The organism is uncultured Sneathiella sp. (assembly GCF_963976355.1).
Lineage (GTDB): Bacteria > Pseudomonadota > Alphaproteobacteria > Sneathiellales > Sneathiellaceae > Sneathiella.
The window spans coordinates 1-57139 of the sequence record NZ_CAXBKA010000010.1; the positions used below are offsets into that span (position 1 = coordinate 1).

Annotated in this window: 54 protein-coding genes and 1 tRNA gene (1 of these 55 cut by a window edge); 32 read left to right on the forward strand and 23 right to left on the reverse strand. The window is 53.1% G+C overall.

Going from position 1 to position 57139, the window contains the following annotated elements; genetic code table 11:
• A partial coding sequence (locus tag AAC599_RS17700) for an integrase core domain-containing protein (protein ID WP_340151736.1) occupies nt 1–490 on the forward strand: 490 nt, incomplete at its 5' end.
• Nucleotides 491–513: 23 nt separating this feature from the next.
• Here the strand turns inward: AAC599_RS17700 and AAC599_RS17705 are convergent.
• The 3 genes from AAC599_RS17705 to AAC599_RS17715 form a co-directional block, all read right to left on the reverse strand.
• Nucleotides 514–1737 (reverse strand): hypothetical protein, encoded by a 1224-nt coding sequence (locus AAC599_RS17705; protein ID WP_340151737.1) that lies wholly within the window; start codon nt 1735–1737, stop codon nt 514–516.
• Between the two features lie 353 nt (nt 1738–2090).
• On the reverse strand, nt 2091–2609 hold the full coding sequence (locus AAC599_RS17710) for a hypothetical protein (RefSeq protein WP_340151738.1): 519 nt from the start codon (nt 2607–2609) through the stop codon (nt 2091–2093).
• A gap of 110 nt (nt 2610–2719) precedes the next feature.
• On the reverse strand, nt 2720–3097 hold the full coding sequence (locus AAC599_RS17715) for a hypothetical protein (RefSeq protein ID WP_340151739.1): 378 nt from the start codon (nt 3095–3097) through the stop codon (nt 2720–2722).
• Nucleotides 3098–4125: 1028 nt separating this feature from the next.
• Between AAC599_RS17715 and AAC599_RS17720 the strand changes: the two genes are divergently transcribed.
• The 7 genes from AAC599_RS17720 (at nt 4126) to AAC599_RS17750 (ending at nt 10235) form a co-directional block, all read left to right on the forward strand.
• The gene (locus tag AAC599_RS17720) at nt 4126–5490 is read left to right on the forward strand and encodes a DNA methyltransferase (RefSeq protein WP_340151740.1); all 1365 of its coding nucleotides are present in this window, start codon (nt 4126–4128) and stop codon (nt 5488–5490) included.
• The gene (locus tag AAC599_RS17725; RefSeq protein ID WP_340151741.1) at nt 5487–5891 is read left to right on the forward strand and encodes a DUF5681 domain-containing protein; all 405 of its coding nucleotides are present in this window, start codon (nt 5487–5489) and stop codon (nt 5889–5891) included. The genes AAC599_RS17720 and AAC599_RS17725 overlap by 4 nt, the downstream gene beginning before the upstream one ends.
• A gap of 23 nt (nt 5892–5914) precedes the next feature.
• A complete protein-coding gene (locus AAC599_RS17730) occupies nt 5915–6334 on the forward strand; it encodes a hypothetical protein (RefSeq protein ID WP_340151742.1) in 420 nt (139 codons plus the stop codon).
• A gap of 317 nt (nt 6335–6651) precedes the next feature.
• A complete protein-coding gene (locus AAC599_RS17735) occupies nt 6652–7590 on the forward strand; it encodes a hypothetical protein (protein ID WP_340151743.1) in 939 nt (312 codons plus the stop codon).
• A 190-nt stretch (nt 7591–7780) separates the two neighbouring features.
• Complete coding sequence (locus AAC599_RS17740) at nt 7781–8125, forward strand: DUF3489 domain-containing protein (RefSeq protein ID WP_340151744.1); 345 nt, start codon at nt 7781–7783, stop codon at nt 8123–8125.
• A gap of 4 nt (nt 8126–8129) precedes the next feature.
• Nucleotides 8130–8543: a DUF2924 domain-containing protein gene (locus tag AAC599_RS17745; RefSeq protein WP_340151745.1), complete on the forward strand. Its 414-nt coding sequence runs from the start codon at nt 8130–8132 to the stop codon at nt 8541–8543.
• A 9-nt stretch (nt 8544–8552) separates the two neighbouring features.
• Entirely contained in the window at nt 8553–10235 is a 1683-nt protein-coding gene (locus AAC599_RS17750) for a recombinase family protein (RefSeq protein WP_340151746.1), read from the forward strand.
• Between the two features lie 177 nt (nt 10236–10412).
• Here the strand turns inward: AAC599_RS17750 and AAC599_RS17755 are convergent.
• The 4 genes from AAC599_RS17755 to AAC599_RS17770 form a co-directional block, all read right to left on the reverse strand.
• Nucleotides 10413–10489: transfer RNA gene (locus AAC599_RS17755), tRNA-Ile, on the reverse strand.
• A 128-nt stretch (nt 10490–10617) separates the two neighbouring features.
• Entirely contained in the window at nt 10618–12693 is a 2076-nt protein-coding gene (gene rpoD / locus AAC599_RS17760) for an RNA polymerase sigma factor RpoD (RefSeq protein WP_340151747.1), read from the reverse strand.
• A 67-nt stretch (nt 12694–12760) separates the two neighbouring features.
• Nucleotides 12761–14650: a DNA primase gene (dnaG, locus tag AAC599_RS17765; RefSeq protein WP_340151748.1), complete on the reverse strand. Its 1890-nt coding sequence runs from the start codon at nt 14648–14650 to the stop codon at nt 12761–12763.
• A gap of 63 nt (nt 14651–14713) precedes the next feature.
• Entirely contained in the window at nt 14714–15172 is a 459-nt protein-coding gene (locus AAC599_RS17770) for a GatB/YqeY domain-containing protein (RefSeq protein WP_340151749.1), read from the reverse strand.
• A gap of 220 nt (nt 15173–15392) precedes the next feature.
• Between AAC599_RS17770 and carA the strand changes: the two genes are divergently transcribed.
• The 3 genes from carA to greA all read left to right on the forward strand — a co-directional run bounded on the left by carA (nt 15393) and on the right by greA (nt 20383).
• The gene (gene carA, locus AAC599_RS17775; RefSeq protein ID WP_340151750.1) at nt 15393–16577 is read left to right on the forward strand and encodes a glutamine-hydrolyzing carbamoyl-phosphate synthase small subunit; all 1185 of its coding nucleotides are present in this window, start codon (nt 15393–15395) and stop codon (nt 16575–16577) included.
• Nucleotides 16570–19812, forward strand: a complete 3243-nt coding sequence (gene carB / locus AAC599_RS17780) for a carbamoyl-phosphate synthase large subunit (protein WP_340151751.1) — start codon at nt 16570–16572, stop codon at nt 19810–19812. Before carA ends, carB begins: the two co-directional genes overlap by 8 nt.
• Before the next feature lie 94 nt (nt 19813–19906).
• The gene (gene greA / locus AAC599_RS17785; protein WP_293959012.1) at nt 19907–20383 is read left to right on the forward strand and encodes a transcription elongation factor GreA; all 477 of its coding nucleotides are present in this window, start codon (nt 19907–19909) and stop codon (nt 20381–20383) included.
• A gap of 66 nt (nt 20384–20449) precedes the next feature.
• Here greA and AAC599_RS17790 read toward each other — a convergent pair whose 3' ends face one another.
• Nucleotides 20450–20836: a cupin domain-containing protein gene (locus AAC599_RS17790; protein ID WP_340151752.1), complete on the reverse strand. Its 387-nt coding sequence runs from the start codon at nt 20834–20836 to the stop codon at nt 20450–20452.
• Nucleotides 20837–21013: 177 nt separating this feature from the next.
• Here AAC599_RS17790 and AAC599_RS17795 point away from each other — a divergent pair, with 177 nt between their 5' ends.
• A complete protein-coding gene (locus AAC599_RS17795; protein WP_340151753.1) occupies nt 21014–21499 on the forward strand; it encodes a response regulator in 486 nt (161 codons plus the stop codon).
• Nucleotides 21500–21550: 51 nt separating this feature from the next.
• Nucleotides 21551–22033 carry an Hpt domain-containing protein gene (locus AAC599_RS17800; protein ID WP_340151754.1) on the forward strand — a complete coding sequence of 161 codons (483 nt, stop codon included), beginning with the start codon at nt 21551–21553 and terminating at the stop codon, nt 22031–22033.
• Between the two features lie 14 nt (nt 22034–22047).
• Here AAC599_RS17800 and AAC599_RS17805 read toward each other — a convergent pair whose 3' ends face one another.
• From AAC599_RS17805 to AAC599_RS17820, 4 genes are all read right to left on the reverse strand, one after another.
• Complete coding sequence (locus tag AAC599_RS17805; protein ID WP_340151755.1) at nt 22048–22818, reverse strand: SDR family oxidoreductase; 771 nt, start codon at nt 22816–22818, stop codon at nt 22048–22050.
• Between the two features lie 15 nt (nt 22819–22833).
• Complete coding sequence (locus tag AAC599_RS17810) at nt 22834–24735, reverse strand: propionyl-CoA synthetase (RefSeq protein WP_340151756.1); 1902 nt, start codon at nt 24733–24735, stop codon at nt 22834–22836.
• Nucleotides 24736–24897: 162 nt separating this feature from the next.
• Nucleotides 24898–25668, reverse strand: coding sequence for a cell cycle transcriptional regulator TrcR (locus tag AAC599_RS17815; protein ID WP_340151757.1), 771 nt, complete (start codon nt 25666–25668; stop codon nt 24898–24900).
• 91 nt (nt 25669–25759) lie between these two features.
• Nucleotides 25760–26758 (reverse strand): NAD(P)H-quinone oxidoreductase, encoded by a 999-nt coding sequence (locus tag AAC599_RS17820; RefSeq protein ID WP_340151758.1) that lies wholly within the window; start codon nt 26756–26758, stop codon nt 25760–25762.
• A gap of 105 nt (nt 26759–26863) precedes the next feature.
• Here AAC599_RS17820 and AAC599_RS17825 point away from each other — a divergent pair, with 105 nt between their 5' ends.
• Nucleotides 26864–27046, forward strand: coding sequence for a DUF1192 domain-containing protein (locus AAC599_RS17825; protein ID WP_340151759.1), 183 nt, complete (start codon nt 26864–26866; stop codon nt 27044–27046).
• 410 nt (nt 27047–27456) lie between these two features.
• Here the strand turns inward: AAC599_RS17825 and AAC599_RS17830 are convergent, their stop codons facing one another.
• From AAC599_RS17830 to AAC599_RS17840, 3 genes are all read right to left on the reverse strand, one after another.
• Nucleotides 27457–27729 (reverse strand): hypothetical protein, encoded by a 273-nt coding sequence (locus AAC599_RS17830; protein ID WP_340151760.1) that lies wholly within the window; start codon nt 27727–27729, stop codon nt 27457–27459.
• Nucleotides 27730–27814: 85 nt separating this feature from the next.
• Nucleotides 27815–29440 carry an acyl-CoA synthetase gene (locus AAC599_RS17835; RefSeq protein ID WP_340151761.1) on the reverse strand — a complete coding sequence of 542 codons (1626 nt, stop codon included), beginning with the start codon at nt 29438–29440 and terminating at the stop codon, nt 27815–27817.
• 72 nt (nt 29441–29512) lie between these two features.
• On the reverse strand, nt 29513–30007 hold the full coding sequence (locus AAC599_RS17840; RefSeq protein WP_340151762.1) for an Lrp/AsnC family transcriptional regulator: 495 nt from the start codon (nt 30005–30007) through the stop codon (nt 29513–29515).
• Between the two features lie 183 nt (nt 30008–30190).
• On the opposite strand from AAC599_RS17840, the gene AAC599_RS17845 reads away from it, so the two are divergent.
• The 3 genes from AAC599_RS17845 (at nt 30191) to AAC599_RS17855 (ending at nt 33181) form a co-directional block, all read left to right on the forward strand.
• On the forward strand, nt 30191–31144 hold the full coding sequence (locus AAC599_RS17845; RefSeq protein ID WP_340151763.1) for a mitochondrial fission ELM1 family protein: 954 nt from the start codon (nt 30191–30193) through the stop codon (nt 31142–31144).
• Between the two features lie 124 nt (nt 31145–31268).
• Nucleotides 31269–32237: a thioredoxin-disulfide reductase gene (gene trxB, locus AAC599_RS17850; protein ID WP_340151764.1), complete on the forward strand. Its 969-nt coding sequence runs from the start codon at nt 31269–31271 to the stop codon at nt 32235–32237.
• Nucleotides 32238–32290: 53 nt separating this feature from the next.
• A complete protein-coding gene (locus AAC599_RS17855) occupies nt 32291–33181 on the forward strand; it encodes a LysR family transcriptional regulator (RefSeq protein WP_340151765.1) in 891 nt (296 codons plus the stop codon).
• 768 nt (nt 33182–33949) lie between these two features.
• Here the strand turns inward: AAC599_RS17855 and AAC599_RS17860 are convergent.
• The 5 genes from AAC599_RS17860 to AAC599_RS17880 form a co-directional block, all read right to left on the reverse strand.
• Nucleotides 33950–34243 (reverse strand): ferritin-like domain-containing protein, encoded by a 294-nt coding sequence (locus AAC599_RS17860; RefSeq protein WP_293959041.1) that lies wholly within the window; start codon nt 34241–34243, stop codon nt 33950–33952.
• 108 nt (nt 34244–34351) lie between these two features.
• Nucleotides 34352–35323 (reverse strand): protein-methionine-sulfoxide reductase catalytic subunit MsrP, encoded by a 972-nt coding sequence (msrP, locus tag AAC599_RS17865; RefSeq protein ID WP_340151766.1) that lies wholly within the window; start codon nt 35321–35323, stop codon nt 34352–34354.
• A gap of 103 nt (nt 35324–35426) precedes the next feature.
• Nucleotides 35427–37442 (reverse strand): elongation factor G, encoded by a 2016-nt coding sequence (locus AAC599_RS17870; RefSeq protein WP_340151767.1) that lies wholly within the window; start codon nt 37440–37442, stop codon nt 35427–35429.
• 193 nt (nt 37443–37635) lie between these two features.
• Nucleotides 37636–38838 (reverse strand): pyridoxal phosphate-dependent aminotransferase, encoded by a 1203-nt coding sequence (locus AAC599_RS17875; RefSeq protein WP_340151768.1) that lies wholly within the window; start codon nt 38836–38838, stop codon nt 37636–37638.
• Nucleotides 38839–38979: 141 nt separating this feature from the next.
• Nucleotides 38980–39912 (reverse strand): transcriptional regulator GcvA, encoded by a 933-nt coding sequence (locus AAC599_RS17880; RefSeq protein WP_340151769.1) that lies wholly within the window; start codon nt 39910–39912, stop codon nt 38980–38982.
• Nucleotides 39913–40062: 150 nt separating this feature from the next.
• Here AAC599_RS17880 and AAC599_RS17885 point away from each other — a divergent pair, with 150 nt between their 5' ends.
• Nucleotides 40063–40293: a DUF1127 domain-containing protein gene (locus AAC599_RS17885; RefSeq protein ID WP_340151770.1), complete on the forward strand. Its 231-nt coding sequence runs from the start codon at nt 40063–40065 to the stop codon at nt 40291–40293.
• A 159-nt stretch (nt 40294–40452) separates the two neighbouring features.
• Nucleotides 40453–42621, forward strand: a complete 2169-nt coding sequence (gene uvrB / locus AAC599_RS17890; RefSeq protein ID WP_340151771.1) for an excinuclease ABC subunit UvrB — start codon at nt 40453–40455, stop codon at nt 42619–42621.
• Nucleotides 42622–42631: 10 nt separating this feature from the next.
• On the opposite strand, the gene modA is transcribed toward uvrB, so the two are convergent.
• A complete protein-coding gene (gene modA / locus AAC599_RS17895) occupies nt 42632–43435 on the reverse strand; it encodes a molybdate ABC transporter substrate-binding protein (RefSeq protein ID WP_340151772.1) in 804 nt (267 codons plus the stop codon).
• 87 nt (nt 43436–43522) lie between these two features.
• On the opposite strand from modA, the gene AAC599_RS17900 reads away from it, so the two are divergent.
• The 10 genes from AAC599_RS17900 to AAC599_RS17945 all read left to right on the forward strand — a co-directional run bounded on the left by AAC599_RS17900 (nt 43523) and on the right by AAC599_RS17945 (nt 52293).
• Nucleotides 43523–44452 (forward strand): TraB/GumN family protein, encoded by a 930-nt coding sequence (locus AAC599_RS17900; RefSeq protein WP_340151773.1) that lies wholly within the window; start codon nt 43523–43525, stop codon nt 44450–44452.
• Nucleotides 44453–44653: 201 nt separating this feature from the next.
• Entirely contained in the window at nt 44654–45628 is a 975-nt protein-coding gene (locus tag AAC599_RS17905) for a calcium/sodium antiporter (RefSeq protein ID WP_340151774.1), read from the forward strand.
• A 27-nt stretch (nt 45629–45655) separates the two neighbouring features.
• Nucleotides 45656–46414 carry an SDR family oxidoreductase gene (locus AAC599_RS17910; RefSeq protein WP_340151775.1) on the forward strand — a complete coding sequence of 253 codons (759 nt, stop codon included), beginning with the start codon at nt 45656–45658 and terminating at the stop codon, nt 46412–46414.
• Nucleotides 46407–46820 carry a dihydroneopterin aldolase gene (locus AAC599_RS17915; RefSeq protein WP_340151776.1) on the forward strand — a complete coding sequence of 138 codons (414 nt, stop codon included), beginning with the start codon at nt 46407–46409 and terminating at the stop codon, nt 46818–46820. The genes AAC599_RS17910 and AAC599_RS17915 overlap by 8 nt, the downstream gene beginning before the upstream one ends.
• 420 nt (nt 46821–47240) lie before the next feature.
• The gene (gene uvrC / locus AAC599_RS17920) at nt 47241–49154 is read left to right on the forward strand and encodes an excinuclease ABC subunit UvrC (protein WP_340151777.1); all 1914 of its coding nucleotides are present in this window, start codon (nt 47241–47243) and stop codon (nt 49152–49154) included.
• Nucleotides 49155–49228: 74 nt separating this feature from the next.
• Nucleotides 49229–49792, forward strand: coding sequence for a CDP-diacylglycerol--glycerol-3-phosphate 3-phosphatidyltransferase (gene pgsA / locus AAC599_RS17925; protein WP_340151778.1), 564 nt, complete (start codon nt 49229–49231; stop codon nt 49790–49792).
• Between the two features lie 25 nt (nt 49793–49817).
• Nucleotides 49818–50339 carry a molybdopterin-guanine dinucleotide biosynthesis protein B gene (mobB, locus tag AAC599_RS17930; protein WP_340151779.1) on the forward strand — a complete coding sequence of 174 codons (522 nt, stop codon included), beginning with the start codon at nt 49818–49820 and terminating at the stop codon, nt 50337–50339.
• The gene (gene glp / locus AAC599_RS17935; protein ID WP_340151780.1) at nt 50323–51579 is read left to right on the forward strand and encodes a gephyrin-like molybdotransferase Glp; all 1257 of its coding nucleotides are present in this window, start codon (nt 50323–50325) and stop codon (nt 51577–51579) included. Before mobB ends, glp begins: the two co-directional genes overlap by 17 nt.
• Nucleotides 51576–51827, forward strand: coding sequence for a molybdopterin converting factor subunit 1 (gene moaD, locus AAC599_RS17940; RefSeq protein ID WP_340151781.1), 252 nt, complete (start codon nt 51576–51578; stop codon nt 51825–51827). The genes glp and moaD overlap by 4 nt, the downstream gene beginning before the upstream one ends.
• Nucleotide 51828: 1 nt before the next feature.
• The gene (locus AAC599_RS17945; RefSeq protein WP_340151782.1) at nt 51829–52293 is read left to right on the forward strand and encodes a molybdenum cofactor biosynthesis protein MoaE; all 465 of its coding nucleotides are present in this window, start codon (nt 51829–51831) and stop codon (nt 52291–52293) included.
• A 25-nt stretch (nt 52294–52318) separates the two neighbouring features.
• On the opposite strand, the gene AAC599_RS17950 is transcribed toward AAC599_RS17945, so the two are convergent.
• A complete protein-coding gene (locus AAC599_RS17950; RefSeq protein WP_340151783.1) occupies nt 52319–53674 on the reverse strand; it encodes a hypothetical protein in 1356 nt (451 codons plus the stop codon).
• Nucleotides 53675–53808: 134 nt separating this feature from the next.
• Nucleotides 53809–54693 carry a branched-chain amino acid aminotransferase gene (locus tag AAC599_RS17955; RefSeq protein ID WP_340151784.1) on the reverse strand — a complete coding sequence of 295 codons (885 nt, stop codon included), beginning with the start codon at nt 54691–54693 and terminating at the stop codon, nt 53809–53811.
• Between the two features lie 104 nt (nt 54694–54797).
• On the opposite strand from AAC599_RS17955, the gene AAC599_RS17960 reads away from it, so the two are divergent.
• The 3 genes in view from AAC599_RS17960 to AAC599_RS17970 are tightly spaced (at most 26 nt apart) and all read left to right on the forward strand, a layout consistent with a single transcriptional unit that may run on beyond the window.
• Nucleotides 54798–55292 (forward strand): MarR family transcriptional regulator, encoded by a 495-nt coding sequence (locus AAC599_RS17960; RefSeq protein WP_340151785.1) that lies wholly within the window; start codon nt 54798–54800, stop codon nt 55290–55292.
• Between the two features lie 26 nt (nt 55293–55318).
• On the forward strand, nt 55319–56002 hold the full coding sequence (locus tag AAC599_RS17965; protein ID WP_340151786.1) for a response regulator: 684 nt from the start codon (nt 55319–55321) through the stop codon (nt 56000–56002).
• Nucleotides 55990–57139: the 5' portion of an ATP-binding protein gene (locus AAC599_RS17970; protein ID WP_340151787.1), read on the forward strand. It continues 236 nt past the right edge of the window; 1150 of the gene's 1386 nt are visible here — the first part of the coding sequence; the start codon lies at nt 55990–55992; its stop codon lies off the right edge, out of view. Before AAC599_RS17965 ends, AAC599_RS17970 begins: the two co-directional genes overlap by 13 nt.

Here is a 57139-nt window from a genome sequence, read left to right on the forward strand (position 1 = left end):
ATTGACCAGTGCGGTTCGATTTTCGACCAGTCGCGTGCGAACCCGATGCGTCGCCGACACCTCGTTGTCTGGTGCCCGGGTTGCCCGGGAGCTGGATCAGGTTATCGCCAGGCGAGGCAGGCCCCAGACTATTGTCAGCGACAACGGCACAGAGCTTACCAGTATGGCAATTCTGCACTGGTCGCAGGATCGGGGTATTGACTGGCATTACATCGCACCGGGAAAGCCGACACAAAATGCTTTTGTCGAAAGCTTTAACGGCCGACTTCGAGATGAATGTCTGAATGAGACCTTGTTCACCAGTGTGCGCCATGCTCGGGTTGAGCTGGCTATCTGGCGACAGGATTATAACCATGTCAGACCGCATTCTGCCCATGGCGGTAAAACCCCGGCAGAAATCACCGCGCAATCAGAAAAGGGGTTAACCCCTTTTCTGATTGCATCACACGCCCAAACCAGGCATCAATTAAAACAAGGACTCTCCTTATGACTGGCAGGAACTTGGGGAACACGTCACTCCCATTGGAAAGAAGGGTAGAAATTTGCATCAGGTAATGCTTTCCGGAAGAGGTTCTCAACACTGCTTTCGAGAAAACTCGCTCGATATTCTCGTAGAATAGTTTCCAACCCGACTTCACGAGCCAAACGCTCCATTATTCTGTGAATATGACTAAACGCAGCCTGTGGTAAGGGTACTAGGTACTTATTATTAAGAGAAATCACAGGCCTTTCCCATATCGGGTTATCGAGAAACAAGAACTCAGGTTTGGCGTCCATTAGGGAGCCGGGTTCCAACGAGAGGGCACTCAAGATGGCTAAAATCACCTCATTTGGTTTTCCGGTTAAGTCCGAGAGACCTTCAGGCGTGAATAGTCTGGTATCAATCAGTCGAAGATCGAGATGAGCCATTATCATTCCGGCCATCTGTTCTCGCGTAATATCAGCAGGCAATCCCGAAAGCATTTCGTCGGCACTTCCAACGAGGCTTGGCACAAACCTATAATATCGTTCGACAAGCTTGATGGCTGTCCGACCGCTCAAAACCTTTCGTAATAGAGCAATATGAGCCGACATTCTCTCTTCAGCCTCAGCTTGAACCGCAAAGAGTGTATCGATTAAGTCAGTGGCACTGAATCCGTATGATTTTAAAAACTTCGGGTCGAGTGCTGAATACAATTCACGGGATATCTGAACGACTTGATCAAAGTGCCCCCAGTTGCGCACAGTGTGCGTATGCATCCGGACGCGTTCCTGCAAAGATCTCGCGATCTGCTCCTCTTCATCCCCTAGCTTCGTATCACCTTCCAGTATGCGCTGCATGAAAAACGTGTTCGACAGCTTCGGCATAGTGTTGAACAATACTTCCATGGCATCTGGTGTTATCGGTTTGCCTCCCCAATCGTCCTGAGGAACTGTAAGAAGAATAGCCTGCAGTAACTCGCAATGATGCTGCATAATTTCAGGCAAAGCATCGGTCTGTTTACCTGTAGTCGATATGAAGCCTGCAGAGCCATAGCAACAAAACGCGGACAGAGCTTGAGGCGGATAGCAGTCTGCAAGGTTGTTCCTTATTGTCTCCAGTAAGTCTGGAAATTCCTTAACGGTTGCCCGTGCAGTCTTCAGTATCTCCTCTTTGAATTCACCGTGCTTCTCAGGATCAATTCCAAAGTTTTCGAATTTCAGTGGGCTGTTCTTTTCGCAAACGTGAGCAAGTTTGGGTAGCTTTTTTCTAGGCATGCCTGACTCTAATCTGTTTTTGAATGGGCCTATAAGCAGTAGGTTTTACGGAATGTCGTTCGCATCTGTAGTGTTAAGACACATGGCATCTCGCGAGTGATACCCCTCGATGTCCGCTTTGAGTCGATTCTAGATGGCAGAGATTGCTCGCACAACAAATAAGAGTAATTTAATTCAACTTCTGCAAAATTGGGTTAGGAGAGCATGTACGGTGTTTCTTGCCTCGGCCCTGAGCCGACTTTCGCCTTACAAGCGCACGCTGCGATGCAACTTTCCGAAGGCTGCCCTTCGCTTATTCAGCGACAATGTGCAGCTCCAAATGTCGGCCGTGCGGACAAAGTGACTGTTAAATTTTAGGTGAACATGAAAATCAAAGGAACCGGCGCAATTGCGACAATAACAGTGAAAACGAAAGGCCAAAATCCGAAAACACCACTTTTACCGGCAATAAATGCCAGACCGCCGCCACCTCCCAACAGAGAGTTTCCTGGCGTATTGAGTGCGATGGCCAATACAAGGTACCGGTTTCTTAGCAGGTGATCGCCAAAAGACAGCGGCAATGCGTTTGCCAGCATTTCTTCACGATCCGCAGCGCTTGCGTTGGCGAGCTTCGCAACAAAATCAGAGGCCTTTGTCAATCCAAGCCAGGACAGCGTATCGACAATGCGCGGCAGGGGGAGAAATATTGCAGCGCTATAGGCAATGACGAGGGCGAGTACCATGCCCGCATAAACCAATGGGGCTGCCTTGCCGCCAAAAATGAAAAGCAGGGCAAATCCGATTTCCGCTCCGGGCACGAATGGAATTGCAGCTGCGACGACGAAAGCCGCGAATGCAGTTATGACGAATCGATGGATAACCGGTTCGTTCATCGGCCGCATCTCCGGCAGGGCGATGTTGTGCAGGGTTCCGCTGAGCGCCCATCCTCCAAAAAGAAGGAATGCATAAAGAATGATGGCCCTTCGCGCGGCCCAGATGCGTTTTAGAAGCGCGCGCATGTTGGGTTTTGATCGGGATCGAACTGTTCCATACGGTCGTAGATAGTCTCAAGCTCTGCTTCTAGAGGCCGGTTTAGTTGGCCGATGAAGGCGATCTCGCGGCTTGATGTCCAGTACCAACGACGACGCTGCCACTGGATCGTGATACGGATGGAGCCATCCTCACGCACCAGTCCATCATAATCGAACCGGCCGCGTGTCTCGCTTTTGAGCGTACCTGCAAACGCTATTCCCTCAACAGTTTCCTCGGCTGCGTATTCTCCCGGTAAAAATCCGCAGCGTATGCAAATGTCCGACCAGAAATGTCCATCATCGAAATACAAACTGTCTGACAAATCGGGGTTCTCGCTCGGACCGATCATACCATCAAAGCCTTACCGTCGAGTAGGCCCGCCGCGCCGGACTGTGCCGAAAGCACAACCCATAAGGCTAAGGCGATTACCGCTCGTGTTGCCAAGAGTTTATACATCGGTTTGTTACCTCCAAGTGCAGGTGCTTTCGACAAATTTTAAGCTTGGCAGCTAGCTAATGCAAACAAACTGCAAAGATGGGTAAATTGTGATGACTGCATTGGACTCTAAGCCGCCATGCGACGACGCAAAACTCTCTGCCTTCGTAATCCTCGGAATGCCCGCTCCCTACAGAATCGCTGGGCTGTTTCGCAGTTGCGGCGAATTCACACTTCCCGCCCAGAGCGACTAAGAAGCGTAGTCGTGCGAAAGTGTCAAAAGTCAGAATAGCGGAACGTTGAGCCATTCAAGCAAATTTCCTCATTGGGCCAAACACTGACTAAAATGAGAACTTGAATCACTAATCCGTTCTACTTTAAGCTATAGATTGCATTATACAGAGTAGTCCGAAGGTAGCCCTGAACGCAAAAACGGCTTGGGCATATCTTCCTAAGCCGTTGAGGTTATTGGTTGCGGGGATTGGATTTGAACTAATGACCTTCAGGTTATGAGCCAGAGTTACATGTAAAGCCCTGAAAGTAGTATATTCGCGACCCCTCTTCAGGAGCGCTCGTTTACTTAAACAAAAATGTCATTCCACAACTCGCATGTTCAGAAGTAGAAAGTAAAAACCTGTTCTAATGAAACCTTCTCGCAAGAACCAATAATTCCGAGTTGTCATTTGTTGCGCAGGGGCTTAGCCGATATTTCCCCTTGCAATCCCCGCGCGTTTATCCTATGTTTAATGTGCCTTAGGAGAAGGTAAACGTCAGGCATGGCCCTGCCGGGACCCTTCTTCGGTGGAGAGAAAAGCGGGGCATGGTCCGGCGCATTCTCCTGAAGGGTCCATAGCTTTCCATGGTGTGAGCGTGGTTTTCGGAAACTTTCCGGGACTGCGCTTTTTTTATGCTGGTTCCGGTAATTACGGAGCTTTTAGCACCATGAAAAATATTAACCTCCGGGTGCAGCGCCTTGACGCGCTCACGCCCTGTGCGCGCAATGCCCGCACCCATTCAAAAAAGCAGATCCGGCAGATCGCCGACAGCATCGAAGAGTTCGGTTTTACCAACCCGGTCCTCGTGGACAAGGACGGCGGCGTCATCGCCGGTCACGGCCGGATCGAGGCAGCACGGCTCCTGGAGATGGAGACCGTGCCGACGCTCTGCCTTGCGGACCTGACACAGGCACAGATCAAGGCCTATATCATTGCCGACAACCGCCTTGCCGAGCTTGCGGGCTGGGACCGGGAAATCCTGACCATCGAGCTGCAGGAACTCCTGACGATTGATCTCGACTTTGATATTACCCTCACCGGCTTCGAGACCCCCGAGATCGATATCCTGATCGGCGAATTTAATGCGGATACATCAGATGATCCGGATGAGGACATCCCTCTCCCTGATACCGGACCGGCCGTCACAGAGACCGGCGATATCTGGCAGATCGGAAAACACCGGCTGATCTGCGGCGATGCCACCGATGCGGATGTCTATACCAGTCTTATGGCTGATGACAGGGCACAGCTGGTCTTTACCGATCCGCCCTATAACGTGCCCGTCGACGGGCATGTCTGCGGCCTCGGGAAGGTTCGCCATCGAGAGTTCGCGATGGCGGCGGGAGAAATGGATGAGGACGCCTTTACCGTCTTTCTCGGCACTGTCTTCCGGAAGCTCGCCCGCTTCAGCCAGGACGGGGCCGTGCAATTCATCTGCATGGACTGGCGCCATATCGGCGAGATGAACGCGGCCGGCAAGATGGCCTACTCTTCATTGATGAATATCTGCATCTGGGCCAAGACCAACGGCGGCATGGGATCTCTCTACCGGTCACAGCATGAGCTTGTCTTTGTCTTCAAGGCGGGTACCGGCAAACATATCAATAATGTCGAGCTTGGCAAACACGGGCGTAACCGGACCAATCTCTGGACCTATGCCGGGATCAACAGCTTCGGCAAGACCCGGGATGCGGATCTTGCCCTGCATCCCACAGTAAAGCCTGTCGCCCTGGTCGCCGATGCCCTTCTCGACTGCTCCAACCGCAACGGCATTGTCCTCGATGTCTTCGCCGGTAGCGGCACCACGCTGATCGCGGCACATAAAACGGGACGCCGCGGTTATGGCATCGAGCTTGATCCTCGGTACTGCGATGTCATCGTCAAACGGCTTGCGGAAGCTGCCGGCGTTCCGGCGATCCATAAGCAGACCAGCAAGCCATTTGACGAGATCGCCGCGGAAAGAACCCGAGTGGATCCGCCAGGCCCTCTCCCTGCCCCGCAGAATAACAAGAGTAAAGGGAGGGCGTCATGACGGACAGAAAAGAACCTGATGGCGACTATGAGGTCGGCCACAGCCGTCCGCCGAAAGACACCCGCTGGAAGAAGGGCCAGTCGGGCAATCCGAAGGGCCGGCCGAAGGCCGACAAGACCGGGCCGGTCGATATCTCGGCCTTTCTCGACGAACCGGTCGCGATGACGATTAACGGCAAAGCCAAAGAGTTACATCCTTTTGAAGCCATGGTCTGGCAGATGATCCGGAAGTCGATGAAGGGAGAAATCACCCCCCTGATCCGACTTGTCGAGCTCTGCGAGGATAATGGCCTCATCCATACCCCGCCCCCGGAAAGCGACGGCGGGGTCATGATCGCTCCGGAAGGAATAACCCCTGAAGATTATGTGAAACAATATGGAGAGATCATCGATGACGAATAACGGCCAGACAGGAGGAGACAGTTATGTCGGATAAAGATACAAAACCGGCGTCAAAGCGACGGCGCCAGAAAAACACTGCTAACCGAGACGGACGGCCAATGGGATCGAAAAACCTCAAAACGATGCTCCGGGATATCATGCTGCAGGAATATATCGTGATGGAGGATGGCAGGAAAAAGCGGCGGACGCTGCTGGACATCACCCTGCTCAATCTCCGCAAGGCGGCTCTGGACGACGCCCGCCCCCGGGCAATGAAGAAATTCGGGCAAGTGATGGAAAGATACCGCCCCGGCGTCATCAACGAGGGAGCCGGGGTTATTGTTGCCCCCGCCGACATATCGCCGGAAGACTGGATTAAACGGGAACTTGAAGAAAACAAGACCCTAAAGCCACCGCCGGGCGTCTATGACGATGATGAGGATGACGGCCCGTACCATGACTAACATCTTTGCCACAGTTCGCCCCGTTCGGCGAAAGCCGGTCGTTGTCTCGTCTGATCCGCTTGAACTCTGCGGGCAGGCAAGCTAACGTCCGGATCGCAGGCAGAAACGCCTGCCGGGGCTTAAGAACCCTGCAACGAGCGGCTGGCATCAGCCGGAATGATGCCGCCTTTCGGTCCCTATGGCCGGGAGGCGGCGATGTATGTCCAGGCTTCACGGCTAAAGATCGTCGCGGTTGTCTCGTTGCAACTTCTTAACTCCCGGTCACCAGGGCGGCAACGCTCCGGTGACCTTTTAGTTTTTTAAAGGAGTTCGGAGTGATGACACGGAAGACTTTTACGAAGGCATGTTATATAAAGCTCGGAAAACGCGGCGGATGGGAACAGAAATGCCTGGAAGAGGGCATTGCCCCCCTCGCCTATTATGATGTTCCTCACGGGATGGCCCTCGCCGGGGACAGGGAGGCGATCCGAAAAGTCTATCTCGATCTGGGTAAAACTGCCGGGACCGCCACCGGGCATGCCAGTCAGATCCTCAGCTTCTATGACGCCGACCCCGACGTCCTGTGGATCACCATCTCCGGCGGATCACTCTGGTGGGCGGAGCTTGCCCCCGACGTCGAGTATCTCGGCAGTGACCCGAAACAATATCCGCAAGGAAGCCGCTTCCGCCGCACGATGTCCGGCTGGCACAGGTTCTCCTTCGACGGAACGCCTCTGCTCATCGGGAACCTCAGCGGCAATCTCACCAAAGTCGCCGCATATCAGGGCACCGTCTGTACCCTCAAACCGGATCAGCTCGACTATCTTCTCCGCAAGCTCCGGGATGAGGAGCTGCCGGAAATCACGGCGGCGCAGGAAGCCCGCAAACAGTTGCTGGCGGCGACAGTGGAGGTCATCAGACTCCTCACCTGGCAGGATTTTGAACTCTTTACCGAGCTCTTGTTCAGCCGCAGCGGCTGGCAGCGTATCAGCTCGCTAGGCGGCACCCAGAAGTCCCTCGATCTCGAGCTGCTATTGCCGACCACCGGGGAGCGGGCGATCGTACAGGTCAAGTCCGCGACCAGCCAGGCGCAGCTTGATGACTATATCGATAGGTTCGGGGCAATGGCGGCCGACAAATATTTTTATGTCTATCATTCCAGCAAACAAAGTCTTGATGTCCGGGACAGTGACATCATCCTGATGGATGCGCCTGCCCTCGCTGATCAGGCGCTTAAAAGCGGGCTTGTTGACTGGTTGATCACCAAGGCGGCATGAGCAGGGCCACCCGATGTTCACCCGGTGCAGAAAGGACTGGACTTTCGCCGGCAACAGAGCGGTACTGTGACGGCGATACAGGGTACTACTCCCCCGTTATCGCCAGCCCGGCTCTCCTTCCCCCACGGCGCCGGGCTCGCCTCAGTGCAAGCCCCGGCGCACCGACGGGGCAAAACCCACGGAGGTCGATATGACAGCAGCAAAGAAAGAGCGACAGGCAGAGACAGTCAAAGCAATCACTGACAACGCCGCAGAAACATCGCCATCAAAGGCAACGCCTGTCACAACGGCAGCAAAAAAGGCGTTCCCTTCCCCTACTCGGAAACGAGCGAAGTCGTCGCCCGGAAAGCAGGAGATCATCCTCAGGCTTCTCAAACGTTCAAAAGGGGCCCGCATGCAGGACCTTCAAAAAGCAACCGGATGGCAGGCCCATAGCATCCGGGCGGGACTATCGGGACTGCGGAAGAAAGGGATCCGGATTGAGCTCACCCGGACTGCTTCCGGAAAGATCTTTTATAAAGCCGTTGAGGGGTGAGATGATGGCAAACATAAATACGGACGCCCAACCGTCTCGACCTGAGCTTGTTGAGGCCTGGATCAAAGCGTATGGACGTCCGCCGCTCAGGGGGCTGAGCACCCGGCTTCTTGTCTATGCCTGTCATTATAACGGACAGGTCAAGGAATATGGCGGGCTGAAAAAATCGACCCTTCGCCAGCTTGGGCGATATGTACCAGCTTCGCCTGGGACGACGACCACCGATACAAGGCCACCGGTGGCTTTAAAGCCTGGTACCGGCAGCCGGCTGGTTCGGGAATGGCGAGGGAAGACCCATATGGTCGACATCGAGGAAAACGGCTTTGTCTATCAGGAAAAATCCTATCGGTCGTTATCAGCCATCGCCCGAACCATTACCGGCGCCCGCTGGTCCGGTCCGCGCTTCTTCGGACTGTGAGATGTCCATATGAAGCGGTGCGCCATCTATACCCGTAAATCGACCGAGGACGGTCTCGAGCAGGATTTTAACTCCCTGCATGCTCAGAGGGAAGCCTGTGAAGCCTATATCAAAAGTCAGCGCCAGGAGGGTTGGAAGCGGGTGCGAACCGCCTTTGATGATGGCGGCTACTCTGGTGGGACCATGGACCGCCCTGCCCTCAAGGAACTGTTAGAAGCCATCGATAAGCGAGAGATCGACATCATCGTTGTCTATAAAGTCGATCGCCTCACCCGGTCCCTCGCTGACTTCTCGAAGATCATTGAGAGGCTGGATCAGCAGGACGTGTCTTTTGTCTCTGTCACGCAAGCGTTCAATACCACCTCCTCCATGGGACGCCTGACATTGAATGTACTTCTCTCCTTTGCCCAGTTTGAACGGGAAGTCACCGCCGAGCGTATCCGCGACAAGATTGCAGCCTCCAAGAAGAAAGGTATCTGGATGGGCGGTAACCTGCCGCTCGGATATGACGTTGAGGATCGCAAGCTGGTAATCAATGAAACCGAAGCCGCAACAGTTAGATTGCTGTTTGCTCTATATATTGAACTCGGGACGGTCCGGCGTCTGAAGCAAGAGGCAAACCACCAAGGTATAATCACCAAGATGATTATCCGAAAGGATGGATCTGTTACAGGCGGCAAGCCCTTCTTGCGGGGTAACCTGTATCGGCTGCTCTCCAATCCGCTTTACATAGGATTGATCCCACATAAAGGACAGACCTACTCTGGTCAGCATGAGGCTATCATCGATCAGGATATCTGGGATCAGGTTCAGCAGATTATGAGGGGCAACAGCAAAGAGCGGTCTTCACCGACAAATGTGAAGGCGCCGTTTCTGCTGACGGGGCTGGTCTTCGATGAAGAGGGAGAACCACTCTATCAGGCCCAGGCCAGCAAGGACGGCAAGCGCTATCGCTATTATATCTCGAAGCAGCTGGCGCAGGATGCCAAACCGGATGCCGGAGGATGGCGGTTGCCGGCTGCGACACTGGAAGAGGCTATCCTCAAACCCGTTCGGGAACTGCTTTACAATCAGAGCCGATTAATCGATGTCCTGCATCTCAAGGACCAGAGCTTGCCCGACTTGCAACGAATTAATGTACAGGCCGTTGAGCTGGCCGAAAAAATTATGGGCGATGGTACTGTTTCACGGAAGGAGTTGTTAAGGGCATTCATCCATCGGGTTGAACTTAGAGCAAATTCTATCTCTATTGACTTGAGCCGGAAAGCTTTGGCCGGATTGCTGGAAGTACAGCGGGGTGCGGATCACGATGAGAGAGACGAAACCATTACACTTGAAATTGCCATCAAGTTGCAGCGTAAAGGTGTCGAGGCGAAGCTGGTCATTGCCGGTGCGACGAAAGCCCATCAACCTGACCCTGATCTCTGTCAATTGATTGCGAACGCAAGAAACTGGTATGATCAGTTGGCGTTAGGAGAAGCCCGATCAGTGAAGGAAATCGCCGAGCGCGAAAAGGCCTTTGATACGGAAATAACCCGGATACTTCCGCTTGCCTTCCTGGCGCCGGAAATTATCGAAGATATTCTGGCCGGGCGTCAGCCTGAAGGATTGAATGTCAGAAGACTTTCGAGGCTCAATCCGCTGCCAACAGACTGGCGCGAGCAGAAAAAGCGGCTCGGCTACCCTGATTAATCCCCACATTATATCCATGGACTGGACGCTGAAACAAGGCGACAGAGACGAATGTCGAATTGCGGAATATTCGGTAAGATTGATGCGTCTCTGTTCTGATCGGATATCGCCAAAGGCCCCGGTTCTGCGGGCTTCAGGGGCGAACCTGGACTGGATCCAGGTTCGCCTCAAGATTAGTGGTGGGCCCGGTAGGACTTGAACCTACGACCAGTCCGTTATGAGCGGACGGCTCTAACCAGCTGAGCTACAGGCCCGAATTCTTGTTCACGACAGAAAAAAGGACGCAAACGCCCTTTCGTTCGTGATTGTTTAACCTGTTCAACAAAGGGACGCAATTGGCGAATTGACCTTACCGCCAATTTTATCCCCTTCAAGGGTCTCATCAGGTGTCGAGGAAGCTTCGAAGTTTGCGCGACCGGCTTGGATGCTTGAGTTTGCGGAGAGCCTTGGCCTCAATCTGGCGGATACGCTCGCGGGTAACAGAGAACTGCTGGCCCACTTCCTCCAATGTATGATCCGTATTCATGCCGATGCCGAACCGCATACGCAAGACACGTTCTTCCCGTGGTGTCAGCGATGCCAAAACCCGCGTTGTCGTTTCTCGCAAATTTGACTGGATCGCCGCGTCCAAGGGTTGAACCGCGTTCTCGTCCTGAATGAAGTCACCAAGATGACTGTCTTCTTCGTCGCCGATCGGCGTTTCAAGGCTGATCGGCTCCTTGGCGATCTTCATGACTTTGCGTACTTTTTCAAGCGGCATGCCGAGCTTGACGGCAAGTTCTTCCGGGGTTGGTTCACGGCCGATTTCATGAAGCATCTGACGCGAAGTCCGAACAAGCTTATTGATTGTCTCAATCATATGCACTGGAATGCGGATTGTCCGTGCCTGATCCGCAATCGACCGGGTAATCGCCTGACGTATCCACCATGTGGCATAGGTCGAGAATTTATAACCCCGGCGATATTCGAACTTATCCACGGCCTTCATGAGGCCGATATTCCCTTCCTGGATAAGATCGAGGAATTGCAGCCCGCGGTTTGTGTATTTCTTGGCAATCGAGATTACAAGACGGAGGTTGGCCTCCACCATTTCCTTCTTTGCCCGGCTCGCCTCACGCTCACCTTGCTGAACCGTGCTAACAATCCGCCGGAATTCATTCATGGGCATGCCGAACTCGGAACTGATCTTGATAATCTCGCTCCGGATTTCACCAATCCCCTCATTCTCGTTGGCAACAAAATCTTTCCAGCCCTTGGCCTTAAGACCACCCATCTTGTCAACCCAGCCCGGATCCAGCTCATTGCCGAAATAATTCTCAAGGAAGCTTGCGCGCGAGACCTTGTGCCGCTCGGCCAGCCGCAACAGCTTGCCTTCAAGGCTCATCAAACGGCGGTTAATGCCGTAGAGCTGGTCCACCAGTGCTTCGATCCGGTTGTTTGTCAGATGCACGTCGTCCATCAGCTTGACCAGTTCAAGCTTCAACTTTTCATATTTCTTTTCCTGAGCATTTGAAACAGCTTCATTTTCCAGTGCCGCCGTCAGCCGCAGTTCCTGCATTTTATGCAGCTTCTTATATGTCTTCGCAATTTCATCAAAACGCTCGAACACTTCCGGCTTCAGGGTTTCTTCCAGCGCAGCAAGAGACATCGTGTTGTCTTCAGCGTCGTCGTCTTCGTCGTCATCGTCGTCGCGACTGCGGCCTTCTTCGCCATCTTCATCATCGGAATCGTCATCGTTGCTGTCGTCTGAATCCGAGTCTGAATCGTCGTCATCACTAAGTCCGGCGGCGGGAAGCTCGTCATCCTCACTGTCTTCGCTGAAACCCTCCTGAAGTGCTTTTTCCGCTGCGGCACCCGCACCATAAGTGGCGTCCAGATCAATAACATCCCTCAGCAACAACTTTTCCTGAAGCATCAACTCGCGCCAGTTCAAAATAGCACGAATTGTCAGCGGACTTTCGCAAATTGCCCCAATCAGTTTGCCGCGACCGGCTTCAATCCGTTTCGCAATTGCAATCTCGCCCTCACGCGACAGAAGCTCAACCGTGCCCATCTCACGCAAATACATCCGGACAGGATCATCCGTCCGGTCACCGGATGTTGATGCCTGCTTTTCAGGCGTCTCCTTCACCTTCTTCTCTTCAACTTCGTCGTCGCTATCGTCATCATCGTCGTCATCAGATTGATCGACAGGGCCATCATCATTACCCTCCTCGTCATTCTCGACGACATTAATTCCCATTTCCGACAACAAGGACATCGTGTCCTCGATCTGTTCTGACGACATCTGGTCTTGCGGAAGGACGGCATTCAACTCATCAAAGGTCACATAGCCCTTGTCCTTAGCTTTCGCGAGCATCTTCTTGACGGCCGCCTGGGAGGCATCAATCAGCGGGCTATCGGGGCTTTCATCACTCTGATCCGACGTATCAACGGCTTCCGCACTCTTTGTCGCCATAAATTTTAACTCCTGAAGGTTTCCATCATTGTAACCCGCGCAGCGGGATATGTTGGATTAAATCTGTCTAAACGCTCTTGTTTCGTCCGGAGGCCAACCCGAAACCGTCAATGTCAACTTCGTTGCCAGCTGCCGCATCCAGTGCCTGTTTTGCCATTTTCAATCGATCAAGATTTTCAGCAGTCGCATTTTCGCCGAGTTGACGTTCCGCCGCTTCCAAATCTTTTTGCAATGCCTCCACCTTATGGCGAGCCACAATATGCAGCCACGCATTCAATGCATCTTCATGTGCCGCGCCGGGATCAACGAACCAATCCAGCGACTTGGTTGTCGGACCTTGTAACCCCTTTACCTGCTCAGACAATTTACGTTTAGCTAAATGGTGCGCCATGTCCGTGTAGTCAAGGGATGATTCGACTGTGGCAATATCTATTATCGCCCGCCTTAATCTGTCAAGTTGAGGGCTGGCGAGTTGAATCGACGCCAGGGTGTCATAGTGATTTTCCATTATCTCCGGGTGGTTTACCACGGTCAGGAGGATCAATTCCTCCCGTCGACCGACAGCAGGCGCCACAGCCATACGAGACGAAGGATTACGTGAAAAGCGCGAATCACTTCCCTGATTCGCGAATCGCCCGAATCGGTTGCGATCGCCGTTGCCTCGCAGATCCTGACGGGACGTTTGCCCTTTAGGACGAAACGCCTGCCAAAGGCGTTCCTTGAAAAAGGCACGATAATGATTCTGCACAGCCGGATCGCGCATCTGGTCGCACAGGCCATAGAGCGCCTTTTCAAGTGCCGCTTTTCGTTCTGGTGTATCCACCGGACGGTCTGCAACTTCCTTGCGCCAAAGTATCTCGGAGAGCGGTTCGGCGCTCTTCAATATCTGCCCCATGGCGCCGGGTCCTTCTTTACGGATCAGATCGTCCGGGTCCACGCCCTCGGGCAACAGAGCAAATCGCAATGAATAACCTGGCCGAAGCAACGGCAAGGCTCGCTCCGATGCCCGAAGCGCCGCCCGCCAGCCTGCCGCATCTCCATCAAGGCAAAGGGTGGGCTCCGGCGTCATCTGCCATAAAACTTGCAGTTGGTCTTCGGTAATCGCGGTGCCAAGCGGCGCCACAGATTGCGGGAAGCCTGCCTCGCTCAGGGCAATGACATCCATATAGCCCTCGGCCACGATCACAGAACCGGTATCGAATGCCTTCTGGCGCGCGGTTGCCATATTGTAAAGAACATGACCTTTATGAAACAGGGGAGTTTCAGGCGAGTTGAGATATTTCGCAGGCGCATCCCCCAGCGCCCGACCGCCAAATGCTATCACCCGGCCCCGGCGATCGGTGATCGGAAACATCAGTCGATCGCGGAAGCGGTCATAGCTGTCCCGGCCATCATCCGGCTTGATGATCAACCCGCCTTCGATGAGCGTTGCCTCACTTACCCCGCGCGCAATCAATGCTTCTTTCAAGGCTGTCCGGCTGTTGGGTGCAAAGCCCAGACGAAAGGAAGCAACTGCGTTTTCAGATACCTGCCGCCGCGCCAGATATTGCCGGGCTCCATTGCCTGCCTGACTGGCAAGCTGGGCCGTAAACCACTTAGCCGCCAGTTCCATGGCGTCATGCAAGGTCGCGGCATGCTGTTGCCGCGCCTTCTCCTCCGGCCGTTCGACCGGCATTGGCAGGCCGGCAAGTGCAGCCAGCCTTTCCACTGCTTCAGGAAAGGAAACCCCCTCCGTCTGCTTGACAAATTCGATCAGATCACCGTTCGCACCACAGCCGAAACAGTGATAGAAGCCCTTCTCCTCGTTGACGGTGAAGGACGGTGTCTTCTCATTATGGAAGGGGCAAAGGCCGGAATATTCACGGCCCTTCTTCGTAAGCTTGGTTCGACGTCCAACCAATTCCGCAAGGCCAACGCGATTTTTAAGCTCTTCCATGAATTGCGGCGGAAAGGCCATTTCTACGTTCAACCTTATAATTAATTTAACCGGTTAAATTAATAATCGGCAGTTTCTACAAATTTATGCCCCTAGCGTTTCCTTAACGATAGCGCTCGCTTTGGAAAAGTCCATCTGCCCGGCATGCCGGCTTTTCAGCTCGGCCATCGTCCGCCCCATATCTTTCAGGCCCTTCGCCTCAATATCGGCAATAACATTTTCCACAGCCGCGCGCGTTTCCGCCTCATCAAACTGCTTCGGCAGGTAATCGGAAATAATATCAATTTCCTCCTGCTCCGATGCAGCGAGATCGACCCTCCCGCCTTTCTCATACGCATCGATAGAGTCCTTGCGCTGGCGAACCATGGTGGTCAGCATCTGCAAAATCTCATCGTCGGTGATTCCCTCTTCAGCGCCTTTGTCGCGGGCCGCGAGATCCCGATCCTGAAGAGTAGCAATGATCAGACGAAGCGTTGAAGTCCGGCGCTTATCCTTTGATTTCATTGCCTCTTTTAGCGACTCTTTAATTTTGCTTCGTAGCATAGATATCCGAATCTGTAATGAAGAAAGCCGCCATACTAACGGAAACCGCGGTTGATAGCAAACCAATTATTCTTTCTAAGCCATTGAAAATAAACGAGTATTTTTATATCGAAAAACTTGACGCGCCGGATCAAACTGCTTATGTTGCTGCGCGATATTCAGCTATCAGGCCAGAGAAATTTCGGCTCAGCGGAACTACCGCAAGAGGGTCCCTTTTATCATGTCTTATGCAAACAATAACGGCGCAGTTGACCTGAACAGCGAACGGACGGCAACAGCGGTCCTTGTGCTGGGCGATGGCACCGTCTTTCACGGCTTTGGCGTCGGGATTGAAGGAGAGACGATTGGTGAGGTCTGCTTCAACACCTCAATGACCGGTTATCAGGAAAGTCTTACCGATCCTTCTTTTGCCGGCCAACTGATTACCTTCACCTTCCCGCATATTGGCAATGTCGGTTTCAATGATGAAGATATCGAAACATCCGGTATCGCCGCCAACGGACTGATCATTCGCACCGATATCACGGATCCGGCGAACTGGCGTGCAATCGGCCCGCTGGACGACTGGCTCATGTCTCGTAAACTTACCGGTATTTCCGGTGTCGATACCCGTCGCCTCACCCACTATATCCGCAAGTCCGGGGCGCCGAACGGTATTATCGCCCACCGAAAGGACGGTAAGTTCGACATTGCCGAATTGACCAGAAAAGCGGCGGAATGGCCAGGCCTAGAGGGCATGGACCTTGCCAAGGAAGTGACCTGCAAAACCGCCTATGAATGGAATGAAACAAACTGGAATATCAAGACAGGATATGGCAAGCAGGAGACCCCGAAACGGCATATCGTCGCCGTTGACTACGGCGTGAAGCGCAATATCCTTCGCAGTCTGGCGGCGCTCGGCTGCCGCATCACCGTTGTACCCGCAACCGCGACCTATGATGAAATCATGGCACTGAAACCCGACGGGATTTTCCTGGCGAATGGACCCGGCGATCCGGCGGCAACCGGCAAGTATGCCGTACCGGTCATCCGCGAATGCGTGGAAAGCGGTGTTCCTACATTCGGCATTTGCCTCGGTCACCAGATGCTGGCCATCGCGCTTGGCGCGGAGACAATGAAAATGCATCAGGGACATCGCGGCGCCAACCAGCCGGTCAAGGACATGGCAACGGGCAAGGTAGAGATCACGTCGCAAAATCATGGCTTTGTCGTCAAGCGAGAGAGCCTGCCCGTCGGCGTGACCGAAACCCATAAATCTCTGTTTGACGGTGTGGTTGAAGGGCTGGAAGTGGACGGCAAGCCGGTTTTCTCCGTGCAGTACCACCCGGAAGCGAGCCCCGGCCCGCAGGACAGCCAATATCTCTTCCAACGGTTTATAGATATGGTCGATAGAAAAAATGCCTAAACGTACCGATATCCAATCCATCATGATCATCGGCGCCGGGCCCATCATCATCGGCCAGGCCTGCGAGTTTGACTATTCCGGCACTCAGGCCTGCAAGGCGCTGAAAGAGGAAGGCTACCGCGTCATTCTGGTGAACTCCAACCCGGCGACAATCATGACCGATCCGGGACTTGCCGATGCCACCTATGTGGAGCCCATTACCCCGGAAATTGTCGAGAAGATCATCGAGAAAGAACGGCCGGACGCAATCCTGCCGACCATGGGCGGGCAGACAGCGCTCAATACCGCGCTGGCGCTCGCAGAGAGCGGCGCGCTCGACCGTCTTGGCGTGCAGCTCATCGGCGCCAACCGGGAAGCCATTGCCAAGGCGGAAGACCGCGACCAGTTCCGCACGGCCATGCTGAAAATCGGCCTCGATATGCCAAAAAGTGCTGTCGCCCACAGCCTTTCCGAAGCCTGGGCCGTTCTGGAAGAGGTGAAATTACCTTGTATCATCCGTCCGTCCTTTACCCTCGGCGGCACCGGCGGCGGTATCGCCTATAACCGCGAGGAATTTGAGGAGATCGTTACCGGCGGCCTCGACGCTTCCCCCACCACGGAAGTGCTGGTTGAGGAAAGCATCGTTGGCTGGAAGGAATATGAGATGGAAGTGGTCCGCGACAAGGCGGATAACTGCATCATCATCTGTTCCATCGAAAATGTTGATCCGATGGGCGTTCATACCGGGGATTCCATTACTGTCGCACCTGCGCTTACCCTGACCGACAAGGAATATCAGGTCATGCGCAATGCCTCGATTGCCGTGCTGCGGGAGATCGGGGTCGAGACGGGCGGGTCCAACGTGCAATTTGCCGTCAATCCGGAAAATGGCCGTCTGATCATTATCGAGATGAACCCCCGCGTTTCCCGCTCCAGCGCACTCGCCTCCAAGGCGACCGGTTTTCCGATCGCAAAGATCGCCGCAAAGCTGGCTGTCGGCTATACGCTTGATGAGCTGGACAATGACATCACCGGCGTGACTCCGGCCTCCTTCGAGCCGACCATCGATTATGTTGTGACCAAGATCCCGCGGTTCACATTCGAGAAATTTCCGGGCGCGGAAGCCAAGCTCGGTACTGCGATGAAATCCGTCGGTGAAGCTATGGCTATTGGCCGGACGTTTGCCGAAAGCCTGCAAAAGGCGCTACGCTCGCTTGAAACAGGTCTTACAGGTCTCAATGAACAGAACTTTGCCGCGCAAGGCAATAAAAAAGCGGACAAGCAACTTATTCAGTCGATTCTGGCCCAAGCGACCCCCGAACGTCTCCTGAATATTGCTCAGGCCTTTCGTGAAGGCCTTTCCTTTGAAGAAATCCGTTATGCTAGCAAGTATGAGCCCTGGTTTCTCGCGCAAATACAATCTATCGTCGAGATGGAAAATGCGGTTCGCGCAGGCGGCATTCCCACAACAAAAGGCGGCCTGCTCGCCTTGAAATCAATGGGTTTCAGCGATGCCCGCCTGGCTGAACTGGCGGAAACACGCGAAGAACATGTTCTTGCCGCCCGACAGAAGTTCGGCATCGAGCCCGTCTACAAGCGGATCGATACCTGCGCCGGGGAGTTCCCGTCGCAGACGCCTTATATGTATTCCACCTATGAAGGCAATGAATGGGACGACGCGGTGTGTGAGGCGGAGCCGACGGACGCCAAAAAGGTCGTCATCCTTGGCGGTGGCCCCAACCGTATCGGTCAGGGTATCGAGTTTGACTATTGCTGCGTTCACGCGGCCTACGCCCTGTCGGAAGCGGGATACGAGACCATCATGGTCAACTGCAACCCGGAAACCGTCTCTACCGACTATGACACCTCCGACCGGCTCTATTTCGAACCGCTGACGGTTGAAGACACACTCGCGATTATCCGAAAGGAACAGTCCAACGGAACACTCCATGGCGTAATTGTGCAGTTCGGCGGACAGACACCGCTCAAGCTGGCGGCAGGGCTGGAAGCGGCCGGTGTTCCTATTCTCGGAACCTCCCCCGATGCCATCGACCTTGCAGAAGATCGCGAGAGATTCCAGCAACTTCTCCATAAACTCGGCCTCAAGCAGCCTGAGAACGGGATCGCCCGTTCAGTGCCGGAAGCCTTCAATGTCGCAGAAAGAATTGGATATCCCGTTGTGGTTCGTCCGTCCTATGTGCTGGGTGGGCGCGGAATGGAGATTGTCCGGGACGGAGAATCCCTCGATCGCTATATGCGCGAAGCGGTCATCGTTTCGGGAGAAGACCCTGTATTGGTCGACGGCTATCTTCAGAATGCTATCGAAGTCGACGTCGATTGCCTGAGCGATGGCAAATCCGTGTATGTCGCCGGTATTATGGAACATATTGAGGAAGCAGGTATCCATTCAGGTGATAGCGCCTGTGCCCTGCCTCCGCATACGCTTACAGAAGAAATCATCGCGGAAATCAAACGGCAGACAGGGGACTTGGCGCTTGCCCTCAATGTCATCGGATTGATGAACGTCCAGTTCGCCGTCAAGGATGATGTGATCTATATTCTGGAGGTAAATCCCCGGGCCAGCCGTACGGTGCCTTTTGTCGCGAAAAGCATCAACTATCCAATTGCGAAAATCGCTGCGCGGGTGATGGCGGGCGAAAGTCTGGCATCCTTCGGGCTGGAATATCGCTCACTCGACCATGTGACCGTCAAAGAAGCGGTCTTCCCCTTCTCCCGCTTTCCCGGTGTCGATGTGGTATTGGGCCCGGAAATGCGCTCAACCGGAGAAGTGATGGGGATAGACAGGGATTTCGGCGCCGCTTTCCTGAAATCGCAAATTGCGGCAGGCGTCCGCCTGCCTACATCGGGAACAGTGTTCGTCTCCGTCAAGGATCTTGATAAGGCGCCGATCAAGGATGCGGTCTCGAAGCTCATCGATCTCGGCTTCGACATTGTCTCCACTGGCGGAACGGCGAAATACCTGAACGATCAGGGATTAGCTGTCACACGCGTCAACAAGGTCATGGAAGGACGGCCGAATATCGTGGATACCATGAAGAATGGCGATATCGCGATGGTTTTCAACACGACAGAGGGAACGCAGGCACTGCGGGATAGCTATGACATACGTCATACAGCGCTGGTCATGAAAACCCCCTATTCGACAACCGTTGCCGGGGCATATGCCACTGTGCAGGCGATTGAGAAAATTATTACGGGGACCCTTGAAGTTAATTCCCTTCAATCATATTCTTAATTCCTTGACACTGCCTTGAAGAGCCTTTAGTCAAGGCGGCTTTGTGACTGGCATGAGCCGGAATTTTTTGCGAAGAATGTAATCGAGATTTCTGATGGAAAGACTACCTATAACAGCCGCAGGCTATGCGCGGCTCGAAAAAGAGTTGAAGGAACTGAAATCGACGGCGCGTCCGGCGGTCATTCAGGCGATTTCCACTGCGCGCGAGCATGGAGATCTTTCGGAAAATGCCGAGTATCATGCCGCAAAAGAGCAGCAATCTCACATCGAAGGCCGTATTGCCGAGCTCTCAGACAAGCTTGGCCGCGCTGAAGTGATTGATGTTGCCTCTATATCCGGGCGCCAGATCAAATTCGGTGCAACAATCCTGCTGGCTGATGAAGACACGGACGAAGAGACCAGTTACCAGATTGTTGGCGAAGACGAGAGTAATATCGAGGAAGGCCGTCTGTCCATCTCGGCGCCCCTTGCGCGGGCGCTGATTGGCAAGGAACAGGGCGACAGCGTCGAGGTCATGACTCCCGGTGGATCCAAGGCCTATGAGGTTATCGAAGTAAGCTACATCGGCTAACCACGAACCACTGCGTGCCCATGGCGCACCCTTCCATGGGCATTCAAATCCGATACAGACAAAGAACTAGCGGGGATCATCCAAGTCTGAATGATCTGTCGGTTGCGGCGTCACCGTTAAAACGGTCACTCCGTCCGGTGCGTGGAATCGATGCCAGCAACCTTGCGGAACCACCGTCATCATTCCGACACCTAGATCAAGCACATCCTCAGATCCATCCGACAGGATCGTCAGGCGCGCAGTCCCTTTAAGAATATGCACAAGCTCATCACCCCCGCTATGGCGTTCCCATGGGCTTGTCCCATCGAAACTACCCGTAAAGACAGCGCCATTATTCATGGGCGCGAGCGTGGCAAATGCCGCACTGGCCTCCTCTTCTGACGTTTCCGGACTGCGGCAGCTGAGCGGTGTTAGCGTGCTGAGCACAGCGTTTATATCTACTGCTTTCGGCAATTTATTCTCCCTCGCAATATACGCATATCAATATTTTGATCTGAACCACCAACTGCGCCCATTATTTCTTAAATATTAAATTTGGATAGATCGGCTTTAAGAAATATTAGGAAATTATCGTTAATTTCCCTTTGAAAGTAACATAGTTAATCGGAAATCAGAGTTAAATTTGGGCAGATGTCGAAATATTATAATTTCAGAAATCTCGATATCATTTTTGTTGACGACAACAAAAATATGCACAGCCTGTTAAAAAGCCTGCTGCTTGCAATGAATGTCGTTAATTCGAGGGGATGCTATACGTCCGAAGAATGCTTTAAGTGCATGCTGGAGGATGCCCCGGATATTGTCATAACCGATATGTCGCTTAATCCGGAGAACGGCATTGATCTTATCCGCCGCATACGGCAGGGAGAAATGGGTGTGGATCGCTATACCCCAATTCTGGTATTGTCGGGACAGACCAGTCTGAAACATGTGATCTCGGCCCGCGATGCCGGCGCGACAGAATTTCTGGCAAAACCTGTCTCGGTCGGCTCGCTGCATGACCGTTTGGTCTGGATGATTGAGAACCCCCGCCCCTTTATCAAGGCATCTACATACTTAGGCCCCGACCGTCGGCGTGCGATGCGCGGATATGAGGGTATGGAACGGCGGCAGTAGTATGAAAAAAAAGACGATAAATAGTGATTTCAAAGTGCGAAAAGGTGACCAATGACGAAAATTGTCAAAATGGAGGGATATGAAATTCATCATCCCGTGTCCGACCTGAAGCGCAAGGCAAGCAAAGGCGAAGGACTGTCGCTCAAGGAAATTGAAAAACGCGTCGCAAAAAAGATGGGCGCGCTTGAAGAGGAATTCCTGAGCGGCGTTCCCCCTGTCATCAAAGCTATAGAAGACGCGCTTGGCCGCCTCGAAAAAGGACAAGGCGGTATTGTCGAACAAAAAGAAATCTTCCGTCAAGGTCACGATTTGAAGGGCATGGGGGGATCATTCGGATATCCGATTATGGGAACTATCGGGTCCGCGATCTGTCAGCTCTCGAATGACGAAATTGAGACAAAAAACATGATACTGCCCCTTATCCGGGTTCATCTTGATCTGTTGATTTACGTTAATGCCCATCAGATCAAGGACGACACGGATCCAAAGGCTGCACCAATCCTCGCGGCCCTTGAAAACGCCAAAACCAGATAGCCCATCCGGTAATGTTACGCGTCCGGAACAGGGGATGTGTAGTTCAGGCCAAGCCGGCCGCCATCCGCATAAACAATTTGGCCGGTAATGTAAGAGCTGTCTTCGGACGCGAGAAACAAGGCAACCTTGGCAATCTCTTCCGGCGTTCCGGCCCGCCCCATGGGAGTCCGGGAAAGAACGCCCTTTCGCGCTTCCTCATCCTCCATCACCTTCTCCAGCATTTCGGTTGCAATCGATCCGGGGCCGACACCGTTCACACGAACACCTCTCTGGGCAAGCGCAACGGCCATCACCCGCGTGAGCTGGTTCAATCCGCCCTTGGAAACGTTGTACGGAAGGATACTGGGAATGTTAAGGATGGCGTTGATCGACGACATGTTAATAATGCTACCGCCCGCTTCCTGATCGACCATAACCTTACCGGCCGCCTGGCTCAGTAGAAACGCTCCCTTAAGATTGACCCCAAGGACCGCATCGAAGTCCTCTTCCGAGATTTCAAGCACATCACCCGTCCGAAGAATGCCAGCGTTATTGACAAGAATATCAAGATGGCCCTGTTCCTTGACAACATCAGTAACAAGCCGGACGCAGGCCTCTTTTTGCGAGATATCGCAGGTCTTGCTGATAGCCGTATCGCCAAGCTTTTTCGCGGCGGTGGCCACTGCACCCCCATTGACATCGGCAAGGTAGACAATTGCACCTTCGCGCACGAACAGCTCGGCAACTCCGAACCCGATACCCTGCGCTGCACCGGTTACAATCGCAACTTTGTTTTTTAACCGCATTGGTATCTCCCTTTTTTATTTTACCGGGTAGCCAGCCTTTGTGAGAACTTCGGTAATTTCCGTCAGAATTGCCGGATCATCGATTGTCGCAGGAGCATTATAAGGCTCCCCATCCGCGATTTTTCGCATGACGGCGCGCAAAATCTTGCCTGAACGTGTTTTTGGAAGGCGTTTCACCACCAGTGCAATCTTGAACGCGGCAACCGGCCCAATTTTTTCCCGAACCAGCGCAACCAGTTCTTTCTGTATCTCTTCTTCCGGGCGGTTTACTCCCGCATTCAGAACAACAAATCCCACGGGCACCTGACCTTTTAACTGGTCCTGGACCCCCATAACGGCGCTCTCGGCCACATCAGGATGACCGGCCAGCACTTCTTCCATTCCGCCAGTTGAAAGCCTGTGGCCCGCAACATTGATAATATCGTCAGTTCGCGCCATGATGAAAAGATAACCGTCTTCATCAATATAGCCAGCATCGCCAGTCTTGTAGTAACCCGGGATATCCGCCATATAGGAGCGGACGAAGCCCTCGTCATTCTGCCAGAGCGTCGGAAGCGAGCCCGGCGGCAACGGCAATTTCACGGCAATTACCCCAATATCGCCCCGCGCCATTTCCGTCTTGCCGTCCTTTTCATCTATGATTCGGATATCATAGCCCGGCACCGGCAGGGTCGGGCTGCCAAGCTTCACAGGCTTCATACCGTAACCCATGCAATTTGCCCCGATGGCCCAGCCTGTCTCCGTCTGCCACCAGTGATCGATGACAGGAACCTGAAGCTGCTCCTGCGCCCAGATAATCGTGTCCGGATCCGCTCGCTCCCCGGCGAGGAACAGGGTAACAAACTGACTAAGGTCATAATCGGTAATCAGCTTGCCTTCAGGGTCCTGCTGACGAATGGCACGGAAAGCCGTGGGGGCCGTAAAGAGAGCCTTGACCTTATGATCCTGTATAACCCGCCAGAACACCCCGGCATCCGGTGTGCCGACCGGCTTGCCCTCATAAAGAATTGTCGTACAGCCATGCAACAGCGGGGCATAGACAATATAGGAATGGCCGACGACCCAGCCAACATCAGATGCAGCCCAGAACACATCTCCGGGATTTATGTCATAGACATGTTTCATTGACCAGCGAAGCGCGACAGCATGCCCCCCGTTATCGCGTACAACTCCCTTCGGAATGCCCGTCGTGCCGGAGGTATAGAGGATATAGAGCGGATCCGTTGCGGCAACCGGCACGCAGGATGCAGGCTCGGCTGTCGCCGCCAGCTCCTGCCAATCGCAATCGCGTTCTTCAGACAGATCAGCCTCGCATTCAGGGCGCTGCAGAACGATACAGCTTGATGGCTTATGGGTGGAAAGATTGATGGCATCATCAATCAACGGCTTGTAGGCGATGGTCCGTCCCGGCTCCAGGCCGCAGGACGCCGCAACGATTGCGACAGGCTTGGCGTCATCAATACGCGTTGCCAGTTCTTTCGGAGCAAAGCCGCCAAAAACTACGGAATGAATGGCGCCGATACGGGCACATGCCAGCATGGCAACCGCGGCTTCCGGAACCATCGGCATATAGATCAGGACCCTGTCACCCTTTTTGATACCGCGAGAGGCAAGCGCGCCAGCAAAGCGGGCGACGATATCCGTGAATTCGCGATAGGTAAATTTAACAACCTGCCCGGTCATCGGGCTGTCATAGATCAGAGCGTCCTGGTCTCCGCGGCCTTCCTCGACATGCCGGTCGAGACAATTATAACAGGTGTTCATTTCCGCGCCTTCGAACCAACGATAAAAAGGCGGATTGTCGGAATTCAGGACACGATCCCATGGTTTGCTCCAGCTAATTCCTTCAGCGACCTTACCCCAAAAAGCCTCCGGATCTTTCAATGATTGCTGATAATCCTGTTCATAGCTGGTCATATCCGACTTCCCTGACTGTTTTTTTACTTGTTGTTAGAAAAACAACGGTCAGCCTCCGTTGTCAACAGAAACTACCGGGACAAACTGCCACATTCCGAGGCTTTAGATAAAAAAGAAACCCGCCAGGTTGCGCCGGCGGGTTTCTGTTTGTTGTACTAAACTTCAGTCGTTAGAAGATGACTTGAATAACTCGTTAAGGTCCTGCGCGGAAGTTGACTTCTGCTTGTCCTCCTCCTTTTTTCTGGCTGAGGATTTACCGAAAACCGCTTCCGCTTCCGCGCGCGGATCATATGCCTCTTCTTTCTCGACCTGCTGCTTTTTCAATTCATACGGCGTCAAAGGCACAGCTGCAGCCTCCGCTGCGACAGCAGCAGCCACCTCCTCCATCAACTTGCCGCGATCTTCATCCTTACGGCGATGGGCAGATTTCTGCACGGCTTCATCCAACTCCAACTGCGTACAGATACCAAGGCTGACTGGATCCCGTGGCCGGATATTCTGTGCGTTCCAATGGGTACGGTCGCGCACGGCATTGATTGTAGTTTTCGTCGTGCCAACCAGTTTCGAAATTTGCGCATCCGTCAGTTCGGGATGAAACTTCACAAGCCAGGAAATGGCATCTGGACGATCACCGCGACGGGATACAGGTGTATACCGGCCTCCGCGTCGGCGGGGCTGCGGGACGTCACCGGCAGGATCACTGATAACGAGCCGTGCCGACGGGTCCTGCTGACAACGGTCAATCTCTTCCATCGTCAGCTGTCCGTTGGCGACCGGGTCGAGCCCGACGATCCCAACGGCGACCTCACCATCAGCAATTCCCTGAACCTCAAGGGAATGCAGGCCGCAAAATTCAGCGATCTGCGCAAAGGACAATGACGTGTTATCAATCAGCCAAACGGCTGTCGCCTTCGGCAGTAGGGGCGTTACCATAAAGTCTCCTTTTTCGGGCCTCATTGACATAGTTCGGGCCCAAACTCGATTCTTGTATGTATATGGCGAAAAATGCCCCCAAAGTCCACACCTAAACCGTCAAAACGATTTTCCCGATATGAGCGGAATCATCAATACGACGATGGGCTGCTGCTGCCTCCGCCAAGGGGAATGTGCTGTCCATCACCGGCTTGACCGTTCCCGCCGACAGAAGCGGCCATACTTTCGCTTCCAGTCGCGATCCGATATCCGCTTTTGCCTGCACGGACTGAGGGCGAAGCGTGGATCCGGTTATCGTCAATCGCTTCAGCATCATGGCCGCAAAATTGACCTTCACCTCTGCCCCGCCGAGAAAAGCGATGTAAACCAGTCGCCCCTCCACAGCCAGCGCCGAAATATTACGCTGAATATAATCGCCGCCGACCATATCGAGGATGAGGTTAACCCCTTTGCCGCCGGTCATTTCCTTGACCACCTCGACAAAGTCCTCGGTCCGATAGTTGATGCCTCTCTCTGCGCCGAGCTTTTCGACTGCACGGCATTTTTCATCCGTGGAGGCTGTTGTAAAAACCCGTGCCCCGAATGCTTTTGCGAGCTGAATGGCCGTTGTTCCGATGCCGCTCGCTCCGCCATGCACAAGAAACGATTCACCGCCCGTCAGATGCCCCCGGTCAAACACATTCGTCCAGACTGTGAAGAAAGTTTCCGGCAAGGCTGCCGCCTGAACAAGGTCAAATCCTTTTGGAATATCAAGACATTGGGCTTCCGGCGCAACACAATATTCGGCGTAGCCGCCACCCGCTAAGAGAGCGCATAGCTGATCGCCAACCTTATATTTGGTCACCCCTGAACCTGCCGCGGCAACGGTTCCCGAGACCTCAAGGCCCGGAATATCGGAAGCGCCAGGCGGTGGTGCGTAGCCGCCTTTTCGTTGCAGGACGTCTGGCCTGTTAACGCCCGCAGCCGCAACTTTGATCAGCACTTCATCATGACCCGGTTCCGGCACCGGACGCGTGGCGAGCACCAGTCCTTCCGGCCCGCCGAACTCCTTGATTTCGATCGCAGTCATTGTCTTTGGCAGGCTTGTCATATTATTCTCCATGCATCTCAACCCTTCCATTACGCGCTTGGACAGGATTGACAAGGTTTATTATTCTAGTTGCAAATCCAGCATAGCATATTGAGGAAATGAGCAATGACAAGCGATGATGATGACAAACCCGTCATGGGAAGCGGCCCGGTGAATTTCGATACCATGTCAATCTCGGACCTTGAAGAATATATTGTGTCCCTGACGGAAGAAATCGAAAGAACAAAGCAGGTTATTTCTAAAAAGAAATCGGCCCAGAATGCCGCGGCAACCTTCTTCAAGAGTTAGCATTAAATTTCACAACCTGATGCGGCGCGGCGCGAATCAGTAGAATATTTATATAAAAAATGACGAAAATGCTAAAAATTTGTATATTCATTAATTGTAATTTAAGATTTGACCTTTAAGTTAAATGCTGCAGCCCAACTTGGACTGCATTTGGCTGGAATCCTTGTTCCAGCCTCTATGACGCCTCCCTGTTGACTTGGGCCGCCTTCTTCAAGGCGGCTCTTTTTTTGCACTGCACCTAAAACTCTACCCTCTTTCGTTTAATAAATCAGCAACATAGCCTCTTGACTCTTGCACGAAATCGGCGTTTTAATTCGCTCCATCAGAGGCAAGTCTGACAGGTTGAGGCAAAAAAGAGGGGGCGCCCTATGTGGCAGCCCCCTTAATAATTTATACTACTTCCAGAGTCCTTACAGATGCCCGATGCGGGGCGGCCCGCCCTTTGACGCCTGACTGGGACCAAAGGCCTTATCGAGAATGCTTGTACTGTCTTCCGCCAGTAAAATGGCATCCGTCAGGGAATTGAGAATCCGCATATTATTAGCGAGGACGGCTTTGGCCTCGACCCGCTGATCGTCGGTAATCAACGCACAGCGCTCAAGTATGTCTTTTCGCAACATACCAAGTACGTCTTCCAACTTCTTGCCCGCCGGATTGTCTTCAGTTACCAAATAATGGGTCACATTCATGCCCTCCTAACCAGAAACTTGACGCTATACTAGCGGTTTTTTGGTTAATTTTTTGATAACCCGGCCATCCCGGAACCCATCACAAATTTCGCGCCCGCTCCCGCAGGACGAACTTCTGCACTTTCCCTGTGGAGGTTTTCGGCAACTCTTCAAACACGACCGTCTTCGGGCATTTATAGTGAGCCATATTATCGCGGCAGAACTGAATCAGCTCTGCTTCCGTTGCCGCTTTACCCTCCCGCAGCATGACGAAAGCACAAGGCGTTTCTCCCCATTTGTCATCCGGACGGGCAACGACGGCAACTTCCAGCACAGCAGGGTGCTTGTAGAGGGTTCCTTCCACCTCGATTGTCGAGATGTTCTCCCCGCCTGAGATGATGATATCCTTTGAGCGGTCCCTGAGTTCGACATATCCGTCTTCATGGACGACACCAAGATCACCGGAATGGAACCAGCCACCCTTGAATGATGCCTGCGTAGTTTTCGCGTTCTTCAGATACCCCTTCATGATCAGGTTACCCCGCAACATTACCTCGCCCATGGTATTGCCGTCCGCGGCGACCGGAGTCATAGTTTCAGGGTCCATGACCTCAAGCCCGGCCAGCGCATGATAGCGGACACCCTGACGTGCCTTAAGCGCCGCCCGATCTTCAACCGGTTTGTCATCCCAGTCCGCGTTCCAGTCACACAGAACAGCAGGGCCGTAGGTTTCGGTCAAGCCATACACATGAGTAACATCGAAACCCATCTCATCCATCTCCGCCAGAACCGTCGCAGGGGGCGGAGCCGCAGCGACCATGAACTTCACGCCCTTCGGAGCCTTTGCCTTGTCTTCGGCCGATGCATTGATCAGCATGGAAAGAATGATGGGCGCGCCGCACATGTGATCCACCTGGCATCTTCCCAATTCATGATATATCGCACCGGCCTCGACCTTGCGCAGGCAGACATGCGTGCCGCCTACGGCCGTTAGCGTCCAGGGAAAACACCATCCGTTGCAATGGAACATCGGCAGCGTCCAGAGATAAACTGGATGCTTGGGCAGGCTCCAGGACACGGCATTCCCCATGGCGGACAAATAAGCGCCCCGATGGTGGTAGACCACGCCTTTCGGATCTCCGGTCGTGCCGGATGTATAGTTCAGGGAAATCGCTGACCATTCATCTTCCGGCCCTTGCCACTCAAAATTCGGATCACCGCTCGCGATGAAGGCCTCATACTCTATCTCGCCGATCAACTCACCGCTCTGCGCAAGCGGATCATCGATATCGATGACAATCGGCTTCACCTTGGCAAGTGTTAAGGCCTCCTTAATGAGGGAGGAAAACTCCCGGTCCGTAAAAAGCAGCTTGCAGTCACCGTGATCGAGAATGAAGGCCAGCGCCGCTGCGTCCAGCCGGGTATTAAGGGCATTCAGCACCGCCCCGATCATTGGCACACCGTAATGCGCCTCCAACACCGCAGGAATATTCGGGGCCATGATGGCCACGGTATCACCGACCCCCAACCCGCGGGCCTTCAACGCACTCGCGAGTTGGCGGGACCTGTCATAAAATTCACGATAATTATAGGTGAGCTCACCATGCACAATGGCGGTCTTGTCCGGATAAACGGCTGCCGATCGCTCGAGAAATGTGAGGGGCGTCAACGGTTCATAGTTCGCGGGATTACGATCAAGATCAGTCTGATACGGATTTTTAGTCAAAAGAGTCTCCCAATCTTTTTCAAAAAATTAATCAATTAGCCAATGAGTTAATTGTCATTCCTGCGGATGCGCTCACGTTCCTTCTTTTGCACCGCCGAGGGTTACCGGCACACCAGGCAGGAATTTCGATACCCTAATCCCCAGAGATGTCTTCACATGCTCCACGTTTGGGGCGCCTGTCAATGCATGGGTGAGGAAATGCTGGTAGGTGTCCCAGTCTTTTGCCACAACCTTCAGGATGAAGTCATTTTCTCCAGCAAGCATGTAGCATTCCCGTACCAGCGGCCAGCTTTGCACAAGTTTTTCAAAGGCGGAAAGGTCGTTCTCAGCCTGGCTTTGAAGACCAACCAGCGCGAACACTGTAACGCCGAAGCCGAGATGCTCCGGGTTCAGCTGTGCATGATACCCTTCGATATATCCCGCCTCTTCAAGGGCGCGAACCCGCCTCAGGCACGGAGGGGCCGATATGCCGGCATTTTTTGCCAGTTCTACATTGGTGATACGCCCGTCTTCCTGCAGGTCATGCAAGATACGTCGATCGATTTCGTCCAGCTTTACGCGTTGCATTTATTTCCTCCGAACATTAATTGTACGCAATATTATTACAAAGATTGCGTTCCGCCAAGCCATAGAAGCAGGGACTATGCCAAAAGAGTAAGAAAATTACCCGGCGAGCCGCTAAATCACTTGACCCATACCAAAGCCGCAGCCTATGCCAGAAAAATAAATGTAAGTGCGGGGGAAAATCAAATGTCATGCTGGATCGTCACCGACGGCAGTGCAGGCATGGAAATTCAGGGAATCGGCCTTGCCGAGGCGCTGGGCCTTGAGTTTGACGTCAAACGAATTGTTACGAAAGCCCCATGGCGATGGTTGCCGCCGCAGTTCTGGATCAACCCTCTAGCCCATCTCGACAAAGCCGGTGATCTACTCCTTCCGCCCTGGCCCGATGTCCTAATAACGTGTGGACGGCAGTCTATCCCGGCGAGTCTGGCGATAAAAAAGGCAAATGGCGTCAAAACATCCACCATCCATATCCAGACTCCAAACTGCGATGCTTCGAAGTTTGATCTTGTCATCGTACCCGAGCATGACAAGCTACGTGGCAAAAACGTGCTGGTATGTGAAGGCGCGCTCGGTCGGATAACGCCGGAAAAGCTGCATGAGGCAGGCGAGAAATTCCGGGAAAAGGTCTCCCATCTTCCCTCGCCTCTCGTTACGGTCCTGATCGGGGGCAGCAATCGATGCTATGATATGACCGAGGATGTGATGAAGGATCTCGCGGCAAAACTGGAGCATCTTCATGAGGAAACAAAATGCAGCTTTCTCGTGACAACGTCCCGGCGCACGGGCGAAGCAAACGAACATATTCTCAAATCGGCACTCAGCAATGTCCCGCATCAGCTTTGGACGGGAGACGGCGAGAATCCCTATTTTGGATATCTGGCACTTGCCGATGCCCTTATTGTAACAGGTGATTCTGTCAATATGGTCTGTGAAGCCTGCGCTCTTGGCAAACCGGTTCATATTTTTGAACTGCCCGGCGGGAACGCCAAGTTCAATTATTTTCATAAACGTATGCGCGATAAAGGCTATACCCGCCCTTTTAAGGGCCACCTGGAACAATGGACATATCCGCCTCTCCTTGAAACACAAAAGGTTGCGGCTGAAGTCAGGGATATTCTTCAAGCGCGTCAAAAGTGACCGCAAAGCATCAGGCCGCACAACCGTTCCCGCAAAGTTGCGGACGCCCCTTGCATGGCCTCGTCGCACGTTATACATACAGCTATAACTTCAAAAGCACGGCAACATGATACCGGAGTTCGGCATGACGGATATTCATCACACGGACGTTTTAATTATCGGCTCCGGCCCGGCAGGCGACACAGCGGCCATATATGCGGCGCGTGCCTCGCTCGATCCGATTCTCGTGCATGGATTACAGCCTGGCGGACAGCTGACGATTACGACAGACGTTGAGAACTATCCGGGCTTTGCCGATCCCATTCAGGGACCCTGGCTGATGGAGCAGATGGAAGCTCAGGCCCGGAATGTCGGCACGCGCATTTTCAACGATTATATTGTCGATCTGGATGTCACCCAGCGCCCCTTCATTGCGACAGCTGATTCCGGAACGAGGTATATCGCGCAATCCGTGGTGATCGCGACCGGGGCGGCGGCGAAATGGCTCGGCCTCCCGTCCGAGCAGAAATATATGGGCTTTGGCGTTTCCGCCTGCGCCACCTGCGACGGTTTTTTCTACCGCGGCAAGGAAGTAATGGTCATTGGCGGCGGCAACACTGCCGTGGAAGAGGCAATTTATCTTACCAATCATGCCGATAAGGTGACGCTGGTCCATCGGCGGGATGAACTCCGGGCCGAAAAGATCCTCGTGGACCGCTTGATGAAAAACTCGAAGATTGAGGTCATCTGGGATCATGTTCTTGAGGAAATTATCGGGCAGGACGATCCGTTCGGCGTTACCGCCGCACGCCTGCGCCATGTAAAAACCGGAGAGACGCAGGAAGTATCCGTGCATGGTGTCTTTATTGCTATTGGTCACACACCGAATACGGAACTTGTCAAAGGCAAGCTCGATATGGATAGCGAGGGCTATCTGATCACGGCGCCTGACTCCACCGCGACCAATATCCCCGGCATCTTCGCCTGTGGCGATGTGCAGGACAAGATTTACCGTCAGGCGGTTACTGCGGCGGGCACCGGTTGCATGGCCGCGCTTGAAGCCGAAAAATACATTGCAGAACATGAAAGCGCCTCGGCCGAAGCCGCTGAGTAGAGAGGGACCGCAGGGTTTGGGCGAAGGCGCCTGAGTTCCGCAGCGGAGAAAACATGGATTGGGATAAACTGCGCATATTTCATGCGGTTGCAGAGGCTGGCAGTTTCACGCGCGCCGGAGAAACCCTGCATCTCAGCCAGTCCGCCATCAGCCGCCAGATCAGCGCCCTTGAAGAAAGCCTTCAGGTCGCCCTTTTCCACCGTCACGCCCGCGGACTGTTGTTGACAGAGCAAGGAGAGTTGCTGTTTCAAACCGCCCATGAAGTCTTTTCCAAACTGGCAATGACGGAAGCCCAGCTGATGGACGCGCATGAAAAGCCCTCGGGCGAGCTCCGGGTAACCGCAACCGTCGGGCTGGGCGCTAACTGGCTTACACCTCGCATTCGGGAATTTATCGAGCTCTATCCGGATATCACGGTCAATCTCATTCTGGCGGATCGGGAACTTGATCTTGGCATGCGGGAAGCCGATATCGCCATTCGCTTGCGCGCGCCGGTTCAGCCCGATCTTATTCAGCGTAAACTGATGACAGTCAATCATCATGTCTACGCGTCGCCGGATTACCTGAAAAAGTATGGTACGCCGACACGCCTGGAAGATATTGTTGACTGTAACCTTATTAGCTATGGCGATGAGGCGCCGTCGAACATTTCCAATGTTAACTGGCTGGTGAATGAACTCTCTAAGGTCGGACGTGAAAAGGAGCCCATATTCAAGGTCAACAACGTCTATGGCTTGCTGCTGGCGGTCCAAAGCGGCCTTGGGATAGCGAGCCTTCCTGACTATATTGTAGACGGCCATACAAATGTCGTTCGCATCCTGCCCGACGTCGGAGGCCCAACCTTCGATTCCTACTATGTCTATCCGGAAGAGCTGCGGAAATCCAAACGGGTGACGATTTTTCGGGATTTTCTGATCCAGAAAGTGGCTGAATACTCCTTTTAGCATTGTCTCCGTCAAGCCATGCAGGATAAGCATATTAGCATTGACGAAATTGATCTTTTCCGACGGCCCATATTTTTATAGAAAGACGGCGAACGATGTTGCATCGCAACACACGTTCCCGCAGAAATCTCTGATTTTTGCGGTATTGCAAAATTTCCTCCCTGATTTTTGCAATCCTATGTCTTCTTGACATATACCTCCCTGTTAGACTTGGCCGGCCTCTTTACTGAGGCCGGTCTTTTTTTGGCTATATTCTGTATCTAAATTTGAAAAATCTTATAAACCGCGATTCATGTTCCATTATTTAGCTATGCAATTTTTGCATATGTGCACTGCAATATTATTGGTGGAAACCGAGGCTGGAGTTAGCTATTTATAGACCATGGATGTTGCGTTGCAGCATTCAAAATATCAGCTCCCTGCTGATATCGATTACATGTATTCCTCCCAATCACATGTAATCTGTATTGTCGAAAGGCAATACCTCCCTGTTAGACTTAGCCGGCCTCTTCATTGAGGCCGGTCTTTTTTTTGCATGCCGTGACAACATGGCTGATATGCTTAATTGCGTCTTCTAAAACTTGAAAGCAACCCAATATTGAAGTTGTGAGGTGTTGAGCAAACATCACACGAATGCCGGATTCTTCCGGCAAGAAACGAGTGGGTCCCTCCCTATCCGCTTGTTTTGTTGCATCTTATCTTGGATGCACCTCCCTGTCAGAAATGCCAGCCATTTACTTGGCTGGCATTTTTGGTTTCAGGGGAAGGCTAATCGTGATGATGGCCGATCGGCCCTTCCTTGAACAGATAATCCTTTAGTTCGTGATCCAGGGTGGAATCCCGACGGCGAATCCATTCCAGCACCATTGCAGCGTGCTCTTTTTCCTCATCACGGTTATGTGCGAGAATCTTTTTCAGCTCCTCATCCTTGCACGCATCAACCCGTTGATTATACCAGTCAACGGCTTCCAGCTCCTCCATCAGCGACGTAATTGCCCGATGCATATCCCGTGTTTCATCAGAAAGTTCCTCGATTGGCTCGTGGTATCCTTCATTAGCCATTTAATACCGCCCTCCTTGGCGCATTGGAATGATTCCAGAAAGTTATCATTTTATAGATAGCAGAAGCTGAAACATTCGCAACCCGCCGGAGACGGAAATATCAAATATCTACATAAACAGCCTTTCGCCTTTCATGTCTTTATAGAGATCGGCGACATACTCACCATAACCGTTATAGATTTCCGTCGGGATTCTCTCCCCGGTTCCAATATCGCGCTCTGTCGCTTGGGACCAGCGCGGATGGGGGACCTCCGGATTCACATTTGCCCAAAAACCGTATTCCTCGTCGGCAAGGGCCTCCCAAAACGTCGTCGGTCGCTTATCCGTAAACGTAAAGCGGACAATGGACTTCACGTGCTTGAAACCGTATTTCCAAGGCACCGCAAGCCTTAGAGGCGCGCCATTCTGTTTCGGAACGGGCTTGCCATACAGGCCCGTCACGATGAACGAGAGATCATTCGTCGCCTCTTCTATCGTCAGACCGTCGGTATAGGGCCATGGGTACCAGAATTGCCGCTGACCCGGTGCAACCGACTTATCCTCGAAGGTTTGCATAACCAGATATTTTGCATTGGACGTCGGTGCTGCGAATTTTACAAGCTCCTTCAGGGGAAATCCGCTCCAGGGCACGATCATGGACCAGGCCTCTACGCAGCGATGGCGGTATAAGCGCTCCTCCAGCGGCATTTTTGCAAGAAGGTCGTCTACACCGATCTCCATCTCCTTTTCCACAAGACCGTCAATCTTGACTGTCCAGGGCCGGATTTTAAGCTCCTGCGCTGCGTTATAGATTTCCTTGTGCGACCCGAACTCATAGAAATTGTTGTAGGTCGTGGCGATTTTTTCCGGCGTCAGTTCCCGCATAATTTTATAGCGGTCATTGCGAGGCACCGGATAGAGATCGGCGCTTGGATCGGCCTCCTCCGCAAGAGCGGATTTGATGGCGGCCGACGATCCGATTGATGCAATCAGTCCGGCGCCCACCATTCCCTGCAGGATCTTCCGCCTGTTCAGATACACATCTTCCGAAGTAGCTCTCGATTCAGGGAGTACCCAGCCTTTTGGATTTCGAATTAGCACGCGCCCAGTTCCTCCTGCTTGGTTCATGTTACAGGAGATAATCGGGCGACGAAGCTTCAACTACAAGTCAACAGTCTGTGAGCAGTGTCCACAGGCCGCAGGTTCAGTTGCGATTCTGCAGTACCTTGTCCGCGTTCTGGCCGGTCAGTTCCTGCAGATGATCAAACTCGCTGCGGTAGGTCCCCACCCCGAGAGTTACGGACCGCAAATCGACGATCAGATCATGCACTTCGGATTCCGGAATCATCGCCACCAGCATATCCCAGCCATCCCAGCCGTCACGGGCATCAAATCCCAGAATCTGCCCCCGACGGCCGCTAACAATGCTGTTCACCCGCGATGTATGCTCCGACGGCATTGCGATTTCCACCTTGTAAATCGGCTCCAGCAATACCGGATCGCATTTCGGCATACCTTCGCTCATGGCGATCCGCGCGGCGGACCGGAATGAATTCTCCGAACTATCAACCGAGTGGAACTGCCCGTCGAACAAGGTCACGGAAACATCGACCACCGGAAACCCAAGCGGACCTTCCATCAGATATTCCTTCACCCCGTTTTCAACGGCAGGGATATATTGCTTGGGGACGGAGCCTCCGACAATTTTCTCCTCGAAATTAAATCCGGAGCCTCGCGGCAACGGCTTGATCTCAATATGCACATCCCCGAACTGCCCATGGCCGCCGCTTTGCTTTTTATATCGGGCATGCTGCTTCGCCGCCTTCCGGATAGCTTCCTTATAAGCAACTTTTGGCCGTCGTGATTTCACGCTAATTCCATATTTGTTGCGCATCCGGTCCAGAGCAACATTCAAATGAATCTCGCCCTGCCCCCACAACAGCAGTTCCTGCGTCTCCTGCTTATGTTCGGCCTTGAGCGAGTTGTCTTCTTCAAGGACCTTGGCCAGGGCCGCAGAGAGCTTGACCTCCTCATCCCGATTCTCCGGAACGAGGGCGATACTATAAACAGGCGCCAGCACCTGATCCTCCGGCATCGCGACCGTCTTGCCCTTCATTAGAATGTCGCCCGTCTGCACGTCATCAAGTCGGCCGAAGGCAACGATGTCTCCGGGCATGGCCTTGGTTATCTTCTCTGATTTCCCGCCTTGCAGCCGGTATAATCCGCCAATTCTTCCGGCGAAGAGGGTGTCGCCGTCGTTTATTTCTCCGGACCAGATGCGGCCGAGGGAGAGTTTGCCGCCTTGGGCGGACATATAGGTTTTGAGTATCTGCACAACCGGCTCTCCGGAGGTGGCATTAAAGCCGTTTCGCTCCGCTGCAACGGAAGCCTCCGGCACTTCATGACGTAAAGCCTTCAGGAGGCGACGTACACCGTTATCATTCTCAGCAGACCCCAGGAACACAGGCGTTACCAATCCTTCACGCAGGTCATTTTGCAGCAGCGCATAAATCTCCTCACGCTCCGGGTCAATATCCTCCAGCAGCTCTTCCATTAAATGATCGTCAAAGTCGGCAAGCTTTTCGAGCATCGCAAAACGTGAGGTCCCCTCCTCCTCCGCCATTTCCGGTGGAAGATCGATGATGCGCGACGCCTCTCCTTCCTTGTAGACATAGGCTCTTTCCGACGCGAGATCGACATAGCCGGTGATAATATCGTCCTTGAAAATCGGCACCTGCCGCAATACGAGCGCGCGATCAGCAACCGCCTGCAACGAGTTGAAAAGATCATGTACCAAGCCATGCGCTTTATCCATCTTGTTTACAAAGATAAAGGTTGGTAGCCCTTTCTCCTGTATACATTTAAGGAGTGGAGACAAGGTTAGCGCCCGCTCGCCATCCGGCTCACACACCACGACGGCCGCATCGACACCGGCAAGCGCGTTCTCGCTTTCCTGGAAGAATTCAACGGATCCGGGACAATCCAGAATGGTAAATTCATCGCCAAGATAGTTGGCATGTGCGGCGTTGACCTCGACGCTCATCTGACGCTCCCGCGCCTCCTTCGAACTGTCACCGCAGGAAGTCCCTGCCGGGACGCTACCTTTGCGGTCCGTCTCCTCACAAATATGCAGGATGGCTTCAAGAAGAGTTGTTTTACCGCTTGAATAGGGACCCACCAGCGCAACACTGCGAGGTCCCTTGGGTTTGTCTACGACCATAACATACCTCCCTGTTTGTTAGATTATTCTAATGTTCTTCCTCCAGGGCAACTCAAGCAAGAAGATTCTTGAAGTGCCGTCGGCAAGGCGCAGAAACGCAGGAGCGATTGGGAAAATTTTACGGCAGGCTCTGGCTCATAAAAAAAGGCGACCGAATCATCAGCCGCCTTTTCCAGTGAATTTATCTTTTATCTCAACTCAGGCTGGCACAAAACCGCTGAATACGTTCACAGGCCTCGGTCAGGGCCTCCGTCGACGTCGCATAAGAGACACGGAAATGCGGCGACAGTCCAAAGGCCTCTCCATGGACAACAGCGACACCTTCCCTCTCGAGCAGCTCGGAGATAAAATCGAAATCACTCGTGATCTCCTTCCCCTCCGGCGTTTTCTTGCCAATACACCCGGCGCAGGATGGATAGACATAAAAGGCCCCTTCCGGCACCTGGCAGCTGAGGCCTTTTGCCTGGTTCAGCATACCGACGACAAGATCACGGCGATCTTCAAAGACTTTCGCCCGCTCCGCAATAAAATCCTGTGGCCCGTTCAGCGCCTCAACTGCCGCATACTGGCTGATAGAGCAAGGATTGGACGTACTCTGCGACTGCACTTTCGCCATCGCCTTGATCAACTCCACCGGACCCCCGCCATAGCCGATGCGCCATCCCGTCATGGCATAGGATTTCGAAACCCCGTTCATGGTCAGCGTCCGGTCGTAAAGGGCAGGCTCGACCTGAGCCGGGGTGACAAATTTGAAGTCCCCATACACCAAATGCTCATACATATCGTCGGTCAATATCCAGACATGCGGATGGCGGACCAGAACATCCGTCAGCGCCTTCAATTCATCATGGCTGTACCCGGCACCTGACGGGTTTGACGGAGAGTTGAAAATCAGCCATTTGGTTTTTGGCGTAATGGCCGCCTCAAGATCAGCGGGCTGCATCTTGAAGTTGTTCTCCGCGGATGTCGGAATAAAAACCGGCTCCCCGCCGCCCAGCAGAACCATGTCCGGATAGGAGACCCAGTATGGCGCCGGAATAAGCACTTCATCGCCTGGATTCAGAGTGGCGATCAATGCATTATAGATGATCTGCTTGCCGCCAGTGCCGACCGTTATCTGGGACGGTTCATAATCGAGATCGTTGTCACGCTTGAATTTCGCACAAATTGCCTTTTTCAGCTCCGGAATGCCATCCACGGCCGTGTATTTCGTCTTGCCTTCGCTGATCGCACGGATTGCCGCTTCCTTTATGTTATCCGGCGTATCGAAATCCGGCTCCCCGGCTCCAAGACCAATAACATCGCGACCCGCCTGTTTGAGTTCCGCGGCCTTTGTAGTGACCGCAATGGTAACAGAAGGCTTAATACGACCCAGACTCTGCGCAACAATAGACATAACTTCGCATCTCTCTTTCCGCTTGGATAAAAACATGGCGCTTTCCCGCGCCTTCACGCATTAGCGTCTATAACGCTTATTGCCGTCACAAACCATTAGTTTTTCTTAAAAAGGCCCCGAAATACTGGAAGAACATCATTTCTATGTATCAGTATTCCCTTCCTCCGTACGCGCCTTAAAGCGACCGGAACTGACAGACGCCTCTTCCATAATCCATTCCCGGAAGGCCGCGATGCGAGGGCGATCCGCCGCTTCTTCAGGACTCACGATATAATAGGCGTGATCCGCCTGCATGGGCTGAATGTTAAATGGCTGGACAAGCCTTCCCGCCATAAGGTCATCCGCCGCAAGTGTACTGCGCCCGAGCGCCACCCCCTGCCCTTCCATCGCCGCCGTCAACAGCATGGAACTGTCATTGAAACTCGGTCCTTTCTTCGGATCAACTCCCGTAACGCCCGCCATCGCCAGCCAGGCCTGCCAGTCAATCCGCATATCATCATGCAGAAGGGTATGGTATTTCAGATCATCCGGGTGGCGCAGGGGATGCTTTCCTTCGAGAAGGCTTGGGCTGCACACCGGAAACATCAACTCCTCCGTCAAGAGTTTGTTGACGCGAAGACCCGGATAATGACCATGACCGTAGCGAATGACTACATCAACGTCTTCCCGATTAAAATCCGTCAGATGATCGGAGGCAGACAGCCTTACATCTATATCAGGATGCGCCTCCCGAAACCGGCTGAGACGCGGCAGCAGCCAGCGGGCCGCGAAAGACGGCAGTGTATCCACATGCAAAGCGCCAGAGGCATCCTGAAGCATTATCTTTTCCGTCGCCGCGCCAATTATTTCCAGACCGTTCCGTACCCCCATTACATAGTTCTGGCCCTCGTTCGTCAGAATCACGGCCCGGTTCAGCCGCTTGAACAGGGTTACTCCCAGCCAATCCTCCAATGCCTTGACCTGATGGCTAACGGCCGCAGGCGTCACAAACAGTTCCTCTGCTGCCTTAGAAAAACTTAAATGCCGCGCCGCTGCTTCAAAGCTACGTAACGCCTTTAACGGGGGAAAGCGCATTACACAATCCTGTTTCAGATTAGAAAAACTAAATCACTCTATTAGAATTTGTCGTTTGTAATCAAGTCAGAAAAAGAACAAATATGGCCTATCAGAACAACCGGTGCAGCCATATCGTCGGGCCGCGCAATTGAGTAAAGGAATAAGAAGATGGCAACAAAAGCAGTTATTAATGGTGGCAACATGCATCTCGCGCCCGTCAGCGGCTATGGCAGCAGCGCCGGGGTCATGAGGTCCGTCACAGCAATGATCCTTAAATGGCAGGAACGTGCAACAATGCGGTACAACCTGGCATCTCTGGATGAGGAATATTTGAATGACATGGGCCTTTCCTCCGCCCAGATTAAGACCGAAACCGGCAAAGCCTTCTGGCAGTCATAATGGTTTCAAAATACCGCCCGGAATAACGTCTGTCCTCCCCCATTCCTGTCCTCAGACGTCCGGGCGGGCACTTGCTCTCGCAAGATATCTTGCACATAAATTTGCATTTCCTGTCAGATTGAATTGGAAATTTCTTCGCGAGCGCCCTATAACCTCCTTATGCAGCTAAAGAACAAAAATGAAACATCAGGACTGGAAGACGCTTCGGCGGCATTCATTCCTCACCGCCCTGCGCGACCTGAAAAATCTGAAGGTGGCATCTCGTTCGAGGTGGTTTCAGAATATGAACCTGCGGGCGATCAGCCTGAAGCCATAGACGCTCTTGTCGACGGCATAAAACAGCATGAGAAGGATCAGGTTCTGCTCGGCGTGACCGGGTCGGGCAAAACCTTTACCATGGCAAAAGTCATCGAAAAGCTCCAACGGCCGACGCTTATCCTTGCCCATAACAAGACGCTCGCCGCGCAGCTTTATGGCGAGATGAAGGCGTTTTTCCCCAATAATGCGGTCGAGTATTTCGTCTCCTACTACGACTATTATCAGCCGGAAGCCTATGTCGCCCGGACGGATACCTATATCGAGAAGGACGCATCGGTGAATGAGCAGATTGATCGCCTGCGTCACTCAGCAACCCGCGCCCTGCTGGAGCGGGATGATGTCATTATTGTCGCCTCCGTCTCCTGTATCTATGGTATCGGCTCGGTCGAAACCTATAGTGAGATGACACTGGATTTGAAAGTCGGCAAGGATTTCGATCGTCAGTCCCTGCTTCGCAAGCTTGTCGAAATTCAGTACCGGCGTAATGATGCGAGCTTTACCCGCGGCACCTTTCGGGTGCGCGGCGATACAATTGAAATTTTCCCGGCCCATCTGGAAGATCGCGCCTGGCGTCTCTCGCTTTTCGGCGATGAGCTGGAGAGCATTACCGAGTTCGATCCGCTTACTGGGGAAAAAGCAGGTACTCTTTCTGAAGTGCGTGTATACGCAAACAGCCATTACGTGACGCCAAAGCCGACTCTGAAACAGGCTCAGGAACTGATCAAGCAGGAGCTCAAATCGCGGCTTGCCGAATTTGAGGCACAGAACAAGCTGCTCGAAGCGCAGCGGCTTGAACAACGTACAATGTTCGACCTTGAGATGATGGAGGCGACGGGCGCCTGCGCCGGAATTGAAAATTATTCACGCTATCTTTCGGGACGCGGCCCGGGGCAACCCCCGCCAACTCTGTTTGAGTATCTGCCCGACAATGCAATGCTGATGGTAGATGAGAGCCATGTCACGGTCAGCCAGATCGGCGCCATGTATAAAGGTGACTTTCGCCGAAAATCCACTTTGTCGGAATACGGGTTCCGACTGCCATCCTGCATGGATAACCGGCCGCTTAAGTTCGAGGAATGGGAAGCCATGCGACCGCAAACGGTCTTCGTCTCGGCAACACCCGGCCCTTGGGAGCTGGAGCGCACCGGCGGTGCCTTCGTTGAACAGGTTATCCGCCCGACGGGCCTGACCGACCCGGAATGTATCATCCGCCCTGTCGCACAGCAGGTGGACGACCTGATGCGCGAAAGCAAGCTTTGCGCCGCCAAGGGGGAGCGCGTCCTTGTCACGACGCTCACCAAGAAAATGGCGGAAGACCTGACGGAGTATTTTCATGAGAATGGCATAAAGGTCCGCTATCTTCATTCAGACATCGATACGCTTGAACGAATTGAGATAATCCGGGACCTTCGTTTAGGGACCTTTGACGTTCTGGTCGGTATCAACCTCTTGCGGGAAGGGCTGGATATTCCGGAATGCGCCCTCGTCGCCATTCTGGATGCGGATAAGGAAGGGTTTCTTCGGTCGTCCACATCACTAATTCAGACCATCGGCCGCGCCGCCCGAAATGTCGATGGCCGCGTTATTCTCTATGCGGACAAAGTGACGAACAGCATGCAATATGCGCTGGATGAAACAAAACGACGCAAGGACAAACAGGAAGCCTTTAATGCCGAGCATGGCATCACCCCCATGTCCGTGCGGAAAAACATCAGCGACATTATGCAAAGCGTTTATGAGCAGGATCATTATAATGTCGGCCTTGGTCTTGAAGAAACAAGCCATATGATCGGCCACAACCTTGAAGCCCATATCGAAGAGCTCGAGAAGAAAATGCGGACCGCTGCGGGAGATCTTGAGTTTGAAGAAGCTGCCCGCATCCGTGACGAAATCAAAAAGCTACAGGATCGGGAACTGGGCATTGGCGGCCCTAACAGCGGCCGCCCGCAAGGACGGTCTCGTAAAGGGCGCGCCGGTGGCGGTCATGTCTTAGGCGGCCGCTCCCGCTAAGGCGCCAACTTTAGTTTCCGCCCCCAATAAATCCGAACTGGCGGAAAATCTCCTGCCCGTCCGGCGAGAGCACAAAATCATAGAACAGGTTGGTTGAATGGTCGTCATTGTCTTTGATTTTTGCCATGCCATAAGAAATCGGTGGATAAGAATCAGCCGGAAAAACGGTTGCAAGGCTGATATTTTTACCAAGACGCATATCAGTCTCGTAAATGATGGCGAAGGGAACCTCGCCTCGCTCCACCAGAGCCAGCACAGCACGGACATTCGGCAACAGAACGAGCCGACTTTCCAGCTGATCCCACAAATTCAAGGACTGAAGCGCCGCCTTTGCATAGTTCCCTGCCGGGACATGCGCCGGATTTCCGATTGCCAGCCGCCCCTGCCCAAGAATGGACGGTAGTTTCTCAAGTTCGAAAGGGTCAGGAAACGGGGTCCCTTCCGGCACAACCAGAACCAGGTTGTTGGACGCAATCTTTGCCAGACTTTCCGCCCCAAGGAAGCCAGCCTGATCCAGATAATTAAGCCATTCCATATTGGCGGAAATCATTATATCCGCCGGGGCGCCTTCACTGATTTGCCGGGCCAGGGTTCCGCTGCCGGCGAAAGAGGGAATAACGGTAAATCCGGTGCGTTTCTCAAACTCCTTGGCAAGGGCTGACACGACATCAGTCGTACTGGCCGCGGCGAAGACAATCACGTCATTTTCCGCGGCCCTGACGGAACCGGTGAGAAGAATGACGAGTGCGACCGGCAACACGAGAGAACGCCAAAAGGTCCGAAAAATTCCCTGTCGCATCATCTCGCCACTCATACTTTTTCCGCCTATCCCGTGGAATCCCGCCTGACTATGTTATATCTAGCCATAGTTCATCTATTTTCGCAATTAACGAGGCCTGCAATGACACTATTTTCAAAACTGCTTCTCGGCCTTGCATTTTTGTTCATACAGTTTGGGGTCGCACCCGCCTCTCTCGCTGACCAATCGCCACCGGAAAACTGCGCCGAACGCCCTTATGACAAGGGAAGGCTCTGGAAGGTCAGCAAAGGCGATGCCGTTCCCAGTTATATTTTCGGCACCATGCATTCAAAAGATCCGCGAATACTTCATTTGCCAGGTGTCATCATGCAGGTCTTTATGGCCTCGAACACTGCCGTGTTTGAAACCTCACTGAAAGACGATGAACTCGCGCGGAACAAGCAGATGATGCTACTGGCCCCCGGACAAAGCCTGAAGGAGAAGATTGGTGACACCCGCTTCATCGAACTGTCCCAGATCGCCGCTGCATATGGCATGCCTCCGGCAACTCTCGATCGCGTCAAGGTCTGGGCCGCCGCAGCGATCATCAGTCAGCCGCCTCCAACACCGCAATCTGACGGCCATACTTTGACACTGCTGGACAAGGAACTCGAAAAATCCGCGCGGCAATCAGGCAAACGGGTGATCGCGCTTGAAACCAACGCAGAACAGCTCTCTATTTTCGACTCCATGAGCGATACGGTTCAGCTAGAATATCTTGATCAGGCAATTGATGAAAACCACCGCCTGAATGAAGAACTTGAAACCATGACAAGCTATTACCTTTCCGGCAATACGGGGTGGATAGCCTGCAACCTCGAGGAGACGCTCCAGGAAACCAGCTCGGCCTTGAGCGAGATCATGACAACCGACCTCATATATATGCGCAACCAGCGAATGGTCGAACGAATGCTTCCCGAACTGCAAAGGGGAAACGCCTTCGTCGGGATCGGCGCACTACATTTACCAGGGGATGAAGGCGTCCTTTCGCTCCTTGAAAAGCTGGGCTATGAGATAGAGCAAAAATACTGACGTTGAGTCTTCCACAAGCTCTTTAAGACGATGCTGGACCGGTGAGTCAAAATCGTCACGCCATCGGAAAAGAAGGCATTTTAATGTCTTTAGCTCTTTTACTGCTGCGGGGGCATGTCTATATAACAACCAATTGTCTTCAAGGAACAGTGGTGACTGTATGCGTATAACGGGGAATAAGTCCTGGAGGACTAACCCAAAATGATGTATCTGCAAGTAGCTGCTGGTCTGGTTATCCTTCTGGTTTGCGGTGAACTTCTTGTCCGAGGCTCCGTCGCCCTAGCCGAGCAAATGGGTGTATCCAAACTGGTGATTGGCTTCACCGTGATCGCCTTCGGCACCTCAGCGCCGGAGTTGGTGGTGTGTATTCAGGCGGCGCTGGATGGCGTCCCTGGCATCGCCTTCGGAAATGTGATTGGCAGTAACATCGCCAATGTGCTTTTGGTTGTCGGTGTGCCTGCGTTGATATATCCGATCGTTTGCGATGCTCGTTCGGCATTACGCGACAGTTTCATCATGATCACCGCCACCCTCCTCTTCATGGTGCTCGCCTGGACCGGCACGATCCAGCTCTGGCAGGGGGCCATTCTTGTGGGGTTTCTTGCGGTTGTTGTCCTTCGATCCTATTTCCGCGCCCGCAAAGAGGGGGATGAAGGAGCGGAAGAAGCGCTGGAAGAATATGAGCAGAATATGCCGAAAAGCCTGCCCTTTTCCCTCCTGTTTGTGTTTATGGGCCTTGCCGGACTGATCCTCGGATCTCACTTGCTTGTGGAAGGCGCCGAAGTGATCGCCAGGGTCGCCGGCGTGTCAGATGAAATCATAGGCCTGACACTTGTTGCGCTGGGAACCTCCCTGCCGGAACTGGCGACATCCATCATTGCCGCGTTTCGCCGTCATGGAGATGTCGCCATCGGAAACGTCCTGGGATCGAACTTGTTTAATATTACGGGTATCATAGGGGTAACCGCAATTGTCGAACCGATGACGGCTCCAACACAAATCCTCCATTTCGATCTTTGGGTAATGCTTTTCGTCTCGCTGCTCATGATCCCCATCTTCCTCTCCAAAAAGCCGATAGGGCGAGCTCTCGGTGGAGCTTTCTGCATCGCCTATGTCGCCTATATCACAGCTCAGTTTTATGGTATGTCAGGTGTTTATGCTGCGCCGTTGCACTAGGCAATGTTAAACGGGACATTTTCAGGAATGCCAAACAATGTACTGATAACCGGCGCCAGCCGCAGAATAGGCCGCGCCATCGCTCTTGCCTTTGCCAAGGAGGATTGGGGTGTCGCACTGCATTACCATCAATCCAGAAAAGACGCGGAAACTCTGAAAGAAGAGCTTGCAGAGTTGAATACTCGTGTCTGCCTTGTCAAAGCTGACCTCTCAGACGCGAGTGCTGTCGCAGGGATCATACCAGAGGCTACGGCAAATCTGGGCCCCCTCACCTGCCTCGTTAACAATGCCGCCGTGTTCGCTAAAGATACCATCAGCGATGCCACGGCGGAAAGCTTCCACCATCATCTAAACACCAACCTTCTCGCTCCCATGCTGCTCACGCAAGCTTTTGCCGCACAATTGCCGAAGGAAGAGCAAGGGAATATCGTCAACATCGCCGATCAGCGGGTTTTTAACCTACGGCCGGATTTCACAACCTACACCTTGAGCAAAGCCGGTCTCTGGATCCTTACGCAGACCACCGCCATGGCGCTCGCTCCCGACATACGGGTAAATGCCATCGGACCGGGACCAACGCTGGCTAATTCAAGACAAACGGCGGCGCAATTCAAACAGCAGCAACAATCCGTTCCGCTAGGATATGGCCCAGAACCCGAGGAGATTGCGGAGGCAATACTTTTCATTGTGCAGGCAAGATCAATGACGGGAGAATTTATCTCCCTTGATGGGGGCCAGCATCTACCCATATTTCAGGGCAGTGCGAAGGAAGATGCATATGAATAAACCCACAGTAGCCAATGTCCTGTTTCCGGAAAAAATGACCCGGCCAACCTCCACGCATCAGGTCTTTATTACCGATCTCATGGTGGACATGCTCATCGGCGTTTATACGCATGAAAAATCAACCCCTCAGCCCGTCCGTTTTAATATCGAGATGACTGTGCTCGATGCACCGGCCCCGCTCGCGGATAATTACAAGAATGTGGTCTGCTATGAGACCATCGCAAATCACATCATGGACATGGCGAAAAGCGAGCACGTTAACCTGGTTGAAACACTCGCCGAGAAAGCCGCTGCGATCTGTCTTAATAATGAACGGGTTAGCCTCGTGAAGGTCAAAGTGGAAAAGCTCAACGCGATAAAAAACACGACAAGTGTCGGTGTTGAAATCATTCGTGGAAGGTCGTAATTTTGTCGGCGTCAGGCAAAAAACATAAAATTTGACGAAATCTCTGTGATAGTTGTGCACATCACCGCAGGAATTCCCCAGTTTCGATGCAACCCGTGAAAAAAATTGTGTTTTTCCTTGAACCTCTGGCTTGACATTTAAAAATGGTATATAATTCAAATACTTAAAAAATTGCCTAATTTTTAAGCAGGGTCGTCAAAGGCAAGGTTTCCTATGACCTACAGGGTTATGTCGATAGGTTATGCACAAAGTTTTCCACAGGAATCGTGGATAGTGTCAAAAAACTGTAATGGGGAAATTTGAAGCAAAAAAATTGATCTCTAATGTCTCTTTTTTATAAGGGGGTTAGGGTATTTTACTGAAGATCGTTTTAACTCTCGCGACTAACTTTAAACGATTTTCACGAGAAGATTTTAGGAAATGACGCAACAGGAACTCGAATCATCAGACAATATGAGCGAATCGCCATTTCGGCGCGGCGCTTTGGTAATCGAACGGTTCCTGAAAAACCTGCCGGGAACCCCGGGCGTCTATCGCATGATCGATGGCAGTGGTCAGGTACTCTATGTCGGCAAGGCAAAAAATCTTAAGAAACGGGTTAGCTCCTATGTCAAAATGACGGGGCAATCAACGCGCATTATGCGGATGGTCTCCCTCACCCGGTCGATGGAATTTGTCTCCACCCATACCGAAGTGGAAGCCTTGCTGCTTGAAGCAAATCTGATCAAGAATCTCAAACCTCGCTACAACATCATCCTCCGCGATGATAAATCCTTTCCCTATATCCTGATCACCGGTGATCACGAATGGCCGCAGATCACAAAGCATCGCGGGGCACGATCCCGAAAAGGGGAATATTACGGTCCCTTTGCCTCCGCCGGTGCCGTGAATGAAACTCTCGCCACCTTTCAAAGGCTGTTTCCCTTGCGCTCCTGCTCGGATTCAGAGTTTCAGAACCGGACCCGCCCCTGCCTGCAATATCAGATCAAGCGCTGTTCTGGTCCATGCGTCAATCTGATCAGCCGGGAAGACTATCTTGATGTTGTTGACGAAGCGCGTAATTTTCTCTCCGGTAAAAGCCATATGCTTCAAGAGAAACTGGCGGGGAAAATGCAGGCCGCGAGTGACTCCCTGGATTTCGAACAGGCCGCCATTTTGCGGGACCGGTTAAAAGCAATGGCCCATATCCAGTCAAAACAGACCATAAACCTGCCCGGAGACGACGAGGTGGATGTCATCGCCGCCCATCAGGAAGGCGGGCAGACCTGCGTTCAGGTCTTCTTTCTGCGATCGGGTCAGAACTTCGGTAACCGCGCACATTATCCATCACACAACAAGGAAGATGAGCTTGAGGATATCCTGAGCGCCTTTATCGGTCAGTTCTATGACGGACGTGGAGCGCCGCGCCGTATCTGGACAAGCCATCAACTGAAAGACGCCGACCTGATTGCCGAGGCCCTCTCCATTACATCCGAGCGCACTGTCAAAATCGAGGCTCCTCAACGTGGCCCGAAGAAGGAAATGGTCGAACATGCCAGAATGAATGCAAAAGGCGCGCTCGCGCGGCGCATGGCGGAAAACGCGACCCAGCGGAAGCATCTGGAAGGTGTCGCAGAAGCCTTCGATCTCGGTGATCCCCCCACCCGGATCGAGGTATATGACAACAGCCACATTTCCGGCACTCATTCAGTTGGTGGTATGATTGTTGCCGGTCCGGACGGGTTTGAGAAAAAGGCCTATCGGAAGTTCAATATCAAGAATACGGCGCTGGCCCCCGGCGATGATTACGGCATGATGCGCGAAGTGCTGACTCGCCGCTTCTCCCGCCTGCAAAAGGAGGATCCCGATAAATCCGGGCCTATCGTTTCCGGCTCACGAGAACAATGGCCTGACCTGATCCTGATTGACGGAGGTCAGGGACAGTTATCTGTCGCGCAAGAAGTGTTTGACGAACTTGAAATCAACGACGTTGCTCTGGTCGGAATTGCGAAGGGACCGGACCGCAATGCCGGACGGGAACGCTTTTTCATGACAGGCAAGCCCCCCTTCTCCCTGCCGGAGCGGGATCCGACGCTTTATTTCTTGCAGCGGCTTCGGGACGAAGTGCATCACTTTGCTATCTCCACCCATCGGGCCAAACGGTCCCGTGCGATCGGAAAATCACCGCTGGATGAAATTCCAGGTATCGGCGCCAAGCGCAAGAAGGCTCTCCTGAACCGCTTTGGATCCGCCAAGGGAGTTGAGCAAGCGGCCCTGAGTGATTTACAGGCAGTCGAGGGAATTTCCCGTGCAACCGCTGAGACAATCTACCGGTTTTTCCATGAAGAAAGCTGATTTCTGCTCTTTAATTCATGTTGCGGCCTGCCTATACTGCTTTTTTATCTCCAGTCCGTCGGCGTCAACAATCCATGCTCCTTAGCTTACCGAATTTACTGACACTGTCGCGCATTATTGTCATCCCCTTGCTGCTGGCGTCACTGTTCCTGCCGGGAAAACTGTCAAGCTGGGTGCCGCTGGGGCTGTTTATTGCCGCCGGTATAACGGACTTTTTCGATGGATACTTTGCCCGCCGTTATCGCCAGACTTCCAACCTCGGCCGGTTTATGGACCCCGTTGCAGACAAGTTGCTGGTCGCGTCGGTTCTTTTGGTGCTGGTTGGTATCGGTCGCATCGGAGACTGGGACTTGATACCGGCCACGATTATCCTCTGCCGTGAAATCATGGTGTCAGGCCTTCGGGAGTATCTCGCGGAGCTCCGCGTCGGCATGCCGGTCAGTAAGCTAGCCAAATGGAAGACGACGGCCCAGATATTTGCCCTCTGCTTTCTCCTGGGTGGTCCGGCTGTTGCCGATCAGTTTGATGCCACCCTCATCGGTCAGATTCTCCTCTGGCTCGCAGGCGTCCTCACCGTCTGGACAGGCTACGACTATCTCCGCCTCGGCCTCAAGCATATGATGAAAGACAGCGCGTGAAACAGCATGTTTGGGCAATCGGATCATGAAGGTCATTGGGATTTCAGGATGGAGCGGAAACGGCAAGACGACTCTTCTGGTCCGTCTGATACCGGCATTGCGCGCGCGCGGGTACAGCGTTTCCACCATTAAACATGCACACCACAAATTTGATATTGATACACCGGGCAAGGATTCCTTTCGTCACCGGGAGGCCGGTGCGGCGGAAGTCCTTGTCTCCTCCGCGAACCGATGGGCGCTCATGCATGAAAACCGCAATGAAGAAGAGGCAACGCTTGACGAGTTGATTGCAAAGTTGTCTCCGGTAGATATCCTGCTGGTGGAAGGTTTCAAGACAGATGATTTTCCGAAGATTGAAGTCTGGCGCACGGAAAGCGGAACCAAGCCGCGATATATGTCAGACAAAACCGTGATAGCACTGGCGACACCAGCATCCGATTTTGAGGCGCCCATCCCGGTTCTGGACTTGAATGACGAACATTGCATTGCTGAGTTCATCATTCAGCATTTCAAACTGGAGAGGGCAACCCATGGAACGGCTTGCTAACGATTGTTTCGCCAATGTGTCGGAGATGATCAGCGCCAACAAGGCGCTTGAGAAAATCGCGAGCGCCGCCTCCCTGCTTGTCGGTGTAGAGATTTGCGCCCTTCGCGAGGCAAAAGACCGTTACCTTGCGGAAGATATTGTCGCACCGCAGAACGTGCCGCTCTCCGACAATTCCGCCGTTGACGGCTTCGCTTTTGAATATTCCAGCTATCGAAACGCCGATGAAACGCCGCGTGCAGTTGCTGGCCAAAGCACGGCGGGGCATCCAATGACGGAGACACCACCACCCGGTTCAGCCGTCAAGATACTGACCGGGGCGCTGATGCCAGACGGTTTCGACACTGTTGTCATGGTTGAAGATGTCTCCTTTGAGGGCGATAAGGTTATCTTCCCTGCTCATCTCAAATCAGGCGCGAACCGCAGAAAAGCGGGAGAAGATATTCGCGAAGGACAGGTTCTGCTAAAGCGCGGCACCAGACTTCGCGCACAGGAACTCGGCTATCTTGCCTCAGTCGGGATTGACACCGTCCGGGTCTTCAACCACCTGAGAGTTGCCGTTTTCTCAACAGGTGATGAACTGATCAGTCCGGGCGAGACCACCTTCATCGGCAGCATGTACGACAGCAATCGAATTATCCTGACCACTCTTCTTGAGAGTTATGGCTGTCAGGTAACGGATCTTGGCATATTGAAGGATAAACGGCAGACTGTCCGGGATGCTTTGAAGCGCGCGTCGGAGGCGCATGATCTTGTTATCACCTCCGGCGGGGTGTCGATGGGGGAAGAGGATCATGTCAGGATAGCCCTATCAGAGATCGGCCAGCTGCATTTCTGGCGCATTGCCATCAAGCCGGGGCGCCCGCTCGCTCTCGGACAGATTGGGAATACTGCATTTGTGGGGCTGCCGGGAAACCCCATCGCTGCGCTCGTCTGTGCGCTGAAATTTGTCCGCCCGCTGGTGGGAATATTAAGTGGCTGGAGATCAGAGCCCCCCCTTACCTTTCAGGCAAAAGCCGGATTCACGATGAAAAAGAAACCCGGCCGTACGGAATGGCTGCGCGGGCGCTACACACCGGCAGCAGATGGCATCGGAACGGCCGAGAAGTATCACACGGAAGGATCCGGCATTCTCTCGTCGGCTGTCTGGGCAAATGGCTTGATCGAAATCGGAGATGATGTCACCTATATTGAAGAGGGAGATATGGTTACCTTTCTGTCCTTCTCGGAGTTGATGAGATGAAAATTCTCTATTTTGCGTGGTTGAAAGCCAAATTGCAGATGACTGAGGAAACCTTGCCCTGGTCGGAAGAGCGATCGGACACGGACAGCCTCGTTCACTGGATGAAGTCGCGCGGCCCGGCCTTCGCAGAGGTATTCAGTGACCTTGAGGTTGTCCGTATTGCGGTCAATCAAGAATATATCGTGGGAAATACTGCATTGAGCGAAAATGACGAGATCGCCTTTTTCCCACCGGTGACCGGAGGCTAGGATGATCCGCGTTCAGCGTGAAATATTTGATGTTGGCACGGAGATGGCCAAACTCACGAAGGGCCGGACGGATATCGGCGCAGTGGTCAGCTTTACCGGTCTTGTCCGCGACTTCAATGAAGGGTCCGCCGTAAAGGGCTTCAGCCTGGAACATTATCCCGGAATGACGGAGCGGGAACTTGCTAAGATAGAGACAGAGGCAAAGGCGCGTTGGGATTTACAGGCAAGCCTGATTATCCACCGCTATGGCGACATGGCCCTTGGGGAGCCGATTGTCCTTGTGGTCACGGCCTCCCCCCATCGCCAGGACGCTTTTGACGCCGCAAACTTCCTGATGGACTGGCTGAAGACAAAGGCCCCGTTCTGGAAAATGGAGAAAGGCGAAGACGGCGGGGCAAGCTGGGTCAAGGAACGGCAGACGGATATAGACGCCGCAAAAAGGTGGTCGGCGGACAGCCATGAATGACCGAAAAGGTCAGAAATTCAGATGATCAGAGTTCGCTCTGACGTTCGATCAACCATTCGCTCGCCAAACGGTTTGCCTCAGCGATCTGAACCGGTGACATCTTTGACATCAGAACCTTGTTCAATTTTGGCGCGGCCGTATCCCCTTTTGCCCCTGAAATGAGGGACCATTTCAATGCCTCGATCCTAACAATGGATTGTTCGATTTCCGCCTGAGCGGTCGGGGTGTCCAGATTAGCGATTTTTGCCTGCTCAAAAATCTGCTCAACCGCATCATTGTCAAGGCTGCCTTTCTTCTTCAATGAGGCAAGCGCTGCGGATTTTTCATCGGTCAACGTCGGCTCTGCTTTCGCAACTTTCTCCATCTGCTGCGGCTTTGCCGCATCGGCAACCGTCAGTTCCTCAGTCTTAGCTAAAGGCTCCGCCTTTTTCACCGCTTCCGCCTTTGCATCGGTCGCAGCCTTTTCTTTGAGGGGTTCGACCGGTTGTTTTGGTTCAGCTTTAGCGCTCATCCCTTCACCCGACGTCTGTTCGGCTTGCGCAGGAACGCTTTTCTCAATTGCGGGCGTAGGAACCGGTTCGATCTTTGTGATTTTTGCTTGAGGCACTGACGGCATCGTCGTCGTTGTTATCGCAGTGGATCCGTTTTGCTTCGCCATCAAGGCGGCAAGCCGTGCTCGGGCTGCATCCTTTTCGGCCTGATCAGACATCGCATCCTTCTGCGCTATGGCCATCCGCTGCTCTTCTATCTGCTGCTCGCGCAATGCCGCCTGCCGTTTCGCCTCTTCCGCCTGTGCTTGTGCAGCCTGAATCGCCGCTTCGCGGCTTTCTTCCAATGCCTTTGCCTTGGCCTCCGCTTCAGCCTTTCGCTGCGCGATCAGCTCACGCTGCTCAGCCGCCCGTTGTTCGGCAAGGGCTGCACTATTGTCATTTTGCTGCTGATTCCGCTCGCCAACCGCGGCTTTGGCGACCTGAAAGGCGGCCTCGTCCTGACCGGTGAAACTGCGAAACCAGAACCCCAATGCCGCAATTGACTGGGCTTCGCCATCCTGAATTTCTTCCGGAGACATGCTGCTCTTAAGCTGCTCAACCGCTGTATCCGCCTTTTCATTGCCCTGAGCCGCCGCCAGATTGTACCAGGCATAAGCGCCGATCAGATCGATATTGATCCCCTCTGCACCTTTCTCATAAATCTCACCAAGAGCAAACTGTGCATTGACATCACCGCGTTTTGCGACGGGCTGCCATTCCTCTATAGCCGCAACGGCATCATTTCGGTCAAGGGCTTCCTTGCCGGCCTCATAACTTGCCTGAGCGAATTGCGTGCCGAAAAGAGCGAGCCCCAGGGCCATGGTTAATCGCGTCACTATCATAACTGTCATTTGTCCCGAACAATCTGCGGCTTATTAAATTTGTCTGTATCTATACATTATTTTAGACGAAATTGCGCGAAAATCAAAATACCCGCCTCAACATGGTTAAGGCGGGTATTGATCAGTTGTGTTTTATAATCTGGTTATGCGGCTATTTTACGGCGAACACATTGATCATAATCCTTGATCAACTGCGCGCAAATAGTACCCGGCGTAAACTGATATCTGTCGATACTGCTGACAGGGGTAACTTCTGCGGCTGTGCCCGTCAGGAAACATTCAGAGAAGTCCACCATCTCTTCCGGCATGATCGCGCGCTCAATAACCTCGATCCCCCGTGCCCGGGCGAGATCAATGACGGTCCGCCGGGTGATGCCATCCAGGAAGCAATCAGGCGTCGGTGTGTGCAGTGCACCATCACGAACAAAAAAGATGTTGGCTCCGGTCGCCTCGGCAATCCGGCCTCGGTAATCAAGCATGAGCGCATCGTCGAACCCTTCAGACTCGGCCTGATGCTTGCTCAGCGTGCAAATCATATACAAACCGGCCGCTTTCGATTTCGTGGGGATCGTTTCCGGTGACGGACGTTTCCATTCGGAAAGTTTCAACCGGATCCCCTTCATCCGCGCTTCCGGTGAGAAGTAGCTCGGCCACACCCAGGCGGCGATAGCAAGATTGATCCGGTTGTTCTGGGCCGAAACGCCCATCATTTCCGAGCCGCGCCAGGCGACCGGACGGACATAGCCATCAACAATCTTGTTCGCAAGCACTGTCTGGCGGGAAGCTTCATTGATTTCTTCAGCGGTCTGTTCCAGTTTAAAGCCCAGAATACGGGCCGATTCAATCAGGCGGTCAGTATGTTCCCGGAGTTTGAAAATTTCGCCATCATAGACCCGTTCCCCTTCGAATACACTGCTGGCATAATGCAGCCCGTGTGTAAGCACATGGATGTTTGCATCGCGCCATGGTACGAGTTTACCATTCAACCAGATGTAGCCGTCTCGTTCGGCAAAAGAGGAGGTATCCATTTTGAAGCACCTTGCGTTATTATAATATCGTATATTCCCATAAAACGTTCGATTATGTCGAATCGAATGATGATTTTGTAACATTATAAGAAATATATGTCAACATGACTGACGTAAAATCTACGAATAACCCGCTTTTCCTGCGCGAAGAGGAACTTAGGCAGGCGATAGAGCTTCTGTTTTTTGCCTATCGCGACTTTACGGCGGGAGCAGATCAGGTTCTCAAGGACTATGATTTCGGACGGGCGCATCACCGTGTGATTCATTTTGTGGGGCGTAATGAAGGCATGACAGTGTCCGAATTGCTCGATATCCTGAAAATTACGAAACAGAGCCTCAATCGTGTCCTTAGTAACCTCATCAAACGCGGTTATGTCGAACAACGGCAGGGGGAAGAAGACCGGCGGCAGCGCTGCCTGTTCCTCACTGAAGAAGGCCGCAAGCTTGAGCAGAAGGTAAGCCGGGTCCAGCGAGAACTTGTCGCCAATGCGTTCCGGGAAGCCGGAGGCGATGCTGTCGCAGGTTATCGCAAGGTGCTAACCGGCCTGATCGATGAAGAGCAGCGGGACCGAGTCATGCGGCGGGTTTCGAAGCCATGACACCTTGGGCCGACAGGTAACCGACAATGCAGGACAATGCGCCTCATATTCTTGTAGTGGACGATGACAACCGACTGCTTTCGCTGTTGAAGAAATACCTCATGGATAACGGATATCGCGTCTCGACAGCGGCCAGTAACGCGATGGCGGAAAGCCGGATGGGAGGCTTCTTTTTCGACCTTATCGTACTGGATCGGATGATGCCCGGTGGAGACGGGATCGAACTGGTGCAAAGAATGCGCGGCGGCGGCGGATCCGCCCGCGAAATTCCGGTTCTGATGCTGACGGCAATGGGCGAAGCCGAAGAGAGAATCAACGGGCTGGAAGCCGGCGTCGATGATTATCTCAGCAAACCATTTGAACCGCGAGAGCTTTTGTTGCGCATCGATGCAATTTTACGCCGAGCAAAAACCGAAAAGCCAGTGGATATCCAGTTCGGATCCTTCACATTTAATCTTGAGCGCGGCGAACTGCTTAAAGACGGGGACATCATTAACTTGACCTCAGGGGAATCTTTACTGCTGAAATCGCTGGCCGCAACCCCAGGCGTTCCGATCAGCCGGGATGACCTTTCTGTTTCAAGCGGCAGTCAGGGCCGTGCCGTTGATGTTCAGATAACTCGCCTCAGGCGGAAGATAGAAGATGATCCGAAGGCACCGCGCCATCTTCAGACGGTACGCGGTGAAGGATATGTTTTATGGGCGGACTAACCCTTTTGCGCGATATATTTCGCCGGATAGGAGGCATTTATAACCAGATAACCGCTGGTTTTATCAAAAATCTCATGCCCCGCACTTTGTTCGGCCGGTCAATCATGATCGTTGTTCTGCCGATCCTGTTGCTGCAGATTCTGGTGACCTATATTTTCTACGAACGCCACTGGGATGATGTCGCACGGCGGCTCGCACAGGGCGTGGCAGGTGACGTTGCCGCCGTCATATCGCTTCGTGACCGGTTTCCCGGCAGTGTGGCAGAGGCGGACATTCTCAGTATCGCGCGCGGGCACATGCGTCTCGCAGTCAGCATAAATGAAGGAGCTACGCTTCCCGAAGCCAGCGTCAGAAAGTCAAGCTACGGCTTTCTGGAAAGCCATCTGGTGAGTGCCATGAGGGAGAGCCTCCCCGCCCGCGCCTTCGATATCTCGACGAATACCAAGCTCGAATCCGTCATCATTTTGATACAATTGCCCGACGGGGTGCTGCAGGTGATCGTCCGCGACAAGCGATTATTTTCATCCACGACCTATATATTTGTCATGTGGATGGTGGCGATTTCCCTGGTCCTGCTGGGCGTCGCCTTATTGTTTCTTCGCAATCAGATGCGCCCCATCCGCCAACTTGCAAGAGCGGCCGAGCAATTTGGTAAAGGCCAGTTCGTTGATGATTTCAAACCAAGTGGCGCCCAGGAAATACGATCCGCTTCCCGGGCTTTTCATGTCATGAAACACCGGATTCTGCGGCAGATTACGCAGCGCACGGAGATGCTTGCTGGCGTCAGCCACGATCTTCGGACTCCCCTCACAAGAATGAAACTGCAACTCGCGATGATGCCGGAAGATGAGAGCAAGGTGAGTCTTCAAGGTGACGTTGCTGATATGGAAAAAATGGTGGAAGGTTATCTCGCCTTTGCGCAAGGGCAAGAAGCAGAGGCGGTAGAAGACGCGGACATACCTGAACTTTTCCATGACATTGTCATGAACGCCCGTCGTCAGGGCGCCGCCATTTCCCTTGAAGCTCCGGACGTCCTGCGCGCGGAACTCCGGCCCAGCAGCTTTAAACGTTGCATCACTAATCTGGTAAATAACGCCGCCCGTTACGCGACAGAGATATGGGTCACCGTCAAATCAA

What these genes read in the sequence shown, in the direction of transcription:
- AAC599_RS17705 (WP_340151737.1), bottom strand. Translation starts at nt 1,737, where the DNA reads ATGCCTAGAAAAAAGCTACCCAAACTTGCTCACGTTTGCGAAAAGAAC.
- AAC599_RS17710 (WP_340151738.1), bottom strand. Translation starts at nt 2,609, where the DNA reads ATGAACGAACCGGTTATCCATCGATTCGTCATAACTGCATTCGCGGCT.
- AAC599_RS17715 (WP_340151739.1), bottom strand. Translation starts at nt 3,097, where the DNA reads ATGATCGGTCCGAGCGAGAACCCCGATTTGTCAGACAGTTTGTATTTC.
- AAC599_RS17720 (WP_340151740.1), top strand. Translation starts at nt 4,126, where the DNA reads ATGAAAAATATTAACCTCCGGGTGCAGCGCCTTGACGCGCTCACGCCC.
- AAC599_RS17725 (WP_340151741.1), top strand. Translation starts at nt 5,487, where the DNA reads ATGACGGACAGAAAAGAACCTGATGGCGACTATGAGGTCGGCCACAGC.
- AAC599_RS17730 (WP_340151742.1), top strand. Translation starts at nt 5,915, where the DNA reads ATGTCGGATAAAGATACAAAACCGGCGTCAAAGCGACGGCGCCAGAAA.
- AAC599_RS17735 (WP_340151743.1), top strand. Translation starts at nt 6,652, where the DNA reads ATGACACGGAAGACTTTTACGAAGGCATGTTATATAAAGCTCGGAAAA.
- AAC599_RS17740 (WP_340151744.1), top strand. Translation starts at nt 7,781, where the DNA reads ATGACAGCAGCAAAGAAAGAGCGACAGGCAGAGACAGTCAAAGCAATC.
- AAC599_RS17745 (WP_340151745.1), top strand. Translation starts at nt 8,130, where the DNA reads ATGGCAAACATAAATACGGACGCCCAACCGTCTCGACCTGAGCTTGTT.
- AAC599_RS17750 (WP_340151746.1), top strand. Translation starts at nt 8,553, where the DNA reads ATGAAGCGGTGCGCCATCTATACCCGTAAATCGACCGAGGACGGTCTC.
- rpoD (WP_340151747.1), bottom strand. Translation starts at nt 12,693, where the DNA reads ATGGCGACAAAGAGTGCGGAAGCCGTTGATACGTCGGATCAGAGTGAT.
- dnaG (WP_340151748.1), bottom strand. Translation starts at nt 14,650, where the DNA reads ATGGCCTTTCCGCCGCAATTCATGGAAGAGCTTAAAAATCGCGTTGGC.
- AAC599_RS17770 (WP_340151749.1), bottom strand. Translation starts at nt 15,172, where the DNA reads ATGCTACGAAGCAAAATTAAAGAGTCGCTAAAAGAGGCAATGAAATCA.
- carA (WP_340151750.1), top strand. Translation starts at nt 15,393, where the DNA reads ATGTCTTATGCAAACAATAACGGCGCAGTTGACCTGAACAGCGAACGG.
- carB (WP_340151751.1), top strand. Translation starts at nt 16,570, where the DNA reads ATGCCTAAACGTACCGATATCCAATCCATCATGATCATCGGCGCCGGG.
- greA (WP_293959012.1), top strand. Translation starts at nt 19,907, where the DNA reads ATGGAAAGACTACCTATAACAGCCGCAGGCTATGCGCGGCTCGAAAAA.
- AAC599_RS17795 (WP_340151753.1), top strand. Translation starts at nt 21,014, where the DNA reads ATGTCGAAATATTATAATTTCAGAAATCTCGATATCATTTTTGTTGAC.
- AAC599_RS17800 (WP_340151754.1), top strand. Translation starts at nt 21,551, where the DNA reads ATGACGAAAATTGTCAAAATGGAGGGATATGAAATTCATCATCCCGTG.
- AAC599_RS17805 (WP_340151755.1), bottom strand. Translation starts at nt 22,818, where the DNA reads ATGCGGTTAAAAAACAAAGTTGCGATTGTAACCGGTGCAGCGCAGGGT.
- AAC599_RS17810 (WP_340151756.1), bottom strand. Translation starts at nt 24,735, where the DNA reads ATGACCAGCTATGAACAGGATTATCAGCAATCATTGAAAGATCCGGAG.
- AAC599_RS17815 (WP_340151757.1), bottom strand. Translation starts at nt 25,668, where the DNA reads ATGGTAACGCCCCTACTGCCGAAGGCGACAGCCGTTTGGCTGATTGAT.
- AAC599_RS17820 (WP_340151758.1), bottom strand. Translation starts at nt 26,758, where the DNA reads ATGACAAGCCTGCCAAAGACAATGACTGCGATCGAAATCAAGGAGTTC.
- AAC599_RS17825 (WP_340151759.1), top strand. Translation starts at nt 26,864, where the DNA reads ATGACAAGCGATGATGATGACAAACCCGTCATGGGAAGCGGCCCGGTG.
- AAC599_RS17840 (WP_340151762.1), bottom strand. Translation starts at nt 30,007, where the DNA reads ATGCAACGCGTAAAGCTGGACGAAATCGATCGACGTATCTTGCATGAC.
- AAC599_RS17845 (WP_340151763.1), top strand. Translation starts at nt 30,191, where the DNA reads ATGTCATGCTGGATCGTCACCGACGGCAGTGCAGGCATGGAAATTCAG.
- trxB (WP_340151764.1), top strand. Translation starts at nt 31,269, where the DNA reads ATGACGGATATTCATCACACGGACGTTTTAATTATCGGCTCCGGCCCG.
- AAC599_RS17855 (WP_340151765.1), top strand. Translation starts at nt 32,291, where the DNA reads ATGGATTGGGATAAACTGCGCATATTTCATGCGGTTGCAGAGGCTGGC.
- AAC599_RS17860 (WP_293959041.1), bottom strand. Translation starts at nt 34,243, where the DNA reads ATGGCTAATGAAGGATACCACGAGCCAATCGAGGAACTTTCTGATGAA.
- AAC599_RS17870 (WP_340151767.1), bottom strand. Translation starts at nt 37,442, where the DNA reads ATGGTCGTAGACAAACCCAAGGGACCTCGCAGTGTTGCGCTGGTGGGT.
- AAC599_RS17875 (WP_340151768.1), bottom strand. Translation starts at nt 38,838, where the DNA reads ATGTCTATTGTTGCGCAGAGTCTGGGTCGTATTAAGCCTTCTGTTACC.
- AAC599_RS17880 (WP_340151769.1), bottom strand. Translation starts at nt 39,912, where the DNA reads ATGCGCTTTCCCCCGTTAAAGGCGTTACGTAGCTTTGAAGCAGCGGCG.
- AAC599_RS17885 (WP_340151770.1), top strand. Translation starts at nt 40,063, where the DNA reads ATGGCAACAAAAGCAGTTATTAATGGTGGCAACATGCATCTCGCGCCC.
- uvrB (WP_340151771.1), top strand. Translation starts at nt 40,453, where the DNA reads ATGCAGCTAAAGAACAAAAATGAAACATCAGGACTGGAAGACGCTTCG.
- modA (WP_340151772.1), bottom strand. Translation starts at nt 43,435, where the DNA reads ATGAGTGGCGAGATGATGCGACAGGGAATTTTTCGGACCTTTTGGCGT.
- AAC599_RS17900 (WP_340151773.1), top strand. Translation starts at nt 43,523, where the DNA reads ATGACACTATTTTCAAAACTGCTTCTCGGCCTTGCATTTTTGTTCATA.
- AAC599_RS17905 (WP_340151774.1), top strand. Translation starts at nt 44,654, where the DNA reads ATGATGTATCTGCAAGTAGCTGCTGGTCTGGTTATCCTTCTGGTTTGC.
- AAC599_RS17910 (WP_340151775.1), top strand. Translation starts at nt 45,656, where the DNA reads ATGCCAAACAATGTACTGATAACCGGCGCCAGCCGCAGAATAGGCCGC.
- AAC599_RS17915 (WP_340151776.1), top strand. Translation starts at nt 46,407, where the DNA reads ATGAATAAACCCACAGTAGCCAATGTCCTGTTTCCGGAAAAAATGACC.
- uvrC (WP_340151777.1), top strand. Translation starts at nt 47,241, where the DNA reads ATGACGCAACAGGAACTCGAATCATCAGACAATATGAGCGAATCGCCA.
- pgsA (WP_340151778.1), top strand. Translation starts at nt 49,229, where the DNA reads ATGCTCCTTAGCTTACCGAATTTACTGACACTGTCGCGCATTATTGTC.
- mobB (WP_340151779.1), top strand. Translation starts at nt 49,818, where the DNA reads ATGAAGGTCATTGGGATTTCAGGATGGAGCGGAAACGGCAAGACGACT.
- glp (WP_340151780.1), top strand. Translation starts at nt 50,323, where the DNA reads ATGGAACGGCTTGCTAACGATTGTTTCGCCAATGTGTCGGAGATGATC.
- moaD (WP_340151781.1), top strand. Translation starts at nt 51,576, where the DNA reads ATGAAAATTCTCTATTTTGCGTGGTTGAAAGCCAAATTGCAGATGACT.
- AAC599_RS17945 (WP_340151782.1), top strand. Translation starts at nt 51,829, where the DNA reads ATGATCCGCGTTCAGCGTGAAATATTTGATGTTGGCACGGAGATGGCC.
- AAC599_RS17950 (WP_340151783.1), bottom strand. Translation starts at nt 53,674, where the DNA reads ATGACAGTTATGATAGTGACGCGATTAACCATGGCCCTGGGGCTCGCT.
- AAC599_RS17955 (WP_340151784.1), bottom strand. Translation starts at nt 54,693, where the DNA reads ATGGATACCTCCTCTTTTGCCGAACGAGACGGCTACATCTGGTTGAAT.
- AAC599_RS17960 (WP_340151785.1), top strand. Translation starts at nt 54,798, where the DNA reads ATGACTGACGTAAAATCTACGAATAACCCGCTTTTCCTGCGCGAAGAG.
- AAC599_RS17965 (WP_340151786.1), top strand. Translation starts at nt 55,319, where the DNA reads ATGCAGGACAATGCGCCTCATATTCTTGTAGTGGACGATGACAACCGA.